Source organism: Collimonas sp. OK242, from assembly GCF_900107095.1.
Taxonomy (GTDB): domain Bacteria; phylum Pseudomonadota; class Gammaproteobacteria; order Burkholderiales; family Burkholderiaceae_D; genus Collimonas.
Window position 1 is genome coordinate 113,138 of sequence record NZ_FNOR01000008.1, and the last position, 57,671, is coordinate 170,808.

Consider the following 57,671-nt stretch of genomic DNA (forward strand, 5'->3'; position numbering starts at 1 on the left):
GCCGCTACAGCTTTCTTAGCAACTGGCTTCTTAGCTGCTGCTGGTTTTGCTGCTGCTTTAGCTACTGGCTTCTTGGCCGGTGCTGCTTTCTTCACAGCGGGTTTCTTCGCTGCGGGTTTCTTTGCTGCTGTTGCCATTTTGTTTCTCCTTCACGTGATGGAAAAAATCAAGCTCCAAGTTGGAAACCCGACGAACCCATCGCGATGGGAACGGCGGATTATTCATCGGCGCAATCAACTCTGCTTGCGCTAATGAATTCGGCACCAGCTGAACTGCTCCATCCCCTCATTGATGCAGCACTTCAGCCATAATCGGCTAAGGTCTTTTCCCCGTTTCCAGGACCGGAAAAAGAGTTTCGCGCCACCTGTCGGCTGCGATCCTTGGCCAAAAAAACGCCAGCGGCTATGCCGGCGTCGGAATTCTGTTACAAAAACGTTTAGTTTTTTCCAAAGAAAACGCCGCCAAACCCGATTGAATCGGGGTAAGCGGCGACAACAGATAAGTACGTTTCTGTCTTTGGCTGTTCATTAAGTTTGGAAATCACCTTTCAGTTTGCAGACTTTTTTATAGTACTAAGCGCTGCAGGTCTCCAGCAAAACCTCTTCCATCCACCTCGTTATTCTTGTCCGAGATCTGAAGCCTTTATTCCCAGTTCAGTGCACCGCCTGTTTGATATTCGATTACACGAGTCTCAAAAAAGTTGCGTTCTTTTTTCAGATCGATCATCTCGCTCATCCAGGGGAAGGGATTTTCTTCCTGAGGGAACATTGGGTCCAGTCCGATTTGTTGCGCGCGGCGATTTGCGATGAACCGCAAATAACCTTTGAACATTGGCGCATTCAAACCGAGCACTCCACGCGGCATTGTATCCTCTGCGTAACGATATTCCAACTCTACTGCGCTTAAAAACAACGCTTTAATCTCATCGCGGAATTCCGGCGTCCACAAATGCGGATTTTCCATCTTGATTGTGTTGATCAAATCGATCCCGAAATTACAGTGCATCGACTCATCGCGCAGGATGTATTGATACTGTTCCGCCGCACCCATCATCTTGTTTTGACGGCCCAGCGCAAGGATCTGCGTGAAGCCGACGTAGAAGAAAAGTCCTTCCATGATGCAGGCGAACACGATCAGCGAGCGCAACAATTTCTGATCGTTTTCAGTAGTGCCGGTCTTGAACTCAGGATCGGTCAGCGTATTGATGAAGGGGATCAGGAATTCGTCTTTGTCGCGGATCGATTTGACTTCATGATAGGCGTTGAAGATTTCCGCCTCGTCCAGACCGAGCGATTCCACGATGTATTGATAGGCGTGGGTATGGATCGCTTCTTCGAAAGCCTGGCGCAGCAAATACTGGCGGCATTCCGGCGCAGTGATATGGCGATACGTGCCAAGCACGATATTGTTGGCGGCGAGCGAGTCGGCGGTGACGAAAAATCCCAGGTTGCGCTTGACCAGGCGGCGTTCATCGTCGGTCAGTCCGTTCGGATTCTTCCACAGCTCGATATCGCGCTGCATATTGATTTCCTGCGGCATCCAGTGGTTGGCGCAGCCGGCCAGGTATTTGTCCCAGGCCCATTTGTACTTGAACGGGACCAGTTGATTGACGTCGGTATGGCCGTTGATGATGCGCTTGTCCGCAGCATTGACGCGGTGCGTCACATCGACTGCCGGTGCTGCTTGGAATGCAGTATCGGACATTTGCGGACGTGCTGAAGGTGCAAATGCCGCTTGCGCCGGCATAGGCGGGGTACGAGGAGCGGGGGCCGAACTTTTTTCTTCATCCCAGGAGAGCATGCTTTATTCCTTTATCTTTCATCTGGTGGGACCGGATAATTTGCCGCGCTACGCTGGCTCTATAACCAATCCCAACCATTTTTCTTTGCAATTTAACCGTTTTGTCTAGTCAGTTGAGGACAGAGGCGCACGGCTAGTGCTGCGCGGGAAGTGTAATTCGCCACGCTGCGGTGGCTCTTAAACACTCGCCGTGCGCCTCTGTCCCCAAATAGCTAAACTGTTTTACTGGCAGGCTTCGCACTCTTCGAACCCGGGATCGCCAGGACGCATGGTGCATGCCGGTCCATCCAGTTCTTGTGGCGCGGCCGCAACAGGCGCAGCACCGTAAGTCGCTGCCGCACCGCCGCTGGCGCCGCCATCTACCGAAACCGCATTCAACGCGCCGGTTTTGGAGGTCGATTTTTCTGTATGCGTTGCGCCTATGGTGCGCAGGTAGTAAGTGGTCTTGAGACCGCGCAACCATGCCAGCTTGTAGGTTTCGTCGAGCTTTTTACCCGATGCACCCGCCATATAGATATTCAACGATTGCGCCTGATCGATCCATTTCTGACGACGCGACGCCGCTTCCACCAGCCAGGACGGTTCAACTTCAAATGCGGTGGCGTAAATCTCGCGCAGATCTTGCGGAATGCGATCGATCTTGGCCAGGCTGCCGTCGAAGTACTTGAGGTCGGAGATCATCACTTCATCCCACAAACCACGTGCTTTCAAGTCGCGCACCAGGTATGCATTGATTTCAGTGAATTCGCCGGACAGATTCGATTTCACGTACAGGTTCTGGTAAGTCGGTTCGATACAAGCCGATACGCCAATGATGTTGGAGATGGTGGCGGTCGGTGCAATCGCTACGCAATTCGAGTTGCGCATGCCGAATTCCTTGATGCGGGCACGCAACTCGGTCCAGTCCAGCGCTTCCGACATGTCGACTTCGAGGTAGCCGCCACGTTCTTCCGCCAACAGTTTCACAGAATCTTGCGGCAGGATGCCACGATCCCACAGGGAACCGCGATAGCTGCTGTAACGGCCGCGCTCTTCCGCCAGTTCGGTCGAAGCCCAATAAGCGTGATAGCAAACCGCTTCCATCGAATTATCGGCAAATTCAACCGCTGCTGTCGAGGCATAAGGTACGCGCATCATGTGCAGGCAATCCTGGAAACCCATGATACCGAGACCAACCGGACGATGCCGCAGATTGGAATCACGCGCCTTCTTCACTGCATAATAGTTAATATCGATCACATTATCCAGCATGCGCATTGCAGTATTGATAGTTTTCTGCAATTTGACATGATCCAGCTTGCCGTCTTTCATGTGCGCCGGCAGGTTGACCGAACCCAGGTTACATACGGCGATCTCGGATTCGTTGGTGTTCAGCGTAATCTCGGTGCACAGGTTCGAGCTGTGAACCATGCCCACGTGCTGCTGCGGCGAACGGATGTTGCACGGATCCTTGAAGGTGATCCATGGATGGCCGGTTTCGAACAGCATCGACAGCATCTTGCGCCACAAATCGAGCGCCTGGATCTTCTTGAACAAGCGCAGTTCGCCACGGGCAGCCTTGGCTTCATAGCCGGTATAGGCTTCTTCGAAGGCCTTGCCGACCTTGTCGTGCAGGTCCGGCGCATCGCTTGGCGAGAACAGGGTCCACTCGCCCTTTTCCATGACGCGCTTCATGAACAGGTCTGGAATCCAGTTAGCCGTGTTCATGTCGTGGGTGCGGCGGCGATCGTCGCCGGTGTTCTTGCGCAGGTCGAGGAATTCCTCGATATCCATGTGCCAGGTTTCCAGATAGGCGCATACCGCGCCCTTGCGTTTGCCACCCTGGTTCACCGCCACAGCGGTATCGTTGACCACTTTCAGGAACGGCACCACGCCTTGCGACTTGCCGTTGGTGCCCTTGATATGGGCGCCCAGCGAACGCACCGGTGTCCAGTCGTTACCCAGGCCGCCGGCATATTTGGCCAGCAAGGCGTTTTCCTTGATGGCTTCGTAGATACCGTCGAGATCGTCGGCAACCGTGGTCAGATAGCAAGACGACAGTTGCGAGCGCAGCGTGCCCGAATTGAACAGGGTCGGTGTCGAGCTCATGAAATCGAAGCTGGACAACAGGTTGTAAAACTCGATTGCGCGTGCTTCGCGGTTGACTTCATTCAGCGCCAGGCCCATCGCCACCCGCATGTAAAACGCTTGCGGCATTTCGATGCGGATATCGCGGACGTGCAGGAAATAACGGTCGTATAAAGTTTGCAGGCCGAGGTAACCGAATTGCAGGTCGCGCTCCGGCTTCAGTGCTTCGCCCAGTACTTTCAGGTCGAACTGCGCCAGCTTGCTATCGAGCAGATCGGCTTCAATGCCCTTTTTGATAAATTTCGGGAAATATTCGAGATATTCCGCCGGCGCATCAGCTTGCGCCACTTCCTTGCCGAATACTTCCTTACGGATCGTGTGCATCAGCAGACGCGCGGTGACCGTGCTGTAGGCAGGGTCTTTTTCCATCAGCGCGCGGGCTGCCAGAATCGCCGATTTGTGCAGTTCTTCGACCGGCACGCCGTCGTACAGGTTCTTGACGGTCTCGGCCAGGATGGCTTCAGCGTCGACATGCTTTTCCAGACCGATACAGGCAGCGGTAATCAGGTCACGCACCTGGCTCATGTCCAACACGCGGCGTTGGCCGTCTTCGGTCACGAACAATTCGGTGCCGGCTACGGTTGACTTGGCGCCGGTCTGTTGTTGCGAACGCTCTTCCATGCGCTTGGCGCGATACAGCACGTAGGCACGTGCCACGTCATGCTCGCCGGAGCGCATCAGGGACAGTTCAACCTGGTCCTGGATGTCTTCGATATGGAAAGTGCCGCCATTCGGCTGCCGGCGCACCAAGGCGGCGACGACGTTGGAAGTCAATTGCTCGACCAGTTCGCGTACCCGTGCCGATGCAGCACCCTGGCCGCCATTGACTGCGAGGAACGCCTTGGTGACAGCGATCGAGATCTTGGACGGTTCAAAACCGACCACGGCGCCGTTGCGGCGGATGATGCGGTAATCGCCGAAACTGCTGGAAACCTTGACGGGAGAGCCGCTACCGGTTGATGGCGGAACACCAGCGACGTCGGCTGATGATTTAACGGAAATTTCTTGAGTAGATTGCACTGAGCCTCCCGAGACTGTGAAAACAGGCGAAACAATTACGCCTGCTGTTATTAATTAGAACCTTGGAACCATTGATGGTTCAGATACCGCGATTGCCACATCAGTCATTGCTTCATCGACTGCTTATCAGCAGGCGTTCATGACGGATGCCCGAATTCAGATAAAAAGAGAAAAAACAGCGATGTTAAATAATGGAACTACAACAAACCCAGAGGCCGCTTAGCAGCCTGTCCGACACCTGCATTTATACTGACATGAGTACAAAAACAAAACACCACACGGTGGACAGACCATGCAAAACAAGCCACGGACGAGATACGAAAAACACTACATATAGGTTTCTGGATTTGATTTTTACTAATTGTAGTACCTAGGACGCGCCGATGCAATCCAAAAATAGGATCTTTTTTATACGCAAAAAGAGACTATTTAATTGACTTTTTTGTCTGTGGCAGGAAAGCGCAAAGGCAATTTACCGGAGGCTTGCGGCATATGCCCGGCTAAGGCTTGCTGGTATTGGGTCCAGTCAAAAAACGGACCTGGATCGGTCTTTCTGCCGGGTGCGATATGTTCGTGCCCGGCCACCGCGGCGAGAGGGTAACGCAACTGCAAGGCATGGGTCAATGCAGCCAGCGCTCGATATTGCAATGCCGGAAACTGATCGAAATCGCTGCCTTCCAGCTCGATCCCGATTGAAAAATCATTGCAGCGCTCACGGCCTTCGAAACTCGATGCACCCGCATGCCAGGCACGCTCATTGGCAGAGACGAACTGGACCACGCCGCCGTCGCGCAGTATCAGGAAATGGGAAGAAACCCTGAGCGGGCGCAACTGCTCGAAATAAGGATGGGCGTCATAATCGAGGCGATTGCCGAACAGGTCGGCAATATAATGGCCGCCAAACTGCCCCGGCGGCAGGCTGATGTTATGAATCACCAGCAAATCCGCCACGCAGCCATCGGGCCGGGCGTCACGGTTGGGCGACGACTGGCGCACCACCTCCTCGGGACGACACCAGCCGTCCGCACCGATTGAAAAACATGGGGGAAGCGATGTCTGCTGCTCCATCATTGTTACCTGGCCTTAATTCAAGTCTTCATCTTGCTCATTAATCCTGCTCATGAATCGACAAACGCTGCATCCGGTAGCGCAGCTGGCGAAAGCTGATGCCCAGCAAATCGGCTGCCTTGGTGCGATTGAAATGCGTACGCGTCAGCGCTTGCCGAATCACGTCGCGTTCGATGTCGTCAAGATAGTCCGGCAGCGATGGCGGCAGTTCGGCGCCGTTGAATTGTGCCGTAACGGCAGCCACGCCAGCCGCAACCGGGTCCAGATTCGTCGCCATGGCAGCGCCGACCGGCCCGGCTTCGTAGTAATGATCGCCGGGCTCCGGTGTCTCTGCTGCTTCTGCGGGCCGCCCTTGGCTGCCTCCCTTCAAACCCAGATCCGCCACCTCGATCACGCCGTCGTTGGCAAACGCCAACGCGCGCTCCAGGATATTTTCCAATTCGCGCACATTTCCCGGAAACGCATAGGCACGCAGCGCCGACAAGGCGGCCGGCGCCAATGTCACCTGCTCCGCCTGCGGGGTAAACGCCGACAAGCGTCCCAAGATCGCAGCGACCAGCAGACCGATGTCATCCAGCCGCTCTCGCAGCGGCGGCAGTTTTAATTCAATGACATTCAAACGATAGTACAAATCCTGGCGAAATCTACCTGATTCGACGCACTCGGCCAGATTCTGATGGGTGGCGCTGATCAGACGGACGTCCACCGCCTCCTCCACCGTGGCCCCGACCTTGCGCACCCGCCGCTCCTGGATCGCGCGCAGCAGCTTGACTTGCATCGCCAGCGGCAGGTCGGCGACCTCGTCCAATAACAAGGTGCCGCCATTGGCGGCTTGAAAAAATCCGTCGCGGTCATCGGCAGCGCCGGTAAATGCGCCTTTGCGGTAGCCGAAGAACTCCGCTTCCATCAAAGCTTCCGGGATTGCGCCGCAATTGACGGCGACGAAGGGTTTGTCGGCACGCGGGCTGAGCGCATGGATGTCCCTTGCCGCCAACTCCTTGCCGCTGCCGGATTCGCCGGTAATCGCCACCGGCGCCATGCTGCGCGCCAGACGCACGATCTGCGTGCGCAACTCTTGCATAGCGGCAGATTGGCCGATCAGGCGCAACGCAGAATTCGAGCGGAGTTTGGCATCCGCTGCCGGGCGCAGGTTTTCGGCCGGCTTACCGACACGCAATGCCGATTGCACCATCAAGCGCAGCTGATCGAGCGCCACCGGTTTCGACAAATAATCGAAAGCGCCTGCCTTCAACGCCATGACAGCATTGTCGGCACTGCCGTAGGCGGTAATCACGGCGATCGGTATGACCTTTTCGCCGTTGGTGACTTCGCGCACCAGTTCGATCCCCAGTCCGTCCGGCAGACGCATATCGGTCAAGATCAAGGCATAGTCATTTTGCGCCAAATGGCTGCGCGCCGCAGACAAGTTTTCCGCGCTATCAACATCCAGCCCCATTTTTACCAATGCTATTTCCAGCAGTTCGCGCAGGTGCGCTTCGTCATCGACAACCAGAATACGGGGTGAAGTCATGGCATTCGTCTTTTTCAGTCAAATCTAATCGGCAAGAGACACCGGGTCATGGGCAGCAAACGCAATAACAAAACGACCACTTACGTGGCTGGAATTCTGTCCTTGAACATCATGCCGGTATTCATAATCGAGCAGCGCGCCGTTATTCAAACACAACTCGCGCGCTAAAAACAAGCCTAATCCGGTGCCTTTGCTGGAGGTGGTATAGAACGGCTCGAACAGATGCGCCCGGACCGCTGGGGAAATCGGTTCGCCATCGTCCTGCACATGCAACTCCAGCCGTTCCGCCACGCTGGACATGACGTGCAAGCGCATCGCGCCCGGCCGGCCACTGGCGTAACGTACCGCGTTCGACAACAGATTTGTCACTACTTCACGCAGATGCAAGGGATCAAACCAGACGCTCTGCAGATCTGCTGCATCGATCTGCAAGGCAATCGCAGCCGGCGCCACTGCATGGGTTTGCCTGAAATCCCTGACGATATCGTGCAACAAAGGCGCCAGCAGAATCGGTTCCAGCTGCCGTTGCGCCTTGCGCGACAGTTTCAGGATATCCTCAATCATGCGATTCAGGCGCGCAACATTGTCGTCGATAATCGTCAGCAGGCGCATCTCTGCCGCATCGGTCGCCTCTTCCGCCAGCAAGGTCGCGGCATACGAAATCGATGCCAGCGGATTGCGCACCTCATGCGCGATGCTGGCGGTCAGACGCCCCATGGCTGCCAGTTTCAGTTGCTGAGCCTGGTTTTCAATTTCGCTGACATCCTGCAAAAAGATGACTGCGCGGTACTCGCTCAGTTCGCGCATCCTGACGGCGGCAAAGCGCACTTTCAAATGCGCCGCCAGCTCGCGCCGTCCGCTCCAGCCGACAGCCGCCTCCTGGCCTTGAGCAAGATCGTCGGTATGTTTAATGGTGACGAAAACCGCCTCCCCCACGGTCGGGGAAACCGTGCGCGGCAGGTCGCTTACCTGTGATTCCCAGGCAAACAAGGCATCGGTGATTGGCGCCAGCGCCGCATAATCGCTCAATTTGTGCTGCTGCTCTTCATCAGACAGGGACAAACCCAGCATGCGCTCTGCCGCCGGATTTGCCATGATCAAAGTGCCAACCGGATCGACCACCAGCAAGCCATCGCCCATATCCTTGATCGCAATGCGGTTAATGTCCATTTGCACCCGCAAATCCCTGCCGCGCTGGGTCGCCAGTTCCTCTTGCTTGATCAGTTTGTTAGCCAGACGGTTAATCACCAGCACGGCAAAAAAGAAGGCGCCGCCGTACAAGCCGGCTTGCAGGGTGGAGGCATCCGGTGCCGACTGCAGAATCTGGTAACCGCTTTCCCCGAGCAATACCATGGTCGCAATTGAAACAAACAACAGCGCCAACAGCAGCGGCGCCAGGATCGCTGCGCCAGCCAGAGGGAACAGGTACAGGATCGCCAGGCCGCCCTTGGCGCCGCCGGCTCCTATATACAAGATCGACACCGCGATCATGTCCACCGTGATCGGCAACACGATCTGCGCCATGTAATGGCGATGGTGATATGCGGTAATGGCCGTGAAGACGCCGGCGCACAGCAGGTAGACGCTGCAAGTTTGCGGATTCGTAAATAGCTGCGAAAACCAGGTTTCGTTTTTGCTCTGGGTGCTGAGATAGGCCAGCATGACCATCGCAACCACGATGCGCGTCACGTTGAAGGTTTGCAGCGTGCGCCAGAACGTGTCCGGCTTGTCGTTCGGCGGGGTGAAAGTGAGGCTGGGACTCGTCATGCGCATATCTCCTGTCTCACGATGTATCTTGAATCCGCCGGTGCGACACTCTCGGACGCCGATGCCAACCTTGGCCCAGGGCCTGAATGAACGTAACTGCTCAAAGTGGGACAGGATCTAGGAGGAATGCAAGCGGCGGTGCTCCGCACTGCAGAAAACCGTGCCGGACGCATCGGTCAGCGCTTCCGATGCCGGGAAATGCATGCCGCAATGGGCGCAGGCAACCATGGCTTCAACCGGCGAGGAATTGCTGGCTGCAGTGGATTCGGCGCCGTTGGGGGAAGCCGATCCGCCTGAAGCGGAACGATCGAAACGATTTCCGCCAAGATTTTTTTTGAGGCGCTGCAGCCACACAATCACGGCCAGCACGACGACAATTAAAATAATCAGTTTCATACCAATACCCGATGCAACACAACCTCAAGCACGAAACGGCTCCCTACATACGCCAGTAACAATATGGCAAATCCGGTCAAGGTAAAACTGAGTGCGGTGCGGCCGCGCCAGCCCTGCCATTTGCGGCCCGCCAGCAGCAAACCGAACAAAGCCCATGACAGCATGGTGAAAATGGTCTTGTGATCCCATTTGAAGGCCTGGTTAAACAACTCTTCGGAAAACACTACCCCCGACAGTACCGTCAGCGTCAACAAGAAGAAGCCGAAAGCGATCAGGCGAAACAATAATTTTTCCATGGTCAACAGGGCCGGCAGACGATCCAGCGCGGCACCGAACCAGCCGGCTTTAGCCGCGCCCGGGCGGGTGTGCAAACGCGATTCCTGCAGCACCATCAATACCGCATGAAATGCGGCGATAGTCAGGGTGCTATAGGCCAGGATGGAAATGACGATATGCCACAAGAACACCGGCGACTTGCCGCCCAGCGGCACCATATTTCCCGGGAAAACCGCCGGCAGAATCGCTGCCAGCGCCGCCATCGGCAACACCAGAACCCGCAGGCCGTCCAAAGTGTAGTTGCGATTTTCCAGCCAATAGGCGGCGACCGAAACCCATAAGGTCGCCGACAACATCATCGAAAATCCGACGCGCAACTCTTGCGGCCCGACAACGTCGGCCCACAGCACGGCGCCATGTAGCAGCCATGCTGCCGCAACGAGAATGGAAATAGTCTGGCGTCGGCTCGACGGCAAAAAGGTGCAGCCTATATATAGCAGCGCCACCAGAACGAAAAGATATGTTTGCATCGCGTAAGTTTACAACATGTGGCGTCTGCGCGGCGTGCTCAAACAAAGCGAAGCCCAGCTTGCCACCACCAGCCGCAATTTATTGCATTTTCAACATCGCATTCATCGATCCTGAGACGCCGGCCCTTATTCCAGGGTCGGCCTGAGCCTGCATCGGGTAAAATGGCTCTTTACACGCTTTACCGTGTCCGCTTTAATGCGCATTAGCCCATTAAATTACGCGAGAATACGCGAAAACTGGTTCACCTTGACCAATTGCACCTCTTCTGGAAACGCTGTTACCCATGCTCGACAATCTTACCCAACGCCTCGCCAAAGTAGTAAAAACCATGCGCGGCGAAGCGCGCCTTACCGAAACCAACACCGCTGAAATGCTGCGCGAAGTACGTCTGGCCTTGCTGGAAGCCGACGTCGCCCTACCTGCTGTGCGCGAGTTCATCGCCAACGTCAAGCAAAAAGCGTTGGGCGAAGAAGTGATTGCATCGCTGACACCCGGGCAGGCCCTGGTCGGCGTGGTGCAGCGCGAACTGGCCTCGTTGATGGGCGCCGATCTCGGTCCCGAGGCGTCGCAACTGAGTTTCGCCACGCAGCCGCCGGCGATCATCCTGATGGCGGGCCTGCAAGGTGCGGGTAAAACCACCACCGTTGGTAAGCTCGCCAAATATCTGCGCGAACAAAAGAAGAAAAAAGTACTGACTGTCTCCGCCGACGTTTATCGTCCGGCCGCGATCGGCCAGCTGCAGACCGTCACGGCACAGGTCGGCGCAGATTTCTTCCCGACCGCAACGACCGACAAGCCAGTCGATATCGCACTGGCCGCGCTGGACTACGCCAAGCGCCATTATCACGACGTGCTGATCATCGACACCGCCGGCCGGCTGGGTATAGATGAAGCGATGATGAAGGAAATCAGCGCGATTCATGCCGCCGTCAACCCGATCGAAACGCTGTTCGTGGTCGACGCCATGCTCGGCCAGGATGCGATTAACACCGCCAAGGCCTTCAACGATGCGCTGCCGCTGACCGGCATCGTGCTGACCAAACTGGACGGCGACGCGCGCGGCGGCGCGGCGCTGTCGGTAAGGCACATCACCGGCAAGCCGATCAAGTTTGCCGGCACTGCCGAAAAACTGGATGGACTGGAAGCCTTCGACCCAACCCGAATGGCCAACCGCATCCTCGGCATGGGCGACATCCTGGCGCTGGTCGAGGAAGCCCAGAAAGGTGTCGATGTCGCGGCGGCCAAGGATCTGGCGCACAAAATCAAGGGCGGCGGCAAATTCGACCTGAACGACTTCAAGGCGCAGCTCGGCCAGATGAAGAAAATGGGCGGCTTGTCCAACCTGATGGACAAATTGCCGGCGCAATTCCAGCAGGCGGCGGGCGGCGCCAATATGGACCAGGCAGAAAAACAGGTACGCCGGATGGAGGGCATCATCAACTCGATGACCGCCCAGGAACGGGCCAAGCCGGAGCTGATCAAGGCTTCGCGCAAGCGCCGCATCGCCGTCGGCGCGGGGGTGCAGGTCCAGGAAGTCAATCGCATGCTGTCGCAATTCGACCAAATGCAGTCAATGATGAAAAAGCTTAAAGGCGGCGGCATGATGAAAATGATGCGCGGCATGAAAGGCATGATGCCTGGCATGCGTTAAAGCCTGCATCAGCACCGTCGCAACGCTGTCGTGACACCTTCGAAAGCCTTGCAAGTCATTGACTTGCAAGGCTTTTCGCAAAATTGGGTCGACTCTGCGAAGTCGCTAAGCGGCGGCGGCGGCATTTGTGACCGTCCCCGAATTCTGAAAAGGATACTGAAAATTAGCGTCAACCGGCCGCATAAGCCCGCCGACCGGCGCTTCTCCCAGCCTGAGCGGCGGTTCCGCTTCCGTATCAAATCCCGCACAAACCAGCAAAAAACGCTTGCATCGCCAGGAAAAGCGCAACACTATTAGCGATGCGTGCTTGACGCATTTTTTCACTATCCCTGAAGGAGGCTCAAAGATGGCCACAGCCAAAAAACCAGCAGTTGCAGCAAAGAAGCCAGCAGCGACCAAAGCAGCCCCGGTCAAAGCGGCAGCCAAGCCTGCAGTAAAAAAAGCCGACGCTCCGAAAGTTGCGCGCAAGCCTAATGCAGCATTCATGAAAGCATTGACACCATCAGCTGTTTTGGCGGCTGTCGTTGGCGCGACTCCGCTGCCACGCACTGAAGTTACCAAGAAGGTTTGGGAATACATCAAGAAGCATAATCTGCAAAATCCAGCAAACAAGCGCAACATCCTTGCAGATGAAAAATTGAAAGCTGTCTTTGGCGGCAAAAAAGAAGTGTCGATGTTTGAAATGACTAAACTCATTTCCGATCACTTGAAATAAAGCTTAGGGCCTGGCTGGACATTGTTCAACGCGTCGCCCTGAGTGCCAAACAAAAACGCCCGCATCACGCGGGCGTTTTTGTATCTGCAGATTCCAGCATCAATCGAATAAATCCGAATAGTCGATTGCTGCATAGCCTGCCGGCGTCTTCCACGGCAGGACCGGCGGCGCGTCGGTCCAAACGCTCGGGATGGCCGTCGGCCATGGGAAAAGTTACCGGTGGGCGGAAACTGTATGGATTGGCGGATCGTCCTTGTATTCCCAGCGCTTCCACGCCGCCAATACCGCATTGGGGTATTCAGGACGCCCGCGGCTGCCGTTGTAGCGGCCGAGCGCGAGATAAAGGTTGCCCTTTTCCATATCGATGTACATCCGCAGAATCGAACAGCCGTAACGCAGATTGGTCTGCATGTTGAATAATTTGCTGCGGTCGGCATCGCCGATGACGCGGGTCCAGAACGGCATGACCTGCATGTAGCCATGGGCGCTGACGCTGGATAGCGCGTACTTCCGGAATGCTGATTCGACCTGGACCAGGCCCAGCACCATGCCAGGATCAAGACCGGCGCGCTTGGCTTCATACCAGGCGGTTTCCAGAAATTCGATGCGCATTTGCGTATCCGGCAGTTTCTTCTTCAGGCGCTCCGACATCTCGCCCAGCCAATACAGATACTGGATGCGCTGATCGATGTCGGAAAACTTGGGTTTCGGCGGGCGGGCGTCATTGATGGCGCGCGACAACGCCAGGCGTACCGAGTCCGCCAGCTCTTCTTCTTTTTGATTGCCGGCATGCGCCATGCTGCCAAATAATAATATAGGCAGCAATATGGGCAACAAGCCAAGCCAACGAGACCAGCGCAATCGACACTCCCCAAAATGCATTTTTATTTGGGATGAGTATACAAAGAAAGCGCAGAGAAAACGCAAAGAAAACGGCGCAAGAACCAATGCGCCCTTATTTTGTTGTTTTTAGGAAACTAGGCGATTTTTAATAAACGCCGCCACCTCTGCCAACGGCACGGTAGTGGCCTCGGTATCGCGTCGTCCCTGGTACTCCAGCTGGCCGTCCTTGAGACCGCGATCGCCGATCACCACGCGATGCGGCACGCCAATCAGCTCCCAGTCGGCAAACATCGCGCCCGGGCGCTCGCCGCGGTCGTCCAGAATCACGTCGACACCTGCCGCCAGCAGCGTTTCATACAACTTGTCGGTCTCGGCTTTGACCGCCTCGCTGCGGTCATAGCCCATTGGGCACAAGACCACTTCGAACGGCGCGATAGCAGTCGGCCAGATGATGCCCTTGTCGTCGAAATTCTGTTCAATTGCAGCACCCAGGATGCGTGTAATGCCGATTCCATAACACCCCATCTGCAATAGTTGCGGCTTGCCGTTCTCATCCAGGAAAGTCGCCTTCATCGATTCCGAATAGGCGGTTCCCAGCTGGAACACATGGCCGACTTCGATCCCGCGCAGGATGGCCAACGCGCCTTTGCCGTCCGGCGATGGATCGCCCTCGACCACATTGCGGATATCGAACACCATCGGCTCGGGCAAGTCGCGGCCCCAGTTGACGCCGGTGAAATGGAAATCCACCTCGTTGGCGCCGCTGACAAAGTCATGCATGTTGGCGACGGTGACATCGGCCACCACGCTAACCGGCTTCTTGGTATTGATCGGCCCCAGATAGCCTGGCGGCGTGCCGAAATATTCAACGATTTCTTGTTCCGTGGCGAAACGATAACCGGCCAGGCCAGGGATTTTATTGACCTTGATTTCATTAAGCTCATGGTCGCCACGCAGCATCAAAAGCCAGACTACCTTGCTTGCGGCTTCTTTATCGCTTGCTTCTTTCTCAACAGTCAGCACGATCGATTTGATGGTGCGCGCCAAAGGTATTTCCAGCAATTCCGCTACCGCTTCGCATTTAGCCTTGCCGGGTGTCGCCGTCTTGGTCAGCGCTTCGGTCGGCGCAGCCCGGGTCGGGTTCAAAGGCAAGGATTCGGCCGCTTCCATATTGGCGGCGTAATCCGAGTTAGGACAGTACACGATAGCATCTTCGCCGGTAGCGGCGATAACGTGGAATTCGTGCGAACCGGTGCCGCCGATGGCGCCGTTGTCAGCAGCCACCGCGCGGAATTGCAGGCCAAAGCGATTGAAGATGCGGACGTAAGCGTCATACATGATCTGGTAGGACTGCTTCAGGCCGTCCAGGTCGCGATCGAAGGAATAGGCGTCTTTCATCGTGAACTCGCGCCCGCGCATCAAGCCGAAACGCGGCCGGCGCTCATCGCGGAATTTGGTCTGGATATGGTAAAAATTCACCGGCAGTTTGCGATAGGAGCGTAATTCGGTGCGGGCGATGTCAGTAATCACTTCTTCCGAAGTCGGCTGGATGATGAAGTCGCGACCGTGGCGATCCTTGACGCGCATCAATTCTGCGCCATATTTTTGCCAGCGTCCGGTTTCTTGCCACAGTTCGGCCGGCTGCACCACCGGCATCAGCAATTCCACTGCGCCGGAACGGTTCATCTCCTCGCGCACGATGTTTTCGACTTTGCGGATTACGCGCAAGCCCATTGGCATATAGGTATAAATGCCGGAACTGATGCGTTTGATCATGCCGGCGCGCATCATCAGTTTGTGGCTAACGATTTCAGCGTCGGATGGAGCTTCTTTGAGCGTGGAGATAAAAAAACGGGAGGCGCGCATAACGATGAATTCTTTTTAAAAAGAGAGGGTTATAATCAACTCAATTTTAAAGGATTAGCTGGCTGATGCGCCTACTCTTTGCACAATTGATTAATGTTCCGGCCATTGTTGCTATAGGTCAGGACAAATTGCGCGCCTAGTCGGGCGAGGACAGAGCTCTGCACCTAGCCTTGACGGCTTTATGGCTCTGTTCCGCAATGATAACGGCAAGCAAGGAATCTAGCAGAATGAGCAGTAGAGCCGCCTGGCCGCAGAAAGTTTTGAGGTAACAACATGCTTGACCGTGAAGGCTTTCGCCCGAACGTCGGCATTATCTTGCTCAACACCCAGAATGAAGTCTGGTGGGGCAAGCGCGTGCGTGAACATTCGTGGCAGTTTCCACAAGGCGGTATCAAATACGGTGAAACCCCGGAGCAGGCAATGTTTCGCGAACTCGAGGAAGAAATCGGGCTGAAAGCGGAACACGTCAAGATCATCGGCCGCACGCGCGACTGGTTGCGCTACGAGGTACCTGATCATTTTATCAAGCGCGATGTACGCGGCCATTACCGGGGCCAGAAGCAAATCTGGTTCCTGCTGCGCATGGTGGGACGCGACTGCGATGTCAACCTGCGCCTGACCGAGCACCCCGAATTCGACGCCTGGCGCTGGCATGACTACTGGGTTCCGCTGGATGTCGTGATCGAATTCAAGCGGGATGTATACCAGCGCGCCTTGCAAGAATTATCACGTTTCCTGACGCGCCCCTTGCAAAATGCGCCGCATCACGCCCGTCATTTACGCACCGGCCACGGGCCGCGCGCATCGACATCGACTCAATCCCCCCCGGCCTGTGCCGAACCCGAAAAGAAGTGAGCGCCTCTATGGCTTTTGATTTTGCCTTCCGTATTCCAGCTACACAGAAGATACCGCAACTATTGCCACTGGCCGCCAGCCTGCTGTTGCTAGGCGCCGCTACACAAGTGCATGCAGCTACCGACCCGTTCTACCCAAGCGCTGTCCAGCAATCGAATCCCGGCTTGTCCGACGATGACTTCGACGATGGAAAATCATGGCAAGAAGTCAAGACAGAAATCCCGCCGGCGCCACAGACGGCCAATCTGGTGTCGTTTTACGTCGGCCCGACTGCCACCATGAATTTCTTCATCGACATGAATTCGATATCGGTCGGCAGCGACGGCGTGGTCCGTTACACCTTGGTCAGCAAGAGCCAGGGCGGTGCTGAAAATATCAGCTACGAGGGGATTCGCTGCCAGACCTACGAAAACAAGCTGTATGCGTTTGGCCAGAAAGATGGCAGCTGGTCGCGCGCGCGCCTGAGCGGCTGGAAACAGATCAGCGAATTGTCCGGCAACCGCCAGCATGCGGCATTGGCCAAAGACTATCTTTGCCAGGATGGCACGGTAGCCGGCAAAGTTGAGGATATCCGCAATCGGGTGCGCAGCAATCGCACGATCAAACCAGGTAGCTGATCGACAATCCCGCGATCTATACAAAAACGGCTCCGGCAATCTGCGGAGCCGTTTTTTATTGGCCAGGACTGTTAGTCTTGCTTGCTGCTTAAAGCAAAACCATATTATCCCGATGTATCAGTTCCGACTCTTCGACAAAACCCAGGATCGCCTGGATTTCCGACGAAGGATGGCGCATGATGCGGCGCGCTTCGGAGCTGCTGTAATTGCTGATGCCGCGCGCGATGGCATGGCCATCGACATCGGTGCAGGTAATGACATCGCCGCGGCCGAACTCTCCTGACACTGCGGTCACGCCGATCGGCAACAAGGACTTGCCCTCGTTCCGCAGTTTTTGCACCGCGCCGGCATCCAGCACGACCTTGCCCGCGGTTTTCAGATGATCCGCCATCCACTGCTTGCGTGCCGTGAGTTGCGCAGTTTGCGCGGTCAATTGCGTGCCGATCGCCTCGCCGCCGGCAAGCCGCGTCAGCACCGCATCTTCACGGCCCCAGGCAATCACTGTGTGGGCGCCCGAAGTTGCGGCGCGCTTGGCCGCCAGGATCTTGGTTATCATGCCGCCGCGGCCGATGCTGGTGCCGGCGTCGCCTGCCATCACTTCCAGCGCCGGATCGCCGGCTTGCGCTTCATGCACAAATTCGGCGTTCGGGTCTTTGCGCGGATCGGCGGTATACAAACCTCTTTGATCGGTCAGGATGATCAAGGCGTCGCCTTCGATCAGGTTGGCAACCAGCGCGCCGAGGGTATCGTTGTCGCCGAACTTGATTTCATCGGTGACCACGGTGTCATTCTCGTTGATGATCGCCACCACGCCAAACCGCAACAGGGTGAACAACGTCGAGCGGGCGTTCAGGTAGCGTTCGCGATCGGCCAGATCGGCGTGCGTCAGCAATACTTGCGCGGTACGTATATTGTGGGCGCGGAAGCTTGTTTCATAGATCTGCGCCAGGCCCATCTGGCCAACTGCGGCACAAGCCTGCAATTCGTCGATGCTGGTCGGCCGCTTGTCGAAGCCGAGCCGCTGCATGCCTTCCGCCACCGCACCGGAACTGACCAGCACAACTTCCTTGCCCATCGCCCGCAGCTCGGCGATCTGGGTCGCCCATTTGGCGATGGCGCCGGCATCCAGGCCCTTGCCGTCATTGGTTACCAGGGAGGATCCGACTTTGATAATGATGCGCTTGGCTTTTTGAATGACGGAATTCATATTTTTATCTATCGCGGCCACCTCGGCCGATACCTGAATATTTGACAAGGCGGCAGAAAAAATAAGGCCAACGCCGGCGGGTATCTACATCAGATTCCCCGCACAGACATCAGCCGCCAACTACTTGCTTAGTCTAGTATCTTGAAGCGAGGATCGTCCGGATCGATGGACAGGATGGCTTGCGCTTCCACCACCATATGCTTCTCTTCCGAGCGCGTTTCCTGCTGGCGCTTCTCGGCCAGATAGCCGTAGATTTCCGTTACCAGCTCCGGGCAGCCATCGCGGTTCAGCGCGGAAATTTCAAATACCGGGCCTTTCCAGCCGAAACGCTTGATGAAATCCTTGACGCGCTTGACGCGCTCGCCTTCCGGGATCACATCGATCTTGTTGAGCACCAGCCAGCGCGGCTTGTCGAACAGCGATTGATCGTATTTTTTCAGTTCCTTGACGATCGCCTTGGCTTCCTTGACCGGATCGACCGTGTCTTCGAATGGCGCCAGGTCGACGATGTGCAGCAGCAAGCCGGTACGTTGCAAATGCTTCAGGAACTGGATACCCAGTCCGGCGCCTTCCGCCGCGCCTTCGATCAGGCCAGGAATATCGGCGATCACGAAGCTTTTTTCGTGGCTGACGCGCACCACGCCGAGATTCGGATGCAACGTGGTGAACGGGTAATCGGCGATTTTCGGACGGGCATTGGACACCGCCGTGATGAAAGTCGATTTACCGGCGTTCGGCTGTCCCAGCAAGCCGACATCGGCCAATACCTTCAGCTCGAGCCGCAATTCGCGGCGTTCGCCTTCCTTGCCGTCGCTTTTCTGGCGTGGCGCGCGGTTGGTCGAAGACTTGAAGTGGATATTGCCCCAGCCGCCCTCGCCGCCCTTGGCCAGCAATACTTCTTGTCCATGATCGGTCAGATCGGCGATTGCTTCGCCGGTATTGACGTCAACGATCAGCGTGCCAACCGGCATACGCAGCTTGATATCGTCGGCGCCCTTGCCGTAGCAATCCGAGCCGCGGCCATTTTCGCCGCGACCGGCGCGATGCATCTTGGAAAAACGATAATCGACCAGCGTGTTGATATTGCGGTCGGCAACGGCCCAGATACTGCCGCCTACGCCGCCATCGCCACCGTCAGGGCCGCCAAACGGGCGGAATTTTTCACGGCAAAAACTCGCAACCCCATTGCCGCCATCGCCGGCAATGACTTCGATTTTTGCTTCATCTATAAACTTCATTCGAAGGTCCTAATGAGGTTGGAGGTTAAATTCTTATTGAAAGACACAGGTAACTTTACCGATTTTTGGTCATCGTTGCAGCACAGGCCGCAACCGGCATTGCAATAATGCCATTATTTCAAGCGCAACTTGCCGCAAGCGAGTCAATAGCTTGCGCGTCCCCAGTTGTCTGAACAGTGTTTTCAGTGTTTTACGAGCAGAAACCAAAAAGGCTCTACCAGCGGCAGAGCCTTTCGCAGCAAGGCTATGAAGCCTTGCTTATGTCGAAGCTTAAAGAAACTTAAGCTGCTACGACAGTAACGTAGTTGCGCTGGGTAGCGCCCTTGGTTACGAATTGTACTTTGCCGTTGATCAGTGCGAACAGGGTGTGATCCTTGCCCATGCCAACATTTTCGCCTGGATGCGTCTTAGTGCCGCGTTGACGAATAATGATGCCGCCAGCGTTGATCGCTTGGCCACCGTAGACCTTGACGCCGAGTCGCTTTGACTCTGAGTCACGGCCGTTGCGCGTAGTGCCGCCGCCTTTTTTATGTGCCATTTAAAACTCCTGGTATCTAGTTAAGTCAATCGACGCGATTAATTAACGCAATTAAGCGTTGATCGAAACGATTTGAATTTCGGTGTAATTTTGACGATGGCCTTGATGCTTCTGATAATGCTTACGACGACGCATTTTGAAGATCTTGACTTTATCGTGGCGACCTTGCGCCAATACCTTAACCGACACCGTAGCACCTTCGACCAGCGGTGCACCAAACTTAATGGTGTCACCAGCGCCAACTGCGAGCACTTGATCAATAGTGAGTTCGGTGCCAATGTCTGCAGGTATCTGTTCTATTTTGAGTTTTTCGCCGGCAACAATCTTATATTGTTTGCCACCGGTTTTTATGACCGCGTACATATGAAACCTCATCGAAATGATTGAAGACTATTAAAAAATTTTCTTTCCTAAAACACCATAATCAGCGACAAACACACGCTAAATCGCTGGGCGGAATCGGGAGAACCTGAGATTGTACATGGACTCGGCACTTTCGTCAAAATCTCTTGACAAGTGCGGAATTCACCACACTTTCATGCTTCTGCCGGGCAACCTTCACTGTATCTTGCTTGAATCTTGCCATACAGCCATGTGCCCGCACAGACTCACCAGCAGCACAACGGCCTTTTTCATATAATGACGGTATTCTGAAACTTTTTAAGGTATTGCCATGAGCGATGTACAAGCGTGGATCAAGGAAACCGTGACCAGCAACCCGGTGGTGCTGTTCATGAAAGGAACCGCGCAATTTCCCCAATGCGGATTTTCCGGCCGTGCGATCCAGTTATTGAAAACCAGCGGCGCTGAGAACATCGTCACCATCAACGTTCTGGAAGACCCGGTCGTGCGCCAGGGCATCAAGGACTATTCCAACTGGCCTACCATTCCGCAACTCTACGTCAACGGCGAATTCGTCGGCGGTTCCGACATCATGAACGAGATGTTTGAATCGGGCGAACTGCAAACCTTGCTGAAGGCCTGAAACCGCAAGTGGTCCCGCCCAGCCGCCCTGCCGATGCCGCCCTGCCGCCGCGCCGCCTGATTGTCGGCATTACCGGCGCTACCGGCGTCATCTACGGTGTGCGGCTGCTGCAGCTGCTGCGTGAAATACCCGGCGTCGAAAGCCATTTGATGATTTCCGACGCCGGCGTCCTCAACCTGCACCAGGAACTGGAGATGCGCCGCAAGCAAGTCGAGGCGCTGGCGCACGTGGTGCACAATGTGCGCGATATCGGCGCGGCCATCGCCAGCGGCTCGTTTCAATCGGATGGCATGATCATTGCGCCCTGTTCGATGAAAACCCTGGCCGCAGTCGCCAACGGCCTGTCCGACAATCTGATCACGCGCGCTGCCGATGTGGTTCTCAAGGAGCGCCGGCGCCTGGTCTTGATGGTGCGCGAAACGCCCTTCAATCTGGCGCACCTGCGCAATATGACCAGCGTCACCGAGATGGGCGGCGTTATCTTCCCGCCGCTGCCGGGGTTTTACCACCGGCCGCAAAGCATTGCGGAAATGGTCGACCATACCTTGGGGCGGGTGCTGGATTTATTTGCCATCCAGCATACGCTGACGCCACGCTGGAATGGCTTGAAAACCGATTAAAAAAGGCCGGACCAACTGCTCCGGCCTTTTTTCAACGTCTTTTTAGCAGCTGATTTAACAGTTGATTTATCAACCTGTCCGCACTTAACGTCCGCTGCGTCCAGCCAGCCATGCGGTACGCAGCGCCGGCACCGGTGCCGGTTTCGCGTCCGCCTTGATGCCTATTTGTGGCGCGCTGTCAGCCAGCAATCTGACTCTAAAGCTCATCAACTCATCGCGTCGAAAAGCGTGGATGGTAACAGTGTCGCCAACCCGGTAACGCGCCAGCAGCGCATCCAGACTGGCGGGCACCCGGATATCGTCGACCGCCACCAGCACATCGCCAGCCGACAAACCGGCGCGATGGGCAGCACCGCCTTCGTACACATTCGCCAGTTTGCAATCGCCGCCATTGCGCGCGGTGCGCACGCCGAGCGAGGGCTGGCCCGGTTTGCGGCTATCGCTCAGCACAATGCCGGCCGGCGCCAATAATTTCGCCAGCGGCAAATCATCGGTTGCGCGCACATAACGATCGAAGAAACGTTTCAGCTTGAGGCCGGTTATTTCATCGAACAGTGCTTCGACCGCAGTCTCGCTGACACCGCGTCCGCTCATTGCATTGTCTGCGTAAAAATCGCGGCCATACCTTTGCCATAAGGCGCGCATTACATCGTCCAGCGATTTCCGGCCTTTGGTTTCGCTACGAATTGTCAGGTCCAATGCCAGCGCCACCAGCGAGCCCTTGGTGTAATAGCTGACAATCGCATTGGGCGCGTTTTCGTCCTGGCGATAATATTTGACCCAGGCATCGAAGCTGGAGTCGGCCACGCTTTGCTTATGCCGGCCGCTGCCAAGCAGCACGCCGTTGATGGTTTTCTCGATCAACTTGAAATAAGCCGGCTGATCAATCAAGCCGCTGCGCAACAGCATCAGATCGTCGTAGTAGCTGGTAAAACCTTCGAACAGCCATAGCAGGGGCGTGTAATTTTCGACCTGCAGATCATAAGGCGCAAATGCCGCCGGCTTGATGCGCTTGACGTTCCAGGTATGGAAATATTCATGGCTGCACAGGCCGAGGAATGTACGGTAGCCGTCGCTCATCTCCATCTGCCCCTTGACCGGCAAATCGGCGCGCGCGCAGATCAATGCAGTGGAAGCGCGATGCTCAAGCCCGCCATAACCGTCGCCCACCGCCAGCGTCAGGAACACGTAGCGTGGCATCGGTGCGCGCCTGGCAAACTTGCTGCCGGCCGGTTCGAAGAAGGCGATCTGGGTTTCGCAAATTTTTTTCAGGTCGGCGCTCAAGCGCGCCATGTCCAGATTCGGCACATTGCCGGTAATCGCAATCTCATGCGGCACGCCATGCGCCTTGAAACTGGCTAGCTGGAATGTGCCCATTTCGACCGGATGGTCGATCAGTTCATCGTAGTTGGCGGCGCCATAACTGCCAAAAGAACCGCGCTTGGCTTTCAGTGTCGGCAACGCGGTAGCGATGCGCCAGGCCTCAAATGCTTCGCCTTGCGGACGCTGGATATCGACGATGTGCGGCGTATTCTCCTGGCCGACCACACGCAAGAATACGCTGGTGCCATTGAAGAAACCGTGGGTCTGGTCCAGATGCGCGGTACGCACCGACAGATCCCACGCATACACCAGGTAATGCAAGGTCAACGGTCCGTCGCACGGCGCCGCTTGCCACGAGTGCTTGTCGAGTTTCTTGAGGACGATCTTGCGGCCATTCGATTCGGCGCGAATTTGCACGATATTGCGAGCAAATTCGCGGATCATGTAACTGCCGGGTATCCACGCCGGCAGGGCGACTGTCTGCCCGACCGCAGCCGGTTCAGCAATAGTCAGCGTAACGGCAAACAGATGCGCCGCCGGATCGGCGGCGACGATGCTGTAGCTTAGGCCATTGCGCTGGCTGCTGCGAGCTGGCTTGGCGATTAATCTGCTAGTATTTTTTTTCATCATTTATCCCCGAACATTACCGGCAATCACGGTTAGCATCAGCGCCGCCACCGCCACACAAGTCAATCTGAAACGCAGCTCGATAAACCAGGTCGGCAAGCCGTACCATGGGAACAGGCGTTTGTCGGCCTGATAAGCCGCGATAAAACCGGCAATCAGCAAAGCGAAACCGAAACCGCCGGCCATGGTCGAGAACCAGGCTATGCTGGTCGGCGCCACGCCCCAGACCAGGGCTTTCTTCGTATGATCCGCCGACATGTCGGCCCGCAGCACCACCGCGCCCCAGTGAATCCCGCCGAGAAAAGACAGGGCGGCGATGCCATAGGCCAGCTGGCCGCGAATGAAATCGCGGAGCCAGTCGGCGTTGACCAGCCAACATGCCAGCGTCAGCAACACGAACGGAATCAATCCGGCATAACCAAGTAAATGAATAAGGCGTTTGTTCAGGAAATGTGGATTCATCTGGAGGCTTCGTCAGGGAACGTCGGGTTGCGCAAAAAGACGCTAGTGTAGCGGGATTGTGCGATTAGAGCCTCACCTCTGCTGATCACTGTCGTATATCGGCGACGATGTCGATATCCTGATGGATGCCCGGATCGTCCACCGCCACTTCGACCACAGGAAATGCCTGCAACACGCTGCGCGCGCCTTGATCGCCGTGCAATGCCAGCAGCTGCGGCAGATGCAGGCGGCTGAAGGCAACCGGATTGCCGCGCCGGCCTTGATAGATCGGTACCGCAATGTCAGCGCCTTGACGTAGAGCAAACGTCAAGGCGCGGATAGTGCTTGCTTGAAGATAAGGCATATCGGCCAGGGCAATCACCCAGCCGGCGGCATCCGCGGTTTGTTGCACGCCGCAGACCAGCGACGCCGCCATGCCATCGTCGGCAGCGTCGCATTGGACCCAGCCGTGGCCGGCGATTTGCGTTACCAGATCAGCTGCGCCAGGGCGCAAGACAACGCATATCGGCAACACTGCAGCCAGATTGCCGGCAGCCGTTGCCAGCACAGTCTGGCCGGATGCGGTCGGCAACGGCTGCAACAATTTGCTGCGAGCACCGCTAGGATCAAAACGTCGGCCGCGGCCCGCTGCCAGCAACAGGCCGACGATTTTCCCGCTATATTGTTGGCGGCCCATGACGGCTTGCAGATCAGGTATCTGTTTATTTCAAAGAGCTGAATTTAGCTTCCATCGTTTTGGCATCGATCCAGCCCGGCGAACGTGTGCCGTCTGCAAAGATAATCGTCGGCGTGCCGGTCACGTTCAATTTTTGACCGAGCGCCAGTACTTTGTCGTTCGGCGCCTGGCAGGATGCCGGCGCCGTTGCGGCAGCCTTGCCATCGGCCATCAGGTCAGTCCAGGCCTTGTTGCGGTCGGCGCTGCACCAGACGTTCCTGGCTTTGACTGCAGAGTCTTCCGCCAGGATGTTATACAGGAAGGTATACACGGTAACGTTGTCGACTTCCGGCAAAGTGGTCTTGTGGAAGCGCTTGCAATAGCCGCAGTTGGGGTCTTCGAATACAGCGATCACACGCTTGCCGTTACCCTTGACTTTTTTCATGGCCAAATCCAGCGGCAAATCCGAAAACTTCACCTTGCTCAACTCGTCCACCCGCTCGCGGGTAAAGTCGCGCGAAGACTGTGCATCCATGATGCGGCCGACAAAAACATACTTGGCGGCGGCATCGGTATAGAAAATATCCTTGCCGACACGCACTTCAAACAAGCCTGAATAAGGAGTCTTGGTCACTTCATCGACCTTGACGCCATCTCCCAGGCGCGGCTCTATCAGTTTTTTTACCGCCGCCTCCTGCAAAGTCTCGGCGCCGGCAACGCTTGCCGACAATCCCATCAGTGCAACCAAGGTCACAAACATCGCGCTTATTTTTTTCATCATCATTCCAGTTATTCGTTATCGGCTGTCCGACCCAAGGCGTGGGCCATTAATTGTCTTTTTAAGACCGGTACATTATTCAGCAAGTTCAACCCGAGATTGCGCAGCAAGCGCAGCGGACCGATATCAACGCCAAACAATCGTTCCAATCCGTCGGTAGTCATTTGCATCAATAATATTTCTTCCTTGCGCGCGCGCGCATAACGCGCCAGCACGCCGGCATCGCCGCAATCGCGATGAGCTCCGCGCTCGGCCAGCACCTGAATCAAAGCCGTGACATCACCGAAACCTAGATTCATGCCATGCCCGGCCAGCGGATGCACTACATGCGCCGCATCGCCGATCAGGGCGACACGCGGCGCCACAAGAGCATGCGTTTTGAGCAAGGACAAAGGAAACGCTTGCGCCAGTTCCGGCTGCAAGGCTTGCAATTGGCCCAGCTTGTCGCCAGCCAGTATCGACAGGCGCGCGGCCAGTTGCGACAACGGTTCATCTAACAGGGAAAGCGCCAGCGCTTCCGGCGCCGACCAGACCAAAGACACGCGCTGCCCAGGCAAGGGTAATAAGGCGACGATGCCTTCGGTTTCGGTAAACCATTGGTAGGCAATGCCGTGATGCGGCCGCTCACAAGCAAAATTGGCGACCACCCCGCGCTGCCTGTAAGAACGATAATCGATGCCAATCTGGCATTGGCCGCGCACCCAGGATTGCGCACCGTCAGCGCCCACAAGCAGGGCGGCGTCAATGGCTTCACCCGATTCCAATTGCAAAGTCGCGGCCGTCGCATCTACTTGCATCGTCTTTGCGCGGCCGCTGAGCACACGCACATTAGAGGCAAATTTCAGCGCTGCATCCAGCGCCTGGTTCAGATTGCCATCTTCAACTATCCAAGCCAATGCATCGACATGCGCGCTGTAAGCATCGAACGTGAGAGTCCCGGCTGCGCTGTCCGTCCCGCCTCTGATCGTCATGCCTTCCACAGCGCTGATACGCGTGGGGTCCAAGGCATCCCACACCTTGACCGTCGACAGCAAGCTGCGCGCCACATGATTCAGTGCGTACACGCGCGTGTCCCACACATCTGCCGATGGCGCAGAGGGTGCCGCAGGCGGCGCCATCCCCAACAACGCGACGCGCAAGCCCATCTGCGCCAAGCCCAGCGCCGCCGCTTTACCAACAGCACCATTGCCCACAATACAAATATCATATTTGACCGTCGGCGCGGCACCGGTATTTTTCGAGATTGATCCGATATCTTTCATACCGCCATTATAACGACTACGCTTGCAATGGCCTGCGCCCGCCATAAATAGAGATCCCCTTGCCATCAGACTCGATGTCGCCGCCCCAAACTCAAGCAAAGAAATGCGCAATCGAAAGTTTTTTCAAGAAGTTGCAACAAGGGGCTTTGCGGATCGAAAATGTTTTGCTATACTCCTGTCCCTTGGCCTGGTAGCTCAGTCGGTAGAGCAGAGGATTGAAAATCCTTGTGTCGGTGGTTCGATTCCGCCCCGGGCCACCAAAATCAGAAAAGGGCTTAGCTTCGGCTAAGCCCTTTTTGCATTTGCGGCGCGACATAAAAAACGCAAAACGCGGAAATTAAAACACGGGAATCAGCCGCTAGCGCGCCTAGCTCGGGTAAAGTTGCAGATGAGGCCAATGCGGTCGGGGAGTGTTGGCAATTAGTGGCAATGCTTTTTTCGTGATCGTCCGGAGATTTGGTAAGATCACAAATTACGACAATATTTTATACACCTTTAAAGCGAACCAATTGCCGTCTAAACGTTCTATAAACCAATTCGCCAGTACTTTCCGCCTTGGTTTACCCATACATCTCATTGCTTTATGCTCAAAAACAAATCCCGCAAGCCGATTGAAATAAAAATTGCAACTGTGGTCGCCGTATCCGCCATCCTGCATGATTCCGATCCGATGGCATTAGAAGCTGCCCTGCAGGAGATGACCGGCGGCACCGCCGATTTCTTTGACAATGAGTTTGCGGTCATCGACGTGGCTGCGCTGGGATCGGACCGGCCGCCAACAGATTGGCCGCAATTGATCTCCCTTCTGAAGAAATATCGCTTGAATGCGGTTGCGGTGCGCAATGCCCCTGCAGAAATGGAGGACGGCATCATCGCCAGCGGACTGAGCATCGATCACGTCGTGGCCGCGCGCCCGGAACCTGCCGCCCCGCCACCGCCGCCGCCCGCCGCAGTTGCAACGCCTCCGCGCCCCGCCGCCAGCACCATGATTATCGATACGCCGATCCGGGCAGGACAACGGATTTATGCGCGCGACGCCGATCTGGTCATTACCGCCACGGTCAACAACGGCGCCGAAATCATTGCCGACGGCAGCATCCACGTCTACGCGCCGTTGCGCGGGCGGGCACTGGCCGGCGCCAGCGGCGATACCTCGGCTCGTATTTTTGCGGCCAGCATGGAGGCCGAACTGGTTTCCATCGCCGGTGTGTATCGCACTTTTGAAAACGGTTTGCCGCCGGAGCAAAAGGGCCAGCCGGCACAAATTCGCCTGAGCGGCGACCGGATTGACGTACTATCGCTCAATTCTGCTTCACGTAACTAGGGGAATCCGCTACTCCGCCCTGCGGGTTTTCTTTACAATTTAACCGTTTTATCTATCTAGTCAGTTGGGGACAGAGTCGCACGGAAAGTGGAATCCGCCACGCTACGGCGGCTCTTAAACTCTGTCCCGCAATGCTTAAAGGAGCTCTTCGTGGCAAAAATCATCGTTGTTACGTCCGGCAAAGGCGGGGTTGGCAAGACCACTTCCAGCGCCAGTTTTGCTTCGGGTCTGGCCATGCGCGGTCATAAAACCGCTGTGCTCGACTTTGACGTCGGCCTGCGCAATCTGGATTTGATCATGGGCTGTGAACGGCGCGTGGTGTACGATCTGATCAATGTGGTCAACAAGGAAGCGACGCTGACCCAGGCCCTGATCAAGGACAAGCATTGTGAAAACCTGTTCATTTTGCCGGCTTCGCAAACCCGCGACAAAGATGCCTTGACCGAAGAAGGTGTTGAGAACGTTCTCAACGATCTGGTTAAAATGGATTTCGAATACATCATTTGCGATTCGCCGGCAGGCATTGAACGTGGCGCCGTGATGGCGTTGACATTCGCCGACGAAGCGATTGTCGTGACCAACCCTGAAGTGTCGTCGGTGCGCGACTCCGATCGTATCCTCGGCATCATCCAGGCAAAATCGCGGCGCGCGCAAAACGGCGGCGAACCGGTCAAGGAACATTTGCTGATCACCCGTTATTCGGCGAAACGCGTCGACGCCGGCGAAATGCTGTCGTATACCGACGTGCAAGACATTCTGCGCATTCCTCTGGTTGGCATCATTCCTGAATCGGAATCGGTATTGCACGCTTCCAATCAAGGTAACCCGGCGATTCACATCAAAGGCAGCGATGTCGCCCTGGCCTACGAAGACGTGGTGTCGCGCTTCCTCGGCGAAGAAATCCCCCTGCGCTTTACCTCCTATGAAAAGCCGGGCTTCCTGCACCGCATTTTTGGAGGGAAATAACATGGCATTGCTCTCGTTCTTATTTACCAGCAAGCCTAAAACGGCCTCGGCCGCCAAGGAACGCCTGCAAATCATCATTGCCCGTGAGCGCAATGGCCGCAACGGGCACGATTTTCTGCCTGCCTTGCATAAAGAACTGATTGAAGTCATTTCGAAATACACCAAGGTGAACGCCGACGACATCAAGATTTCCCTCGATCGCCAGGGAAATCTTGAAGTACTGGACGTCAATGTGGTGCTGCCGGACGCGTAATCGATCTCGCAAGCCAATCGCATCTGTCGATCGCATTTACCAATCGCATCGACCAATATTCGAGGCTGAATTCGGCGCCACCAGCGCCGGCAAATGTCGCACAACGACATGGCCCCGACTCCTGATGCTGCGGCAGCGCATTATTGCGTGCCGCCGGTGGAATTTTACAAATCCCGTCATACACTGTATGACAACCTCGATTGTCGATATAGCGCCACAACAGCGCTGCCTCGATTAAAGTTTGACAATGATTTTTGTCAAACGCATCTGATACCACTGAATTTTTTAATTTTTGTGGCAATTGCAATACATCGGAAAAATATAGAATATTTATCTACAGCAATGTGGCAATAAGATTAATATACTCCTTGTATTCGCCACAACACGATGCCGGCCACCAGCGCTGAAATCACCTAACATACTTAAAATATGAGAATTGCTGTCCTTGATGACGACCCCAGTCAAACCGATCTAGTTTGTCAGGTGCTCACATCCAGTGGGCATGTTTGCCATCCGTTTCAGAGCGGGAAAGAGATATTGAATCAGCTGCGCCGGGAAAGCTACGACATGCTGGTTCTGGATTGGCAGGTCCCGGATCTCAGCGGCCCGGAGGTATTGCGCTGGGTAAGAGACAAGCTGCCCAAGACTATCCCTGTCCTGTTTATCACCAGCCGCTCCGGCGAGGATGACATTGTCGAAGGCCTGGCGGCCGGCGCCGACGACTACATGATCAAGCCGATCCGGCGCAGCGAGTTGGTGGCGCGCGTGCAGGCCCTGTTGCGCCGCGCCTACCCGATTCAGAACTCAAGCGAACAAATCGTATTTAACGACTATTTGTTTGAAACGCGCTCAGGTCGCCTGACTTTGGCCGGCAAGCCGATTGAGATTACCCAGAAGGAATTCGACCTGGCTTTGTTGTTTTTTCGCAACCTTGGCCGCCCTCTGTCGCGTGCGTATATCCTCGAGGCAGTCTGGTCGCGCGATGTCGACATCCCGTCCCGTACCATGGATACGCACGTCTCGCGGGTACGGAGTAAGTTACAATTACGACCAGAAAACGGCTATCGACTCGCTCCGGTTTATAGCTATGGGTATCGACTAGAACAACTAACAGGATAAGGCGCGTTCCGGTTGCGCTGATCCAGACAGAAATGCGGATATGCGCAGCACACTAGAAAAAATAGCTTTCCTGGCACCGTTCTTTGCTGCGTCCTCGCTCTCGTTTGCGGCCCCGCCTGCAGCTCCACCGGCGCTCAATCCATCCTCGCTGCAAGTGGGCGCAGCAACCGTCATTTACCGCGCGCAAGCTGGCGATACCTTAAGCATCATTGCCGAGCAACTGACTGCCAGCAAGGGCAACTGGGTGCAACTGGCAAAACTCAACCGCATCGGGAACGACCGCACGATCCCAGTCGGCACCGCCATCGTCATTCCGGTAGCGCTGCTGCCGGACGATCCGAGCACTGCCCAGGTAGCCGCCATGTCCGGCCATATCGACGCAGTCGCCGCCGATGGCCGCCCGATCGACATCAGCATCGGCACCATACTGAGCGAAGGCACCATCATCAATACCGGCAGCAACAGCTTCCTGTCGCTCAACCTGCCTGATCAATCGCATATCGCACTGCCGTCCAACAGCCGGGTAAAACTGAGCAAGCTGCGTACCGCACGTTATATCCGCAGCCCGCGCACTGAAATCACGCTGCTGAAAGGCCGGGTCGAGTCCAAAGTCTCGCCGCTGGACAAAAACAAGGGCCGTTTCGAAGTCCGTTCGCCATTGGCGGTGGCAGGCGTGCGCGGCACCGATTTCCGGGTTGGCCTGGTCGGCGACAGCGTCACGACCGAAGTGTTGAGCGGCGGCGTTGCAGTGGCAAAGAAAAGCCAGCTGCCGGCGCTGACCTTGCACCAGGGCCAAGGCAACGTGACCAATGCCAAAGGGGTGGGCAAGGCTGTCGCGCTGCTGCCCGCACCGCAACTCAAGGGCCAGTCACAATTGCAAGAACGGCCGGCGGTGCGCTTTACCATCGCCCCGGTAGCTGGCGCCCATGGCTATCGTGCGCAAATCGCCACCGATGCCGATGCGCGCAATATCGTTAACGAGGCAGAGTCGGACCAGCCCGAAATCAAGATCAACGGGCTTGAGGACGGTGCATATTTCGTCCGCATCACCGCGCTCGGCCAAACTGGCTTGCAAGGCATCCCGCAGACAACTGCGTTTACACTGAAAGCGCGGCCGGAGCCGCCTATCTCGATCGAACCAAAAAACAAATCGCGCAGCGAAGATGTGATGTTTAGCTGGGCCGAAGTCGGCAACGCGCAAGCCTATCATTTGCAAGTCGCCAGCGACGCTGAATTCAAACAGCTGGTGGTTGACCAGGCCGCCCTCGCTGCGCCGCAATTCAGCGCCGGCAAACTGGCGTTGGGAACCTACTACTGGCGCGTGGCGACCATCGTCGAGCAAGCCGACGGCCGCGATCAAGGGCCTTACGGCGACCCGCAAAGCTTTAACCTGCTGCCGGCACTGCAAGTGCCTAAGATTGCCGATGCGATTGATGGCGACCTGTCGTTTCGCTGGAGCGCAGAGCCGGGACAAACATTCCTGGTCGACATCGGCCGCGACGCCGGCTTCTCGGCACTGCTGTTGACGCAAACCACGACGACACCGGAAATCAGCGTGCCGCGTCCAGCCAGCGGCACCTATTTCATTCGCATCAAAGCCACTGATCCCGACGGTTACGTAGGGCCGTTTTCGCCATCGCAAAAAGTCTATATCGGCAGCCACTGGGTCACCGGCGACGGCTCGCCTTTGCTCAATGTCGGCGGCAATACCCAGGCCGGATATTAAGTTAGCCTGAACCGGCCGCAACCATGCAAACCCTCGCCCACCGTTCATGATCAAGCAGGTTATACCGCTCATCAAACGCGTGGCGTTTCGCCAGTGGACGGCAATTACCATCCTGATGCTGATCGTGGCCGGCAGCATGGGTTATGTGAACGGCCTCGGCCGTCTCGACAGAACCTTGTATGACCAGTTCATGCGGGCCGATTCGCGGCCGGCGCGCGACGACATCATCATCGTCGCCATCGACGATTACAGCATCAGCAAACTGGGCCGCTGGCCATGGGACCGCAGTCTGCACGCTAAACTGCTGAACCGGATCATGCACGCCAACCCGTTAGCGATCGGGCTCGATGTCATCATGCCGGAAGCCGAGCAAGGGCAGTCTCCCGGCTCGCGGGCAGACGACCGCGCACTGGCCAAGGCGCTTGCCGCCAGCAAGCTGACGGTGCTGCCGATTGTCGTCGCCAGCGCCGGTCCCGGCCTCAAGGCTTTGTTGCCGACGCCGGATTTTCTCGCCGCCGCCCGCAGCCTTGGCCATATCCATCTGGAACTCGATCCCGACGGCGTCGTGCGCAGTGTCTTTCTGCAAGAAGGCCAGGACGGCAAATGGTGGCCGCATTTTTCGGTAGCGCTGGCTGGTGTCGCCGGACAAAAAATTACCCGAGCAGACGGCAACCTGCCAGGTGCACGGGTAGGCAATACGCCAGCCGACCTCGACCCGCACAAGGCAGGCAGCTGGCAACGCGATTATCAAATCCAGATCCCGTTTGCCGGCAGCAGCGGCCATTTCCGTTCTGTACCTTATGCCTCGGTATTGCGCGGCGATGTTCCCGATCAGTTTTTCACCGGCAAATACGTGCTGATCGGCGCCACCGCGCTTGGCATGGCGGATACTTTCCCGACCCCTGTATCGGGCACCTCCGGCGTCATGTCGGGCATCGAGATCAATGCCAACATCCTGGCTGGCCTGCTCGATCACAAAACGATCAGCATCGCGCGGCCTGTGCAGACTGCGCTGTTCAGCATCGTTCCGGTCCTGATCGCGCTATCGAGCTACCTGCTGTGGACGCCGCGCATCTCTTTGCTGATCACGGCAACCCTGATGCTGCTGACGATGGCGGCCAGCTATTTCCTGTTGACGCTGGGGCTCTGGATCGCCCCGACCGCAGCTTTGATCGCGCTGGCCATCGCCCATCCCATATGGAACTGGATCCGCCTCGAATCGGCGATTTCCTATCTTGGGCAGGAATTCATGTTGCTGGACCAGGAACCGCATCTGCTGCCCGAAGTGAATACCGAACCGGGGCCGCAGCAGGTGGAAGACGTGCTTGAGCAACGCATCAATGCCATGCGCGTTGCCGCGCGCCGGGTGCGCGATTTACGCCAGTTTATTTCCGATAGCGTGAATAGCCTGCCGGACGCCACCTTGATCACCACCATCGATGGCCATGTGCTGGTATCCAATCAATTTGCCCGCGACTACTTCGCCGCGGCCGGCATCCGGAACATCGACGGTGCGCTATTGCCCTATCTGTTTTCCAACATGAGTACGCCGCAGGCAAGCAATGCCTCGGCTGGCCACACCTTCAGCTGGTGGGACCTGATCGATCTCGAACATGTATCGACCCTGACCAACGGCACCACGGTACAGGACCAGCAAGGGCGCGACCTGCTGATCAAAAGCGGCCCCTGCCACTCAGCCCGCCAGGTTCTGACCGGCTGGATCGTCAGCATCGTCGACATCACCGTTATCCGTGCCGCTGAACGCAGCCGGGATGAAACCCTGCGCTTCCTGTCGCATGACATGCGCGCGCCGCAAGCTTCGATCCTGGCGTTGCTCGAATTACAGGGGAATCCTTCCTCGGCGCTGCCGCAAAAGGAGTTCTTCGCCCGGATCGAGCAAGCTGCGCGCAAGACATTGGGACTAGCGGATAATTTTGTCCAGCTGGCGCGCGCCGAATCGTCCGAATACCGGCTTGAAATAGTGGATTTCCAGGACGTGCTGTACGACGCCGTCGATGAAATGTGGAGTCTTGCCAATAATAAGAAAATCGAGCTGATCACCGATATCGAAGGCCAGGAATTCCTGACCAATATCGATCGCTCGCTGATGGCGCGGGCACTGTGCAACCTGATTTCCAACGCCATCAGCTATAGCCTGCCGGATACCAGAATTACCTGCTTCCTGCGCCTGAAATACGTCAAATTATTACCGCAGATCGTGTGCCGGATCAGCGACCGCGGCTGTGGTATTGCGCCACACGACCAGGTCAAGTTATTTCAGCGTTACCAGCGTGTCAGCGCCCCCGGCCAGCCGCATACAGACGGCACCGGCCTCGGCCTGGTATTCGTAAAAACCGTGGTGGAGCGCCATTTCGGTGAAATCACGCTGGAAAGCACTTTGGGCGAAGGCAGCACTTTCATTGTGACATTGCCGGCTCTCACCAACTAAGCCACTACCAAGCTGCGGCCAGCCCCATCCAGACTGGAATTTCTTCCCTGGCGACTAAGAGTATAATCTTGGGTTAACAATATTACGATTTTGCCATCCCCTGCTGCCAATTGCATCCATGCACCTGCTAACCGTCGGACTCAACCACACCACCGCGCCTGTTGCCTTGCGCGAAAAAGTGGCTTTCCCGGCTGACCAGATCGGTCAGGCGGTGATGGCGGCGCGCGCCTGGTTTGGCGGCGGCAGCGGGCCCAGCATGTCGGATGAAGCTGCCATTCTGTCAACCTGCAACCGCACCGAACTCTACGCAGCCGGCAATTTTCAGCACGGCGGCGCTGATGCTATCGATACTTCGATCGACTCCACCGCACATTTCCTCGCGCATTATCACCAGCTGCCCTACGCTGATTTGCGGCCGCATTTGTACACCTTGCCGCAAGACAATGCAGTGCGCCATGCATTCCGGGTGGCTTCAGGACTCGATTCGATGGTGCTGGGCGAAGCGCAAATCCTTGGCCAGATGAAGGATGCGGTGCGCCATGCGGAAGCGGCAGGCGGACTCGGCACTTATTTGCATCAATTGTTCCAGCGCACCTTTGCGGTCGCCAAGGAAGTGCGCAGCACCACTGAAATCGGCGCCCATAGCGTCTCCATGGCCGCCGCTGCGGTGCGCATGTCCGAACGCATTTTTGATAGTATCGCCGGGCAGCATGTCTTGTTTATCGGCGCCGGCGAAATGATCGAGTTATGCGCCACCCACTTTGCTGCGCAAAATCCGAAATCCCTGACGGTAGCCAATCGCACCCTGGAACGCGCTGAATTGCTGGCGCATCGTTTCGACGGCAAGGCGATCCGGCTGGCTGATTTGCCGACGCAACTGGGGAATTTCGACATCATCGTTTCTTGCACCGCGTCGAGCTTGCCGATCATCGGTCTTGGCATGGTCGAACGCGCCGTCAAGGCACGGCGCCACAAACCGATGTTCATGCTGGATCTGGCGGTGCCGCGCGATATCGAGACCGAGATCGGCCGCCTCGACGATATTTTCCTGTACACCGTCGACGATCTCGGTTCGATCGTGCAAACCGGCATGGAACATCGCCAGGCCGCGGTGGCGCAAGCGGAAGCCATCATCGAGACCCGTGTGCAATCATTCATGCACTGGGTCGATAACCGGACGGTGGTGCCAGTGATCCAGGACCTGCAGGAATCGAGCGAAGCCATGCGCCGGCTGGAGCTGGAACGGGCTCGCAAAATGCTGGCCAAGGGCGAAGATATCGAGGTTGTCCTGGAAGCTTTCTCCAAAGGCTTGACCGCCAAATTCATGCACGGCCCGCAACAGGCTTTGCACAATGCCCAGGGCGACGAACGTGCGCGCCTGGCTGCACTCCTGCCGCAACTGTTCCGCACTAAACGTTAGCGCGTCTGAGCTATAGCCGCAGAGCCGCGTTTCGTCGCGAGCCCTGCGCGTGACATTGTTGTTTCCCCCTTTGATTCATCCTGTTCTGACTGAAACCCGCCATGAAACCATCAATGCTCGCCAAGCTCGATCAACTTGCCAATCGCTTAGTCGAGGTCAACGATTTGCTGATGCAGGAGGATGCCACCGCCAGCATGGACAGCTATCGCAAGCTGACGCGCGAGCATGCAGAACTGGGGCCGTTGGTAGCGCTCTACCAGTCCTATCTGCAAGCCGCCGCCGACATCGAAGCGGCGCAGGAAATGCAATCCGATCCCGACATGAAGGAATTCGCCCAAGATGAAATTCTGGCGGCGAAGGCGCGCATGGAACAACTGCAGGGTGATCTGCAAAAAATGCTGCTGCCCAAAGATCCTAACGACGAGCGCAATATTTTCCTGGAAATCCGGGCCGGCACCGGCGGCGACGAATCGGCGCTGTTCGCCGGCGATCTGCTGCGGATGTACACACGCTTCGCCGAACGCAACCGCTGGCAGGTGGAAATGGTGTCGGAATCGGCATCGGAAATCGGCGGCTACAAAGAAGTCATCGTGCGCGTCATCGGCTTTGGCGCCTACTCCAAGCTCAAGTTCGAATCCGGCGGCCACCGCGTGCAACGGGTGCCCGCCACGGAAACCCAGGGCCGCATCCATACTTCGGCGTGCACCGTGGCCATCATGCCGGAAGCGGATGAAGTCGGCGATGTCGACATCAACCCCGCCGATATCCGCATCGACACCTACCGCGCCTCGGGCGCCGGCGGCCAGCACATCAACAAGACCGATTCTGCCGTGCGCATCACCCACATGCCGACCGGCATCGTGGTTGAATGCCAGGACGACCGCAGCCAGCACAAGAACAAGGCATCCGCCCTGAAAGTGCTGGCGGCCCGTATCAAGGACGGCCAGCTGCGTGCACAGCAATCGAAAGAAGCCGCTACCCGCAAATCGCTGATCGGTTCGGGCGACCGCAGCGAACGGATTCGCACCTACAATTTCCCGCAGGGCCGGATGACCGACCATCGCATCAACCTGACCCTGTACAAACTCGATTTCATCATGGATGGCGACCTGGAAGAGCTGACCAATGCGCTGGCTGCAGAGCACCAGGCTGATTTGCTGGCGGCGCTGGGCGACGCGGTCTGATAATAAGATAGAATTTAAACCGGTAAATTCACGCGTGGGCACGATGTGTCCACCCTACGACTCAATTTCATCAGCCCAAAATGAAAACATCCAAATCCGTTTTGCTTGCAGTCGCCTTCATCGCCTTGGCCATCCTGGCTGCCGCACTATACCTGCAGCATTTCCAGGACATGCAGCCATGTCCATTATGCGTGATACAGCGCTATGCCTTCGCGGCGATCGCACTGGTTTGCCTGATCTGCGCCAGCCTGCCGGGCGTTGCTCAAAAAGCCGGGGCCGGACTGGGCATCCTGGCAGGACTGGGCGGCGCCGGTACCGCCATCTGGCATCTGTGGATCATCACCCACCCATCGACTTCATGCGGCAGAGATGCCTTGGAAGCGCCGATGAACGCCCTGCCGCCTGCCACCTTGCTGCCATCCGTGTTCAAGGTTGACGCTTATGCGCTCTGCTCGACACCGTATGAACCGATCCTCGGCCTGTCGATCCCGCAATGGTCGCTGCTGTGGTCGGTGGTGCTGGTCGTGATCCTGGTCGCCACGCTGTTCAAGCGCAACGGTAGCGGCAATGGCCGTTATTAATATTAATAGCGGTCGCGATTAATGCCTGCGATTTCCGACACTTTTGCAATACCGGCCGGCAGCAGCATTGCCGCGGTATTGAAGCAGGCGCCGCTGAATCCGCTGGAGAACCGCATTCTGCTGATGCATGTGCTGGGGTTGACACGGATACAGCTGATTACCCAGGACGAGCGGCTTATCGATGCCCTGCAAGCACAACAACTTTCATCCTTGTTTCGACGACGCCTGCTGGGCGAGCCGATTGCCTATATCGTCGGCCAGCGCGAATTTTACGGCTTGCAGCTCGAAGTCACGCCAGACGTCTTGATCCCGCGCCCGGAGACTGAATTGCTGGTCGACCTGGCGTTACAGCATCTGCCTGCTGCCGATGCCGGGAACACGCTGAGCGTGCTTGATCTCGGCACCGGTTCGGGCGCCATCGCGATTGCCATTGCTCACGGCCGCCCTGACCTGAAGGTGACTGCATTGGATGTCAGCTCCGCTGCGTTGACCGTGGCCAGCCGCAATGCGGCGCGCCACCTGACGCCAGACCAAACCCGATTGCAGCTATTGCAAAGCAACTGGTATAGCGCGTTGGCGGACCAGCAGTTCGACGTGATCGTTGCCAATCCGCCGTATATCGTTGCCGGCGACAGCCATCTCACTCAAGGCGACTTGCGCTTCGAACCGCAGGATGCGCTGACCGACCACGCGGATGGCTTGAGCGCGCTGCGCAGCATTATCGACGGCGCCGGCTGTCACCTGAAAGACGGCGGCTGGTTGCTGATGGAACACGGCTACGATCAAGCCTCGGCAGTACGCGCGTTGCTGCAAGCGCAGCAGTTCGATGCGGTGCAAAGCTGGACGGATATTGCCGCTATCGAACGCGTCAGCGGCGGCAGACATAAAACGCGCTAGAGTGTCGTAAAGCACACCGGACCGTAGATCAGAAAACAAAAAAGCGCGGCATGCCGCGCTTTTTCGCATTCCGGCGGAATCGCAAGTCTATCCGTCAGTCCTTCTCGCCCCAGATCGCCGGATACACGACACCCGCAATGACTGCGCCAACCAACGGCGCCACCCAGAACAGCCACAGCTGCTGCAAAGCCCAGCCGCCGACAAACAATGCCTGGCTGGTGCTGCGCGCCGGATTCACCGAAGTATTCGTCACCGGGATGCTGATCAAGTGGATCAAGGTCAGGCACAGACCAATGGCGATCGGAGCAAAACCCGCCGGCGCGCGCTTGTCTGTAGCTCCCAGAATCACGATCAGGAACATGAAAGTCATTACCGCTTCAGTGATCAGGGCCGCACTCATTGAAAACTGGCCGGGTGAATGTTCACCATAGCCATTCGCCGCGAAACCGCCGATCTCCCCGCCCGGCTTGCCGGTGGCGATCAGATATAAAATTCCCGCCGCAATGATGCCGCCCGCCACCTGGGCGACCCAGTAAGGCAGAATTTCGCTTTTCGGGAAACGGCCGGCGGTAGCCAGTCCAAGCGTCACCGCGGGATTCAGATGGCAGCCGGAAATATGGCCGATGGCAAATGCCATTGTCAGCACGGTCAAACCGAAAGCCAGTGCGACGCCATGGAAGCCGATGCCGAGCCCTGGAAAACCCGCTGCCAGCACGGCGCTGCCGCAACCGCCAAGAACCAGCCAGAATGTGCCAAGAGCTTCCGCTCCCAGACGTTTAGAAAGATGCATGTTCGACTCCTGAAAAAATACTACCGTGTAAGTTACCTTATGAGCGACAGACCTTGGATCCGTGCCCCCGCCGCATTCGGCCACAAGCATATTTGCTGACTCATCGACATACAAGAAAAAAATACTTATTTAACAATATTTTTCATTTACAACCCATCTCCATCCATTCTTGACGGACTAGTCCGACAGTTGACTATCCGGCATGGCGCAAATAATACCATCGGGAAACACTCCATGGCGATATGACGATGCAGCTGTCATTTAGCCAACCGAGACTCAGTTGACTACTCAGTTGCGTATTTTCCGGCCGATTTCTTTTCGGACTGTCAAGACTGGCGGAATTATCTGGATTGCGTATCATCCAACGCTTGATTTCATTCTTAAGAATCCTCATGCTGCCTTCGATCGAACAACGTCTCGCCCTTGAACTTGCCGCCAAACCGGCGCAAGTCGCCGCTGCCGTAGCCCTTCTGGACGAAGGCGCCACCGTGCCTTTTATCGCTCGCTACCGCAAGGAAGCCACAGGCGGCCTGGACGATATCCAACTGCGCTTGCTGGAAGAGCGCCTGCGTTACCTGCGCGAACTGGAAGTGCGCCGCGGCGCGATCCTGGCGTCGATTGAGGAACAAGGGAAAATGACCCCGGCACTGCTGCAGGCAATTACCCTGGCGGAAGACAAAACCCGGCTCGAAGACTTGTACCTGCCATACAAACTCAAACGCCGCACCAAGGCGCAAATCGCCGCAGAAGCCGGTTTGACCGCGTTGGCGGATGCACTGCTGGCCGATCCCGATCTGAACCCAGAACAAGAAGCCGACAAATACCTGAAGCCGGCGTTCAGCACCGACAGCGGCGACAATCCCGGCGTCGCCGACGCCAAGGCGGCACTCGATGGCGCCCGCCAAATCCTGATGGAGCGTTTTTCGGAAGACGCCGCGCTGTTGCAGGCGCTGCGCGAATATCTGACCGAACACGGGGTAGTTGAATCGAAAGTGGTGGAAGGCAAGCAGGACGCAGGCGAAAAATTCGCCGACTACTTCGATTACTCCGAAACCATAGGCACCATTCCATCGCATCGGGCGCTGGCGCTGTTCCGCGGCCGCCGCGAAGAAATCCTGAATGTCGTGCTGCGCCTCGACACCGAGGAGGAAAAACCGAAATGGGATGCTCCGCACAATCCGTGCGAAGGACGCATCGCCGCCCGCTTTGGCATCAGCAACAAGAATCGCAGCGCCGATAAATGGCTGAGCGATACGGTTCGCTGGAGCTGGCGCGTCAAGGTTTTCATGCATCTGGAAACCGAGCTGATGACGAAATTGCGGGAAAAAGCCGAGGTCGAGGCGATCAACGTCTTTGCGCTCAACCTGAAAGCATTGCTGCTGGCGGCGCCAGCCGGACCGCGCGCCACCATGGGGCTCGACCCTGGCCTGCGCACCGGCGTCAAGGTGGCGGTGATCGACGCCACCGGCAAGGTGGTAGACACCACCGCGATCTATCCGCACCAGCCGCGCAATGACTGGGACGGCTCACTGCATACGCTGGCGCAGCTGGCGGAAAAGCATAAGGTATCGCTGATTTCGATCGGCAACGGCACCGCTTCGCGTGAAACCGACAAGCTGGCGCAAGATCTGATCAAGCTGCGGCCGGAATTGAAGCTGACCAAGATCGTGGTGTCGGAAGCCGGCGCCTCGGTCTACTCGGCCTCCGAGTTCGCCTCGCGCGAATTGCCGGACATGGATGTCTCGCTGCGCGGTGCGGTGTCGATCGCGCGCCGCCTGCAGGATCCGCTGGCGGAACTGGTCAAGATCGATCCGAAATCGATCGGCGTCGGCCAGTATCAGCATGACGTCGGCCAGACCCAGCTGGCGCGCTCGCTGGATGCGGTGGTGGAAGATTGCGTGAATGCGGTCGGAGTGGACGTCAACACCGCATCGGCGCCGCTGCTGGCGCGGGTCTCCGGACTGAACGCCAGCGTCGCCCAGAGCATCGTCACTTATCGCGACATGAAGGGCATGTTCGGCTCGCGCGCTGCGCTGCGCGATGTGCCGCGGCTGGGTGATAAAACTTTCGAGCAGGCGGCCGGATTCTTGCGCATCATGAATGGCGACAATCCATTGGACGGCTCGGCTGTCCATCCGGAATCCTACCCGCTGGTGGAAAAAATCCTGGCCGACATCAAGAAAGACGTCAAGGGCGTGATCGGCGACAGCAAATTGCTGACCTCACTCAACCCGGCCAAATATGCCGATGACAAATTCGGTGTGCCGACCATCGCCGACATCCTCAAGGAACTGGAAAAACCGGGCCGCGATCCGCGTCCGGAATTCACCACGGCTACCTTCAAGGATGGCGTCGAAGAAATTCGCGATCTGCGGCCTGACATGATTCTGGAAGGCGTGGTCACCAATGTGGCGGCGTTTGGCGCATTTGTCGATATCGGCGTGCATCAGGATGGCCTGGTGCATATTTCCGCACTCTCCAACACCTTCGTCAAGGATCCGCACAGCGTCGTCAAAGCCGGCCAGGTGGTGAAAGTCAAAGTGCTGGAAGTCGACGAAAAGCGCAAACGTATCGCGCTGACCATGCGTTTGACCGATAACGCACCGGTTGCCGGCGCCAAACCGGAGCAGCGTGCAGACCGCAACGACGCCAAGCGCATGTCGCAGCAACGTCAAGCAGCAGCGGCGCCGGCAAACGGCGCCATGGCAGCGGCCTTTGCGAAGTTGAAGGGATAGCAATATCTTTGCGATCGGATGGCTCCGCCCTGCGCCAAGGCGGGGCGGGGCCGTTCTGTGTCGCCGCTACCAAACCAAACAAGAGCCAATTTAGTGCCGACGGGCCTTAGGGCGTGTTGCCATATGATTTGGGAGATGCGTTCAAACCACGGCTGTCATCGTATAATCACGGCACAATCGATTTCCAACAGGTTTTATTTTGTCAGCCGCTCCCAACACTTCATCCTCACAATTCATGATGTCCCCGATCGCGGCCGATATGGAAGCGGTCAATGCAGTGATTCGCCGGCAATTGCATTCCGAAGTGCCGCTGGTGAACCAGATCGCCGAATACATCATCAGCGCCGGCGGCAAGCGCCTGCGCCCGGTGCTGGTCCTGCTGATGGCCCAGGCGTACGGCTATGGCGGCGACAAACACCACGAACTGGCAGCGGTGATCGAATTCATTCATACCGCCACCTTGCTGCACGACGATGTGGTCGACGAATCGTCCTTGCGGCGCGGGCGCCAGACCGCCAATGCGCTGTTCGGCAATGCGGCCTCGGTGCTGGTTGGCGATTTCCTGTATTCACGCGCCTTTCAGATGATGGTAGCGGTCGATAATGCGCGCGTGATGCAGATCGTCGCAGACGCCACCAACGTCATTGCGGAGGGCGAAGTGCTGCAATTGCTGAACATGCACAATCCGGACGTCTCCGAAGAAAACTACCTGCAGGTGATACGCTCCAAGACCGCCAAGTTGTTTGAAGCGGCGGCTCAGCTCGGTGTCTTGATTGCCGGCGCCGGCGACGATGTGATTGAAGCCGCAGGCGAATACGGCCGTTCGCTTGGCACCGCGTTCCAGCTGATCGACGATGTCCTGGATTATTCCGGCAACGCCAGCGATATCGGCAAGAATGTCGGCGACGACCTGCGCGAAGGCAAGCCAACCCTGCCGCTGATCTACCTGATGGAACATGGCACTCCCGAACAACAGGCGCTGGTGCGCAGTTGTATCGAGAATGGCGATGAACAGCACTTCGATGAAATCCTGGCTGCCATTACCAGTTCAGGTGCATTGGACTACACGCGGCACGAAGCCGAGAAAGCCGCGCAGCGGGCGGCGGCGGCGATCTCAGGGTTGCCAAATAGTCAGTTCAAAGATTCTTTGCTACAATTATCAGCATTCGCAGTGGATCGGAATCACTGAGAATTCAGCAAGGGGACTGTCGCATCGGCGCAGAGCGGATCGGCGGCCCAAAAACCTGCTCAAGTCATTGAGCAGCTAGACGGGGTGTAGCTTAGCCTGGTAGAGCGCTACGTTCGGGACGTAGAGGCCGGAGGTTCGAATCCTCTCACCCCGACCAGTCGACACGTTGGCTGGTTAACCTTTTTAACCTTTCATCTTACGGTGACCCTTTGGATGCCGTGCCCATATGGGTGCAGATTCTTGCACTAGTTGTACTCATCTTCCTGTCGGCTTTTTTTGCAATGGCGGAAACCGCTCTGGTGGCCGCCAACAAGCATCGTCTGCGCCATCTGGCCAAGCGCGGCAGCAAGGCAGCCGCTACCACGCTGTGGCTGCTCGAACGCACCGATAAACTGCTGTCGCTGATCCTGATCGTCAATACCCTGGTCAACGCCCTGGCCACTGCATTGGTGACGGCGATTGCCATCACGACATTCGGCAATCATCAGAAAGTGATCACTGTCGCCACTGCGGCGGTTGCCTTCCTCCTGATCGTATTTGCCGAAATTACGCCGAAAGTGATAGGCGCGACGTATCCCGAACGCATTGCCTTGCCGACCAGCTTCGTGCTCAAGCCATTGATGGCGCTGGCCAAGCCGCTGATCTGGTTCGTCAATCTGTTCGTATCGTCTATCCTGAAGGTCCTGCATATCAAAACCGGCAAACACGCGCAGGAACAGCGGGTGTCGCCGGAAGAGCTGCGCTCCATCGTGCTGGAAGGCAGCAATTTCATGCCACAAAAGCACAAGAGCATTTTGCTGAATTTGTTCGATCTGGAAAAAATTTCGGTGGAAGACGTCATGACGCCGAGAGCACAAGTCGAAGCACTGAATTTGTCAGCCTCGGTGGAGGATATCAAACATCAGCTGACCACCTGCTATCACAACAAATTGCCGGTATATGAAGGCGAAATCAACCAGATCGTTGGTATTTTGCATGTGCGCAAGGCAATGGCATTACTGAATCAGGAAGAAGAACTGACGGTCGAGCATTTTCGCCAGCTGCTCACCACGCCTTACTTCGTGCCGGAAGACACCGACGTATTCACGCAATTGCAATATTTCCAGGAAAACCATGAGCGCCTGGGCATCATCGTCGACGAGTACGGCGAGGTGCAGGGACTGGTGACCCTGGAAGACATCATTGAAGAAATGATTGGCGAATTCACCACCTCCAAGCCGGGAGCCGCGCGTGCCGACAGTTTTTCCTGGAATCCGCAAGGGCAATGCCTGCTCGAAGGCGCAACTACCCTGCGGGATATCAACAAGCGCCTCGGTTTGAATTTCCCGCTCGATGGTCCCAAGACCTTGAATGGCCTGTTACTGGAATGGCTACAGGATATTCCCGACAATAACGTCAGCCTGAAAATTGCCGGATGCATCATAGAAATCGTGCAAGTGCAAAACCAGGCGATCAAGGTTGCCAAACTGATGCGGCCGAATAAACTACAAGAACATTAAAAACACTGCCCAACAGCAACTTTTACGACACATTTCTTCACAAATCCTTTACAAGTGAGTTTCCCCTAGGGCATCATTGGTCGGTTCGAATGGTTCGGCACATCTTTTGGTATTGACCCCTCTATGGCAGCAGTATTTCCCAACACCAGTTCCACTAGTCCGATCTCCGGACTTGCCCGTGCATTGCTGCAAGCCGGACGTCTGTCGGCGCCACAGATCGAGTTCCTGCACAAGAAATCAAGCGACAGCCGGACACCGTTTATCGCCGCCTTGCTGGAAAGCGGCCACTTGGATGCGCGTTCGCTCGCCCTGTTTTGCGCCGAGACCTTCGGCTATCCGCAGCTAGACCTGAGCGTGCTCAATTTAAGCACGCTGCCGGAAAAAGCCATCGACGCCAAACTGATGGAAAGTCATTCGGTGCTGGCGCTGGCGAAGCGCGGCAACAAGATCTACGTTGCACTGTCCGACCCGACCAATGTCCAGGCGCTGGACCAGATCAAGTTTCAAACCGAGCTGACGGTTGAGCCTATCATCGTCGAGCATCCGATCCTGCTCAGGCAGATTCAGAAGCTGGTCAAATCGGCCGAACAAAGCCTCAACGAGATGGTCGGCGACGAACAGGAAATCAATTTCGTCGAAGAAGATGCGGCAAGTGTGGCAGACGCGGCAGCCACGGATGTTGACGATGCGCCGGTAGTCCGCTTCTTGCAAAAAATCTTGACCGACGCCATCAACCAAGGTGCATCCGACTTGCACTTCGAGCCGTTTGAAAAATTCTACCGGATCCGCTTCCGGGTCGATGGCGTATTGCGCGACATGGCGCAGCCGCCGCTGTCTATCAAGGAAAAACTGGCGTCCCGCATCAAGGTGATCTCCAAGCTGGATATTTCCGAAAAACGGGTGCCGCAAGACGGCCGCATGCGCCTAGTCGTATCCAAAACCCGTGCGATCGATTTCCGGGTCAGCACCTTGCCGACCTTGTTTGGCGAAAAAATCGTGATGCGTATCCTGGATCCTAGCCAGGCTCAGATGGGGATTGATGCGCTGGGTTACGATCCGGATCAAAAAGCCATTTTGATGGACGCCATTCAACGTCCGTACGGAATGGTGCTGGTGACCGGCCCGACCGGCTCCGGTAAAACCGTATCGCTGTATACCTGCCTGAACATCCTGAACCAGCCCGGCATCAATATTTCCACCGCTGAAGATCCTGCCGAAATCAATTTGCCCGGGGTCAACCAGGTCAATATCAACGACCGCGCCGGCCTGACTTTTCCAGTGGCGCTGAAAGCCTTCCTGCGGCAGGATCCCGACATCATCATGGTTGGTGAAATCCGCGACCTGGAAACCGCCGACATCTCGATCAAGGCAGCGCAAACCGGTCACATGGTGTTTTCCACGCTGCATACCAACGATGCGCCATCGACCCTGACACGCTTGATGAATATGGGTGTGCCGGCCTTCAATATCGCTTCGTCGGTGATCCTGATCACCGCACAACGGCTGGCGCGTCGCCTGTGCAGCTGCAAACAGCCGATTACTCTCCAGGAAGAAGCCTTGCTCGAAGCAGGGTTCACCGAAGATGACATCGACGGCAGCTGGATGCCTTACAAGGCGGTCGGTTGCGAACGCTGCAACGGCACCGGCTACAAGGGACGGGTCGGCATCTATCAAATCATGCCGATTACAGAAGAAATAGAACGCATTATCCTGGCGCACGGCACGGCGCTGGAAATCGAAGCACAGGCGAAGCGCGAGGGTGTCAATACCTTGCGGATGTCGGGATTAGTGAAAGTTAAACAAGGGCTGACCAGCCTCGAAGAAGTGCTTGGCTGCACCAATATCTAATTAGGGGAATAGTTCATGGCAACTGCAGCACGCAGCGTCGCAGGCTCACGACAGGTCAAGGAGTGGGTGTTTGTCTGGGAGGGCAAAGATAAAAAGGGCAAGGTAGTGCGTGGCGAATTGCGCGCAGGCAGCGAGACCGTGGTCAACGTCACCATGCGGCGCCAGGGGATCCTGGTCACCAAAGTCAAAAAGAAGACCTTCAGCAGCGGGAAGAAAATTTCCGACAAGGATATTTCCCTGTTTACGCGTCAGCTGGCCACCATGATGAAGGCCGGCGTGCCGCTGCTGCAGTCTTTCGATATCGTGGCCAAGGGCCATGCCAATCCGTCAGTATCGAAACTGGTCAATGACATCCGTGGCGATGTCGAAACCGGAACCAGCCTGAGCCAGGCTTTCCGCAAGTTCCCGCTGTATTTCGACCCGCTTTTCTGCAATCTGGTCGGCGCCGGCGAGCAGGCCGGTATCCTTGAAGACTTGCTGGAACGGCTGGCAATCTACAAAGAAAAAACCCTTGCCATCAAAAGCAAGATCAAATCCGCCATGTTCTATCCAGTCTCTATTCTGGCGGTGGCCTTTGTCGTTACGGCAGTCATCATGATCTGGGTAGTACCAGCATTCAAAAGCGTATTCTCCAGCTTCGGCGCCGACTTGCCGGCACCGACCCTGTTCGTGATGGCCATCTCGGATTTCATGGTGTCTAACTGGTACATCATCTTCCCTACCATATTTGCCGGCCTGTATCTGTTCTTCCAATCCTGGAGACGCTCGCTGAAAGTGCAGCGCTTCATGGACCAGCTGCTGCTAAAAGCGCCGATTTTCGGCCCGGTGATACGTAAGGCCACGATTGCGCGCTGGACCCGCACTTTGGCAACCATGTTTGCCGCCGGCGTGCCATTGGTCGAGTCGCTCGATTCGGTAGGCGGCGCGTCCGGCAACGCCGTCTATCTGGACGCAACCAAGAAAATCCAGAGCGAAGTCAGCACCGGCACCAGTTTGACGACCGCCATGGAAAACGCCAATGTGTTCCCGAACATGGTGACGCAGATGGTCTCAATCGGCGAAGAGTCCGGTTCGCTGGATAACATGCTGGGTAAAGTTGCCGATTTCTACGAAGCCGAAGTGGACGATGCAGTCGCGTCCTTGTCCAGCCTGATGGAACCTTTGATCATGGTCATCCTGGGCGTACTGATCGGTGGCCTGGTGATTGCCATGTATCTGCCAATTTTCAAACTGGGTTCGGTGGTCTGATGCAAGATGGTATTTTTTTCCTGGCGGCGGGAAGCCTGCTTCCCACCGCACTGGCAGCTGTTTTCGGATTGTTGATCGGCAGTTTCCTGAATGTAGTGATTCATAGATTGCCGATCATGATGCAGCGTGAATCGGACAATTATGTCGCCCACGAAAGCGGCAAACCGCTGCCGCATACCGAGCGCTACAACCTGGTGGTGCCGCGTTCGGCCTGTCCGCATTGCAAACGCCAGATCGGCGCGCTGGAGAATGTACCGGTGCTGAGTTACCTGGCTTTGCGCGGTAAATGCGCTGGCTGCAAAACCCCCATCTCCGTGCGTTATCCGCTGGTCGAAGCATTGAGCGGCGGCCTGTCAGCCCTGCTGATCTGGCACTTCGGCAGCGGTTGGCTTGGTCTGTCCACCCTGGTGTTTGTGTATCTGCTGATCGCGATGACATTTATCGATGCCGATACGCAGTTGCTGCCCGACGATCTGACTCTGCCTTTGTTATGGATCGGCCTGCTGCTTAACCTGTCCGGCCTGTTCGTGCCGCTGCAGGACGCAGTGATCGGCGCTGCGGCCGGCTATCTGAGCCTGTGGGCGATTTACTGGGCATTCAAGCTGCTGACCGGCAAAGAGGGCATGGGTTACGGCGATTTCAAGCTGTTGGCCGCGCTTGGCGCCTGGCTGGGCTGGAAAATGCTCCCCATCATTATCCTGCTTTCATCATTGGTAGGAGCGGCAGTCGGCATTGCACTCATCGTGTTTACCCGCCGCGGACGCGACAAACCGATCCCGTTCGGCCCCTATCTGGCTGGCGCCGGCTTGCTCGCGATGCTGTATGGCCGAACAATTCTGGAAACTTATTTCGGTTTTGCCACCTAACATCGTATGAACCAGCACGATGCGGCTAATGACGATAAGCCGCCGCCAACTACGCACAGATTTACCGTCGGCCTGACCGGCGGTATCGGCAGCGGCAAAACCACCGTTGCCAACATGTTCGCCGAACGCGGCGCAGCCGTCATCGACACCGATGCCATTGCCCATCAGCTGACCGCGGCGAACGGCATCGCCATCGCGCCGATTATTGCCGAATTCGGCAGCGCCTTCATCGACGCCAGCGGCGCCATGGACAGAGCCAAAATGCGTGCCCATGTATTTTCAGATGCTTCGGCAAAACAGCGCCTGGAATCGATTTTGCACCCCTTGATTCGTGCCGAAACCGCCAACGCGGCAGAACGTGCTGAAGGCGCGTATGTCATTTTCGTCGTGCCGCTATTGATAGAGTCCGGCAACTGGACCCAACGGATTAAGCGCACACTGGTCGTGGATTGCGACGAACAGGTTCAATTACGCCGCGTGATGCAGCGCAATGCGCTAAGCGAGTCACAAGTCCGGGCCATCATGGCGACACAAGCCACCAGACAGCAACGCCTGCAGGCCGCCGACGATGTGATTGTCAATAATAGCGAGCCGGCAGCGCTATTGCCGCAAGTGGCTCAATTACATGCGCTATATGAAGCAATGAGTAGATCGTTATAATGGTATAAAGCTTTATATCAAAGCCTCGTATTAAAACTCTATTTTTCAGGCGAAAAACCGCTCGCTCGATGTTAAAAATAGAAGGGCATTTGTAATTTCTGTTCGCATCGTTCAGAATCATGTCTTATCCGGCTCAAATTCTTAAGGGATGTCACTTTGATCGTCTACGAATATCCTTTCAACGAGCGCATTCGCACCCTGTTGCGGCTGGAAGACCTGCACGAAAGATTTGGTTTTTTCGTGCAACAGGAAAGTCCGTTACAGCACCATGTCGCGCTCTCCACCATTTTCGAAATGCTGGAGGTCGCCGGACGCGCCGATCTGAAATCGGATCTGTTGCAAGAACTGGAACGGCAAAGGCAAACCCTGCTCGGCTTTAAATCCAATCCGAACGTCGCCCCCGATATGCTGGACGCCATCTTGCAAGAGATAGACAGGGTCAGCACCGCACTCATGGCGACCCAGGGGAAAACCGGCCAGCATATACGCGAAAATGAATGGCTGATGAGCATTCGCGGCCGCACCATCATTCCCGGCGGCGCCTGTGAATTCGACCTGCCTTCGTATTACGCCTGGCAGCAACTCCCGGCGGAACAACGATTTACCGATATCATTGGCTGGTTCGGACCATTGGCGCCCTTGTTCGACGCCATCAGCATCGTATTGCGATTACTGCGAGAAACCGGAAGTTCAGTAAAGATAGATGCACAAAATGGCAGTTATCAGCAAATGCTGCAAGGGAAGTCATATCAAATGCTACGCTTGATCATCGATGAACAGCTGGGCGCCATTCCTGAAATATCGGCCAACAAGTACATGCTGTGGGTGCGCTTTACCAGACAGGGTGGCGATCTGAAGGCCAAAGCGTATGAGGGCGATGTACCGTTTGAGCTGACTCTTTGTAATTTTTAAATGTTTTTTGAATAGATTTGTATGACTACTACCGTTGATTGCCCGACTTGCGGCACAAAAGTTGAATGGATTGCAGCTAACCAGTTCCGGCCGTTTTGCTCGGAACGCTGCAAGCAGATCGATCTGGGTGCCTGGGCTGAAGAAAAATACGCAATCCCTGCAGTCAATCCGCCGGATGAGATTGACGATGATGGCAAGCTACCGCAGTAGTTGTCGGTAGATTAAACGTTAACCGTTAGCCGCCTTCCCGGCGCAATTCGTCCAGCCATTCAATCAAGGGAATCGCCGCCGGCAACAAGGGCTCCACGCCGACACTGCCTTGCCAGGAAAAAGCCTGCCCTTCCAGACTTTGCGGTTCACCACGCCATTCACGACTAATGTAGAAATGCAGCCGTACGCGCGCATGCGGATAGTGATGCTCAATCCCGCACCATGGCTCGGCAGAGGCGATTTCAATCCCCAGCTCTTCCATCAGCTCACGCTTGAGCGCATCGAAAATCGATTCGCCCGGCTCTACCTTCCCTCCCGGGAACTCCCAATATCCCGCCATCGGCTTACCTTCCGGCCGCTGGCCAAGCAGTACATCGCCGTTGGGCTTCATCAGAATGCCCACAGCCACATTCAGCGGCACCCGCTCAGGAGCAAGCAGCGCGCTCAAGATTGCGTCATCCGGCCAGCGTAATCACGGGCAAATTGCCATGCAACCCGGCCCGAGCGCGAGGCACGTTGCAAGGCCCAGCGCAAAGCGTCGCCGCGGGCTTCGGCGATCTGCTCCGCAGTGCAGCCGAAATGGCCGAGCCAATGGCCGACGATATCCAGGTAATCGTCTTGCTTGAATGGATAAAACGACACCCACAAGCCGAACCGTTCTGAAAGTGAAATTTTTTCCTCGACGGTTTCACCCGGATGCAGGTCGCCGTCCTCGGTGGTTTTGTAAGTGGCATTGTCGGACATCCGTTCCGGCAGCAAATGGCGACGGTTGGAAGTTGCATAAATCAACACATTGTCCGACTGTGCGGCTATGCTGCCGTCGAGCGCCACTTTGAGCGCCTTGTAACCGCTCTCGCCCTCTTCAAACGACAGATCGTCGCAGAAAATGATGAACCGCTCAGGACGCTCGGCCACCAGATCGACAATGTCCGGCAATGCCGCCAAATCGTCTTTATCCACCTCTATCAGGCGCAAACCCTGGGCTGCGTACTGGTTCAGGCAAGCTTTGATCAAGGACGACTTGCCGGTGCCGCGGGCGCCGGTCAACAACACGTTATTGGCGGGCCTGCCTGCGACGAACTGACGGGTATTCTGGTCGATCTGCTGCTTCTGTATTTCGATATTGTGCAGGTCCGACAGCGCAATATCCGAAATATGGCCAACTGCCTGCAAATAAGCTCCAGCCGATCCTCCGCGATGGCGCCAGCGAAAAGCTGTTGCGGCCTGCCAGTCGGGAGCCGCCTTGGCTTGCGGCAGGATGGATTCAAGGCGCGCCAGCAGGGTTTCGGCACGAAGTAGGAATTGATCTAATTGAGTCATGGCTGAGGGAGGTCAATAGCGTTGCTGGCAGATGGAATGATTACCCCCATTCTGACGCAAAGAAAAACGATGCTGGATGAATATTATTTGTCGCAACGGATCTGCCGCCCCGGCCGAAGCCGGCCAGGGCGGCAGCTGCTCTTCGAAAAGCTGTCGCCTCAAGAACGATAGTCGGCGTTAATCGACACATAGTCATGCGATAAATCGCAAGTCCAGATGGTCGCCGCCGCATCGCCGCGCGCCAGCTGCACCCGTACTGTAATTTCGCTTTGTTTCATTACGCGCTGGCCGTCAGCTTCCTGGTATTCGGGATTGCGGCCGCCATTTTTGGCAACCAGCACGTCATCCAGATACAGATCCAGTTTGCTGACATCCAGATCATCGACACCGGCATAGCCGATCGCCGCCAAAATCCGCCCGAGATTCGGATCGGAGGCGAAGAATGCCGTCTTGACCAGCGGCGAGTGGGCGATCGAATAGGCGATCTTGCGGCATTCGGCTACATCCTGCCCCTGCTCCACGGTGACCGTGATGAACTTGGTGGCGCCCTCGCCATCCCGAATGATCATTTGCGCCAGATGCTGCGAAATATCGGTGACAGCGGCTGCCAGCTCCACATATTCCGGGCTGTCGACGCTATTGACTTCCAGTTCGCCGGCGCCGGTGGCGATCAGCATGAACGAGTCATTGGTTGAAGTATCGCCGTCGATAGTGATGCAATTGAACGAGCGGTCGGCGGCCTGCCGCACCATCTGCTCCAGGACCGGCTGCGCCACCTTGGCATCGATAGCGAGGAAACCGAGCATGGTCGCCATATTCGGCTTGATCATGCCGGCACCCTTGCTGATGCCCGACAGCGTCACCGCTTTGCCGGCTATCGTCAGGCGGCGCGAAGCAGCTTTCGGCTGGGTATCGGTGGTCATGATGGACTCGGCGGCATTAAACCAGTTGTCCCCCTTCAGATTGCGTATGGCCTGCGGCAAACCGGCGGTAACACGCTCCACCGGCAACGGCTCCAGAATCACCCCGGTCGAGAACGGCAATATCTGCGCCGCGTGACAACCCAGCAATTCTGCAAGCGCATCGCAAGTGGCATTGGCTGCGGCCAGGCCGGCCTCACCGGTGCCGGCGTTGGCGTTGCCGGTATTGATCAGCAGCGCACGGATCGGCTCGCCGGAAATCTCGGCAGCCGCCAGATGCGCCTTACTGACTTGCACCGGTGCGGCGCAAAACCGGTTTTGCGTAAACACGCCGGCCACCGTCGCCGTCGCCGCCAGTTTCATCACCAGCAAGTCCTTGCGATTCGCTTTACGTACACCGGCCTCGGCGTGACCAAGTTCGATGCCGGCTACAGGCAGCAAGTCGGCGGCGACAGGAATAGGGGAATTGACGGCCATGAGTATCCTTAACTAGGTGTAAATGTTAGCGGCGTTGGTTTGCCGAGATTATGCGGTATTGGTCCGCTCGATTCAGGAGACGGAGATATTGGTCCAGACGCTTATTTTAAGGGTATGGCAGAGCCATGTGTAAATCTGCTGCAACAAAAGCAAAGGGCGGGTTTCCCCGCCCTGCTTTGCTTATTGCCTATTGCTTATTACCCGTCGCCAATCATTTCCGATTACATCAGCTGGCCATGGCATTGCTTGTATTTCTTGCCACTGCCGCAAGGACAAGGATCGTTACGGCCGACTTTCGGTACTGCATTGCCCTGCTGGTGCGACTCGTCGCTGTGCGCCGTTGGCGCCAGCAATGCTTCCGGCGCCGCATTTGGATCGAAATCGGCGTGTTGATAGTGCACATTTTCGACGTGGGATTGCGCCATTTCTTCTTCTGCAGCAGCAATTTCTTCACGGTTTTCGATGCGTACTGTCATCACCACCTTGACCACTTCATTCTTGATCAGATCCAGCATCTGGCCGAACAACTCAAACGCTTCACGTTTGTATTCCTGCTTCGGATTCTTTTGCGCGTAACCGCGCAGATGAATCCCCTGGCGCAGATGATCCAGCGCTGCCAGATGTTCGCGCCAATGGCTGTCGACGCTTTGCAGCATGACGCTGCGCTCGAAACCGGCAAACGATTCCTTGCCGACAATTTCGGTCTTGGCGTCATAGGAAGCGGTCGCCGCCGTCAGCACACGCTCCAGCAGCTCTTCGTCGCTCAGATTCGGCTCAGACTTCAGCATCGCGCCAAGTGGCACTTCCAGATGCAGGTCGGTGGCCAAGGCCGCTTCCAATGCCGGAATATTCCACTGCTCTTCCAGCGACTCTTCCGGCACGTAGCTACGGAAAGTATCGTCCAGCACGCCTTCGCGCAACGATGCAACAGTCTCGGAAACGCCTTGCGCTTCCAGCAGCTCATTACGCTGCTGATAGATCACTTTACGCTGATCGTTGGCGACATCGTCATATTCCAGCAACTGCTTACGGATATCGAAGTTACGCGCCTCCACTTTGCGCTGCGCCGATTCGATCGAGCGCGATACGATACCAGCCTCGATCGGCTCGCCTTCCGGCATTTTCAGACGATCCATGATGGCGCGCACGCGGTCGCCGGCAAAGATACGCAGCAGGGCGTCATCCAGCGACAGATAGAAACGCGAAGAACCCGGATCGCCCTGGCGCGCGGCACGGCCACGCAGCTGGTTATCCACCCGGCGCGATTCGTGACGCTCGGTACCGATGATATGCAAGCCGCCCGCATTGACCACATGGTCATGCAGCGATTGCCATTCGTCGCGCAACTTGTCGGAGCGCAGTTGTTTTTCGGTTGCGCTGAGCGCCTCGTCTGCTTCGATGAACTGGATTTGCTTCTCGACATTTCCGCCCAACACGATGTCGGTGCCACGACCCGCCATGTTGGTAGCGATGGTGATCGCCTTCGGCCGGCCTGCCTGTGCAATGATTTCCGCTTCGCGCGCATGTTGCTTGGCGTTCAGCACATTGTGCGGCAGCTGGGCTTTCGCCAGTATTCCCGCCAGCAATTCCGAATTTTCGATCGAGGTCGTACCCACCAGCACCGGCTGTCCGCGCTCGTAGCAATCCTGAATATCGTTCAGCATCGCATTGTATTTTTCCTGTGCAGTCTTGTAGACCTGATCCTGCCGGTCCTTGCGCTGATTCGGCCGGTTTTGCGGGATCACCACGGTTTCCAGACCGTAGATTTCCTGGAATTCGTAGGCTTCGGTATCGGCGGTACCGGTCATGCCGGCCAGCTTGCCGTACATGCGGAAGTAATTCTGGAACGTAATCGAGGCCAGGGTCTGATTCTCGTTCTGGATCTTGACGCCTTCTTTGGCTTCGACCGCCTGGTGCAAGCCATCCGACCAGCGGCGGCCAGTCATCATGCGGCCGGTGAATTCATCGACAATGACGATTTCGCCATTTTGCACCACGTAGTGCTGATCCTTGAAGTACAGGGAGTGGGCACGCAGTGCGGCGTACAGGTGGTGAATCAGGCTGATGTTGGCAGCATCGTACAGCGATGCGCCTTCTGCCAGCAAGCCCATATTGGTGAGAATCTGCTCAGCCTTTTCGTGGCCGGCTTCCGTCAGCAAGACCTGATGCGCTTTTTCATCCTTGGTGTAATCGCCAGGCACTTCAACCTTGCCCTTGCCGTCCGGCGTTTCTTCGCCGATTTGCTGGATCAGCATTGGCGGCACTTCATTGATCTTGTAATACAGATCGGTATGATTTTCAGCCTGGCCGGAAATGATCAGCGGGGTACGCGCTTCATCGATCAGGATCGAGTCGACTTCATCGACGATGGCGAAATTCAGGGTACGCTGCACGCGGTCCGTGGCGTCATACACCATGTTGTCGCGCAGATAATCGAAACCGAATTCGTTGTTGGTGCCGTAAGTAATATCAGCCGAGTAAGCAAGCTGCTTGGCATCGTGCTCAACCGAAGACAGGTTGACGCCGGTAGTCAGGCCGAGCCAGCTATACAGGCGCCCCATCCACTCCGCATCGCGCTGCGCCAGGTAATCATTGACGGTTACCACGTGCACGCCCTTGCCGGTCAGCGCGTTCAGGTACGCTGGCAAGGTCGCCATCAATGTCTTGCCTTCGCCGGTGCCCATTTCGGCAATTTTTCCGTAATGCAATACCATGCCGCCGATCAACTGAACGTCGAAATGGCGCATTTTCAAGACCCGCTTACCGGCTTCGCGGCAAACCGCAAATGCTTCCGGCAACAAAGCGTCGAGCTTTTCGCCGCCGGCAATGCGTTGCTTCAGCTCCGGCGTCTTAGCCTGCAGCTCAGCATCGGACAGCTTTTCGAATGCCGGTTCAAGTGCATTTATTTGTCGGACGACTTTTTTATATTGTTTGAGCAGGCGCTGGTTGCGGCTACCGAAAATCTGGGTCAGTAATGACATGCTTGGATTCTAAAAAAAAGCGCCGGCGGCATTCCGTGGCATCTTGTGAATGAACACGAAACCGGGCTGTGGCTAAATGAATAATCGGAGAATTTTATCATGCAGTCCCCGTCACATTGGGGTTATGCGCCAGGAAACAATAGCAAGTTGCGCAAATTGTGCCGCATTGGCCATGCCCCCGAGCAATACTGCTTGCATTACAACAACATCCTTACTTTTCTGCCAATATTGCCGCCTTGGCCAGATCTGTGCCGGCATTCAGGAATTTGCGCGGATCCTGCGCCACGCCTTTGATTCTTACCTCGAAATGCAAATGCGGCCCGGTGGAGCGGCCTGTGGTGCCAAGATCGGCAATATGCTGGCCGCGTTGCACGATGTCGCCCACTTTGACGAACAGCCTCGACGCATGCGCATAGCGGGTGATGATGTCGTTGCCGTGGTCGATATCGAGCATGTTGCCGTATTGCGGGTGATATTCGGCAGCAATCACCACCCCCGCAGCTGCGGCGACGATGGCGGTGCCGACCGCTGCCGGAAAATCCAGCCCTTCATGAAATGCGCTGCGGCCGGTGAACGGATCGAGCCGCCAGCCAAAGCTTGATGAATTGTAGTTAACGTTAACCGGTTGGTTGGTTGGCAACAGCTTGGATTTGATACGGTCGCTCATCAGCACGGTTTCAACCACGTTCAGATAATCGGCGCGATAACCGACATCGCGCGACATGGCGTCCAGTGCTTGCTGGAACTCGCTCATGCTCATGTCGTGAGAGCGCCGGTCATACAGGCTGCTGGATTCGGCGCCGCCGCGTCCGGGCGCCTCCTTGAAATTGAACTCTTCCGGCTTGACGCCTGCCAAGCCCTGGACCCGCTCGCCCAGCGCGTCCAGGCGCATCAGCTGCGCCTGCATTTCACCGAGCTTGACGGCCATCGCCGCCAGATTTTCTTTCAGGTATTTGTCTTTATCCTGCAGTCCGGCCGCAGAGCTGCCGGCTGCCTTGCCGGCAAACGGCAGGCCGACCGCGTAGCGGGCTGTGAGGAAATACAGCAATCCGGTCGCCAGCAATACCGCCAATAAAAAGGCGGCGATCATCAATGCGATGTGCCTGGCGCCTAAAGTGATGGATTTTGCGCGATTAAATCGCGGGTGCAACAGAATTACCTGCATCGCAGCTCCGGTGACACCCTTAGCGGGTCACAGGTGTGATAAGGTTTCACCATCATGCGTAGACTCTCACCTTCTTCTTACCGGCCAGCGACAACGGGTTCCAGGCCTCAGACTCAAAAAGCCGCTACCGATTTTTTACGGGGAAATGACAAGATGGCGGCATTGCTGCCCGCT

Annotated in this window: 51 protein-coding genes and 2 tRNA genes (1 of these 53 cut by a window edge); 28 read left to right on the forward strand and 25 right to left on the reverse strand. The window is 56.5% G+C overall.

The genetic code is table 11. The features are described 5' to 3' along the window. The 8 genes from BLV81_RS24220 to BLV81_RS10560 all read right to left on the reverse strand — a co-directional run. A partial coding sequence (locus tag BLV81_RS24220) for a hypothetical protein (RefSeq protein ID WP_255365131.1) occupies positions 1-137 on the reverse strand: 137 nt, incomplete at its 3' end. A gap of 505 nt (positions 138-642) precedes the next feature. Next, positions 643-1,800 carry a ribonucleotide-diphosphate reductase subunit beta gene (locus tag BLV81_RS10530; RefSeq protein ID WP_092355400.1) on the reverse strand — a complete coding sequence of 386 codons (1,158 nt, stop codon included), beginning with the start codon at positions 1,798-1,800 and terminating at the stop codon, positions 643-645. A 222-nt stretch (positions 1,801-2,022) separates the two neighbouring features. Continuing rightward, positions 2,023-4,947: a ribonucleoside-diphosphate reductase subunit alpha gene (locus BLV81_RS10535; RefSeq protein WP_092355403.1), complete on the reverse strand. Its 2,925-nt coding sequence runs from the start codon at positions 4,945-4,947 to the stop codon at positions 2,023-2,025. Positions 4,948-5,376: 429 nt separating this feature from the next. Continuing rightward, a complete protein-coding gene (gene ampD, locus BLV81_RS10540; RefSeq protein WP_092355406.1) occupies positions 5,377-6,018 on the reverse strand; it encodes a 1,6-anhydro-N-acetylmuramyl-L-alanine amidase AmpD in 642 nt (213 codons plus the stop codon). A gap of 37 nt (positions 6,019-6,055) precedes the next feature. Further along, complete coding sequence (locus BLV81_RS10545) at positions 6,056-7,546, reverse strand: sigma-54-dependent transcriptional regulator (RefSeq protein ID WP_092355409.1); 1,491 nt, start codon at positions 7,544-7,546, stop codon at positions 6,056-6,058. 24 nt (positions 7,547-7,570) lie between these two features. After that, positions 7,571-9,313 carry a two-component system sensor histidine kinase NtrB gene (locus BLV81_RS10550; RefSeq protein ID WP_092355411.1) on the reverse strand — a complete coding sequence of 581 codons (1,743 nt, stop codon included), beginning with the start codon at positions 9,311-9,313 and terminating at the stop codon, positions 7,571-7,573. Positions 9,314-9,430: 117 nt separating this feature from the next. Beyond that, positions 9,431-9,709 (reverse strand): PP0621 family protein, encoded by a 279-nt coding sequence (locus BLV81_RS10555; RefSeq protein WP_092355414.1) that lies wholly within the window; start codon positions 9,707-9,709, stop codon positions 9,431-9,433. Further along, positions 9,706-10,515: a cytochrome C assembly family protein gene (locus BLV81_RS10560; RefSeq protein WP_092355417.1), complete on the reverse strand. Its 810-nt coding sequence runs from the start codon at positions 10,513-10,515 to the stop codon at positions 9,706-9,708. Before BLV81_RS10560 ends, BLV81_RS10555 begins: the two co-directional genes overlap by 4 nt. Before the next feature lie 284 nt (positions 10,516-10,799). On the opposite strand from BLV81_RS10560, the gene ffh reads away from it, so the two are divergent. Together ffh and BLV81_RS10570 are read left to right on the forward strand one after the other, a co-directional pair. Then, a complete protein-coding gene (gene ffh, locus BLV81_RS10565; protein ID WP_092355420.1) occupies positions 10,800-12,167 on the forward strand; it encodes a signal recognition particle protein in 1,368 nt (455 codons plus the stop codon). Positions 12,168-12,513: 346 nt separating this feature from the next. Further along, entirely contained in the window at positions 12,514-12,882 is a 369-nt protein-coding gene (locus BLV81_RS10570; protein WP_092355722.1) for an SWIB/MDM2 domain-containing protein, read from the forward strand. A 213-nt stretch (positions 12,883-13,095) separates the two neighbouring features. Here BLV81_RS10570 and BLV81_RS10575 read toward each other — a convergent pair whose 3' ends face one another. Both BLV81_RS10575 and BLV81_RS10580 read right to left on the reverse strand, forming a co-directional pair. Continuing rightward, positions 13,096-13,680, reverse strand: a complete 585-nt coding sequence (locus tag BLV81_RS10575) for a lytic transglycosylase domain-containing protein (RefSeq protein ID WP_255365132.1) — start codon at positions 13,678-13,680, stop codon at positions 13,096-13,098. A 171-nt stretch (positions 13,681-13,851) separates the two neighbouring features. Further along, positions 13,852-15,591, reverse strand: a complete 1,740-nt coding sequence (locus BLV81_RS10580) for a proline--tRNA ligase (RefSeq protein WP_092355426.1) — start codon at positions 15,589-15,591, stop codon at positions 13,852-13,854. A 273-nt stretch (positions 15,592-15,864) separates the two neighbouring features. On the opposite strand from BLV81_RS10580, the gene BLV81_RS10585 reads away from it, so the two are divergent. Continuing rightward, a complete protein-coding gene (locus BLV81_RS10585) occupies positions 15,865-16,446 on the forward strand; it encodes an RNA pyrophosphohydrolase (protein ID WP_092355429.1) in 582 nt (193 codons plus the stop codon). An 8-nt stretch (positions 16,447-16,454) separates the two neighbouring features. After that, the gene (locus BLV81_RS10590) at positions 16,455-17,063 is read left to right on the forward strand and encodes a CNP1-like family protein (RefSeq protein ID WP_092355432.1); all 609 of its coding nucleotides are present in this window, start codon (positions 16,455-16,457) and stop codon (positions 17,061-17,063) included. A gap of 88 nt (positions 17,064-17,151) precedes the next feature. On the opposite strand, the gene proB is transcribed toward BLV81_RS10590, so the two are convergent. From proB to rplU, 4 genes are all read right to left on the reverse strand, one after another. Further along, the gene (gene proB / locus BLV81_RS10595; protein ID WP_092355725.1) at positions 17,152-18,270 is read right to left on the reverse strand and encodes a glutamate 5-kinase; all 1,119 of its coding nucleotides are present in this window, start codon (positions 18,268-18,270) and stop codon (positions 17,152-17,154) included. A 128-nt stretch (positions 18,271-18,398) separates the two neighbouring features. After that, complete coding sequence (gene obgE / locus BLV81_RS10600) at positions 18,399-19,508, reverse strand: GTPase ObgE (protein WP_092355437.1); 1,110 nt, start codon at positions 19,506-19,508, stop codon at positions 18,399-18,401. Positions 19,509-19,788: 280 nt separating this feature from the next. Beyond that, positions 19,789-20,046 carry a 50S ribosomal protein L27 gene (rpmA, locus tag BLV81_RS10605; RefSeq protein ID WP_092355440.1) on the reverse strand — a complete coding sequence of 86 codons (258 nt, stop codon included), beginning with the start codon at positions 20,044-20,046 and terminating at the stop codon, positions 19,789-19,791. A gap of 51 nt (positions 20,047-20,097) precedes the next feature. Continuing rightward, positions 20,098-20,409 carry a 50S ribosomal protein L21 gene (gene rplU / locus BLV81_RS10610; protein WP_038493216.1) on the reverse strand — a complete coding sequence of 104 codons (312 nt, stop codon included), beginning with the start codon at positions 20,407-20,409 and terminating at the stop codon, positions 20,098-20,100. A 310-nt stretch (positions 20,410-20,719) separates the two neighbouring features. Here rplU and grxD point away from each other — a divergent pair, with 310 nt between their 5' ends. Next, a complete protein-coding gene (gene grxD, locus BLV81_RS10615; protein ID WP_061944363.1) occupies positions 20,720-21,031 on the forward strand; it encodes a Grx4 family monothiol glutaredoxin in 312 nt (103 codons plus the stop codon). A gap of 8 nt (positions 21,032-21,039) precedes the next feature. Continuing rightward, positions 21,040-21,651: a UbiX family flavin prenyltransferase gene (locus BLV81_RS10620; RefSeq protein WP_092355443.1), complete on the forward strand. Its 612-nt coding sequence runs from the start codon at positions 21,040-21,042 to the stop codon at positions 21,649-21,651. Between the two features lie 84 nt (positions 21,652-21,735). On the opposite strand, the gene BLV81_RS10625 is transcribed toward BLV81_RS10620, so the two are convergent. From BLV81_RS10625 to BLV81_RS10645, 5 genes are all read right to left on the reverse strand, one after another. Then, positions 21,736-23,601: a M61 family metallopeptidase gene (locus tag BLV81_RS10625; RefSeq protein WP_092355728.1), complete on the reverse strand. Its 1,866-nt coding sequence runs from the start codon at positions 23,599-23,601 to the stop codon at positions 21,736-21,738. 3 nt (positions 23,602-23,604) lie between these two features. Beyond that, the gene (locus BLV81_RS10630; protein WP_092355446.1) at positions 23,605-24,063 is read right to left on the reverse strand and encodes a DUF3429 domain-containing protein; all 459 of its coding nucleotides are present in this window, start codon (positions 24,061-24,063) and stop codon (positions 23,605-23,607) included. 85 nt (positions 24,064-24,148) lie between these two features. Then, on the reverse strand, positions 24,149-24,739 hold the full coding sequence (locus BLV81_RS10635; RefSeq protein ID WP_092355449.1) for a nucleotidyltransferase family protein: 591 nt from the start codon (positions 24,737-24,739) through the stop codon (positions 24,149-24,151). A gap of 25 nt (positions 24,740-24,764) precedes the next feature. Continuing rightward, entirely contained in the window at positions 24,765-25,496 is a 732-nt protein-coding gene (locus BLV81_RS10640) for a DsbC family protein (protein ID WP_092355731.1), read from the reverse strand. A gap of 11 nt (positions 25,497-25,507) precedes the next feature. Continuing rightward, the gene (locus tag BLV81_RS10645) at positions 25,508-26,758 is read right to left on the reverse strand and encodes an FAD-dependent monooxygenase (RefSeq protein ID WP_092355733.1); all 1,251 of its coding nucleotides are present in this window, start codon (positions 26,756-26,758) and stop codon (positions 25,508-25,510) included. Between the two features lie 184 nt (positions 26,759-26,942). Between BLV81_RS10645 and BLV81_RS10650 the strand changes: the two genes are divergently transcribed. The 11 genes from BLV81_RS10650 to prmC all read left to right on the forward strand — a co-directional run bounded on the left by BLV81_RS10650 (position 26,943) and on the right by prmC (position 38,677). Continuing rightward, positions 26,943-27,018: transfer RNA gene (locus BLV81_RS10650), tRNA-Phe, on the forward strand. A 323-nt stretch (positions 27,019-27,341) separates the two neighbouring features. Further along, on the forward strand, positions 27,342-28,082 hold the full coding sequence (minC, locus tag BLV81_RS10655; protein ID WP_092355452.1) for a septum site-determining protein MinC: 741 nt from the start codon (positions 27,342-27,344) through the stop codon (positions 28,080-28,082). A 150-nt stretch (positions 28,083-28,232) separates the two neighbouring features. Then, positions 28,233-29,048, forward strand: coding sequence for a septum site-determining protein MinD (gene minD, locus BLV81_RS10660; RefSeq protein WP_092355455.1), 816 nt, complete (start codon positions 28,233-28,235; stop codon positions 29,046-29,048). A 1-nt stretch (position 29,049) separates the two neighbouring features. Then, positions 29,050-29,301 carry a cell division topological specificity factor MinE gene (gene minE, locus BLV81_RS10665; RefSeq protein WP_092355458.1) on the forward strand — a complete coding sequence of 84 codons (252 nt, stop codon included), beginning with the start codon at positions 29,050-29,052 and terminating at the stop codon, positions 29,299-29,301. Between the two features lie 429 nt (positions 29,302-29,730). Beyond that, complete coding sequence (locus tag BLV81_RS10670) at positions 29,731-30,420, forward strand: response regulator transcription factor (protein WP_092355461.1); 690 nt, start codon at positions 29,731-29,733, stop codon at positions 30,418-30,420. A gap of 40 nt (positions 30,421-30,460) precedes the next feature. After that, positions 30,461-32,146, forward strand: coding sequence for a FecR domain-containing protein (locus BLV81_RS10675; RefSeq protein ID WP_092355464.1), 1,686 nt, complete (start codon positions 30,461-30,463; stop codon positions 32,144-32,146). Between the two features lie 46 nt (positions 32,147-32,192). After that, positions 32,193-34,595: a CHASE2 domain-containing protein gene (locus BLV81_RS10680; RefSeq protein WP_092355467.1), complete on the forward strand. Its 2,403-nt coding sequence runs from the start codon at positions 32,193-32,195 to the stop codon at positions 34,593-34,595. A 118-nt stretch (positions 34,596-34,713) separates the two neighbouring features. Further along, positions 34,714-36,015: a glutamyl-tRNA reductase gene (hemA, locus tag BLV81_RS10685; protein WP_092355470.1), complete on the forward strand. Its 1,302-nt coding sequence runs from the start codon at positions 34,714-34,716 to the stop codon at positions 36,013-36,015. 101 nt (positions 36,016-36,116) lie between these two features. Further along, complete coding sequence (prfA, locus tag BLV81_RS10690; protein ID WP_092355473.1) at positions 36,117-37,199, forward strand: peptide chain release factor 1; 1,083 nt, start codon at positions 36,117-36,119, stop codon at positions 37,197-37,199. An 80-nt stretch (positions 37,200-37,279) separates the two neighbouring features. After that, the gene (locus tag BLV81_RS10695; protein WP_092355476.1) at positions 37,280-37,780 is read left to right on the forward strand and encodes a disulfide bond formation protein B; all 501 of its coding nucleotides are present in this window, start codon (positions 37,280-37,282) and stop codon (positions 37,778-37,780) included. A 21-nt stretch (positions 37,781-37,801) separates the two neighbouring features. Further along, positions 37,802-38,677, forward strand: a complete 876-nt coding sequence (gene prmC / locus BLV81_RS10700; RefSeq protein ID WP_092355479.1) for a peptide chain release factor N(5)-glutamine methyltransferase — start codon at positions 37,802-37,804, stop codon at positions 38,675-38,677. Between the two features lie 94 nt (positions 38,678-38,771). On the opposite strand, the gene aqpZ is transcribed toward prmC, so the two are convergent. Then, complete coding sequence (gene aqpZ, locus BLV81_RS10705; RefSeq protein ID WP_092355482.1) at positions 38,772-39,467, reverse strand: aquaporin Z; 696 nt, start codon at positions 39,465-39,467, stop codon at positions 38,772-38,774. 392 nt (positions 39,468-39,859) lie between these two features. Between aqpZ and BLV81_RS10710 the strand changes: the two genes are divergently transcribed. The 10 genes from BLV81_RS10710 (at position 39,860) to yacG (ending at position 50,634) form a co-directional block, all read left to right on the forward strand. Continuing rightward, positions 39,860-42,202 carry a Tex family protein gene (locus BLV81_RS10710; protein ID WP_092355485.1) on the forward strand — a complete coding sequence of 781 codons (2,343 nt, stop codon included), beginning with the start codon at positions 39,860-39,862 and terminating at the stop codon, positions 42,200-42,202. A gap of 238 nt (positions 42,203-42,440) precedes the next feature. Further along, entirely contained in the window at positions 42,441-43,391 is a 951-nt protein-coding gene (gene ispB, locus BLV81_RS10715; protein ID WP_092355736.1) for an octaprenyl diphosphate synthase, read from the forward strand. Positions 43,392-43,471: 80 nt separating this feature from the next. Next, a tRNA-Pro gene (locus tag BLV81_RS10720) sits at positions 43,472-43,548 on the forward strand. A gap of 52 nt (positions 43,549-43,600) precedes the next feature. Beyond that, positions 43,601-44,890 (forward strand): HlyC/CorC family transporter, encoded by a 1,290-nt coding sequence (locus tag BLV81_RS10725; protein ID WP_092355488.1) that lies wholly within the window; start codon positions 43,601-43,603, stop codon positions 44,888-44,890. Between the two features lie 123 nt (positions 44,891-45,013). Next, complete coding sequence (gene pilB / locus BLV81_RS10730; protein WP_092355490.1) at positions 45,014-46,738, forward strand: type IV-A pilus assembly ATPase PilB; 1,725 nt, start codon at positions 45,014-45,016, stop codon at positions 46,736-46,738. Positions 46,739-46,753: 15 nt separating this feature from the next. Further along, entirely contained in the window at positions 46,754-47,986 is a 1,233-nt protein-coding gene (locus BLV81_RS10735) for a type II secretion system F family protein (protein ID WP_092355492.1), read from the forward strand. Continuing rightward, positions 47,986-48,852: a prepilin peptidase gene (locus tag BLV81_RS10740; protein WP_092355494.1), complete on the forward strand. Its 867-nt coding sequence runs from the start codon at positions 47,986-47,988 to the stop codon at positions 48,850-48,852. Before BLV81_RS10735 ends, BLV81_RS10740 begins: the two co-directional genes overlap by 1 nt. Positions 48,853-48,858: 6 nt before the next feature. Further along, complete coding sequence (gene coaE, locus BLV81_RS10745; RefSeq protein WP_092355496.1) at positions 48,859-49,512, forward strand: dephospho-CoA kinase; 654 nt, start codon at positions 48,859-48,861, stop codon at positions 49,510-49,512. A gap of 156 nt (positions 49,513-49,668) precedes the next feature. Further along, the gene (gene zapD / locus BLV81_RS10750; protein ID WP_092355499.1) at positions 49,669-50,424 is read left to right on the forward strand and encodes a cell division protein ZapD; all 756 of its coding nucleotides are present in this window, start codon (positions 49,669-49,671) and stop codon (positions 50,422-50,424) included. A gap of 21 nt (positions 50,425-50,445) precedes the next feature. Further along, positions 50,446-50,634 carry a DNA gyrase inhibitor YacG gene (gene yacG, locus BLV81_RS10755; protein WP_092355501.1) on the forward strand — a complete coding sequence of 63 codons (189 nt, stop codon included), beginning with the start codon at positions 50,446-50,448 and terminating at the stop codon, positions 50,632-50,634. A gap of 25 nt (positions 50,635-50,659) precedes the next feature. Here the strand turns inward: yacG and mutT are convergent, their stop codons facing one another. The 5 genes from mutT to BLV81_RS10780 all read right to left on the reverse strand — a co-directional run bounded on the left by mutT (position 50,660) and on the right by BLV81_RS10780 (position 57,497). Further along, complete coding sequence (gene mutT / locus BLV81_RS10760; RefSeq protein ID WP_255365121.1) at positions 50,660-51,082, reverse strand: 8-oxo-dGTP diphosphatase MutT; 423 nt, start codon at positions 51,080-51,082, stop codon at positions 50,660-50,662. Next, entirely contained in the window at positions 51,079-51,954 is an 876-nt protein-coding gene (locus tag BLV81_RS10765; RefSeq protein WP_092355504.1) for an ATP-binding protein, read from the reverse strand. Before BLV81_RS10765 ends, mutT begins: the two co-directional genes overlap by 4 nt. A 158-nt stretch (positions 51,955-52,112) precedes the next feature. Continuing rightward, a complete protein-coding gene (gene argJ / locus BLV81_RS10770; RefSeq protein ID WP_092355507.1) occupies positions 52,113-53,351 on the reverse strand; it encodes a bifunctional glutamate N-acetyltransferase/amino-acid acetyltransferase ArgJ in 1,239 nt (412 codons plus the stop codon). A gap of 221 nt (positions 53,352-53,572) precedes the next feature. After that, the gene (secA, locus tag BLV81_RS10775; protein WP_092355510.1) at positions 53,573-56,332 is read right to left on the reverse strand and encodes a preprotein translocase subunit SecA; all 2,760 of its coding nucleotides are present in this window, start codon (positions 56,330-56,332) and stop codon (positions 53,573-53,575) included. A 211-nt stretch (positions 56,333-56,543) separates the two neighbouring features. Further along, positions 56,544-57,497 carry a M23 family metallopeptidase gene (locus tag BLV81_RS10780; RefSeq protein WP_092355513.1) on the reverse strand — a complete coding sequence of 318 codons (954 nt, stop codon included), beginning with the start codon at positions 57,495-57,497 and terminating at the stop codon, positions 56,544-56,546. Positions 57,498-57,650: 153 nt separating this feature from the next. Here BLV81_RS10780 and BLV81_RS10785 point away from each other — a divergent pair, with 153 nt between their 5' ends. After that, positions 57,651-57,671, forward strand: partial view of a hypothetical protein gene (locus BLV81_RS10785; RefSeq protein WP_369823854.1) — the start only. It continues 381 nt past the right edge of the window; the window shows 21 of its 402 coding nt (coding positions 1-21); its start codon is at positions 57,651-57,653; its stop codon lies off the right edge, out of view.

Excerpts from the sequence above, each read along its gene's own strand:
- BLV81_RS10780 (WP_092355513.1), bottom strand. The coding sequence starts at position 57,497 with ATGCAGGTAATTCTGTTGCACCCGCGATTTAATCGCGCAAAATCCATC.
- BLV81_RS10710 (WP_092355485.1), top strand. The coding sequence starts at position 39,860 with ATGCTGCCTTCGATCGAACAACGTCTCGCCCTTGAACTTGCCGCCAAA.
- grxD (WP_061944363.1), top strand. The coding sequence starts at position 20,720 with ATGAGCGATGTACAAGCGTGGATCAAGGAAACCGTGACCAGCAACCCG.
- BLV81_RS10735 (WP_092355492.1), top strand. The coding sequence starts at position 46,754 with ATGGCAACTGCAGCACGCAGCGTCGCAGGCTCACGACAGGTCAAGGAG.
- BLV81_RS10670 (WP_092355461.1), top strand. The coding sequence starts at position 29,731 with ATGAGAATTGCTGTCCTTGATGACGACCCCAGTCAAACCGATCTAGTT.
- secA (WP_092355510.1), bottom strand. The coding sequence starts at position 56,332 with ATGTCATTACTGACCCAGATTTTCGGTAGCCGCAACCAGCGCCTGCTC.
- BLV81_RS10765 (WP_092355504.1), bottom strand. The coding sequence starts at position 51,954 with ATGACTCAATTAGATCAATTCCTACTTCGTGCCGAAACCCTGCTGGCG.
- prfA (WP_092355473.1), top strand. The coding sequence starts at position 36,117 with ATGAAACCATCAATGCTCGCCAAGCTCGATCAACTTGCCAATCGCTTA.
- BLV81_RS10740 (WP_092355494.1), top strand. The coding sequence starts at position 47,986 with ATGCAAGATGGTATTTTTTTCCTGGCGGCGGGAAGCCTGCTTCCCACC.
- BLV81_RS10630 (WP_092355446.1), bottom strand. The coding sequence starts at position 24,063 with ATGAATCCACATTTCCTGAACAAACGCCTTATTCATTTACTTGGTTAT.
- minE (WP_092355458.1), top strand. The coding sequence starts at position 29,050 with ATGGCATTGCTCTCGTTCTTATTTACCAGCAAGCCTAAAACGGCCTCG.
- BLV81_RS10645 (WP_092355733.1), bottom strand. The coding sequence starts at position 26,758 with ATGAAAGATATCGGATCAATCTCGAAAAATACCGGTGCCGCGCCGACG.
- BLV81_RS10585 (WP_092355429.1), top strand. The coding sequence starts at position 15,865 with ATGCTTGACCGTGAAGGCTTTCGCCCGAACGTCGGCATTATCTTGCTC.
- BLV81_RS10560 (WP_092355417.1), bottom strand. The coding sequence starts at position 10,515 with ATGCAAACATATCTTTTCGTTCTGGTGGCGCTGCTATATATAGGCTGC.
- aqpZ (WP_092355482.1), bottom strand. The coding sequence starts at position 39,467 with ATGCATCTTTCTAAACGTCTGGGAGCGGAAGCTCTTGGCACATTCTGG.
- yacG (WP_092355501.1), top strand. The coding sequence starts at position 50,446 with ATGACTACTACCGTTGATTGCCCGACTTGCGGCACAAAAGTTGAATGG.
- BLV81_RS10680 (WP_092355467.1), top strand. The coding sequence starts at position 32,193 with ATGATCAAGCAGGTTATACCGCTCATCAAACGCGTGGCGTTTCGCCAG.
- BLV81_RS10675 (WP_092355464.1), top strand. The coding sequence starts at position 30,461 with ATGCGCAGCACACTAGAAAAAATAGCTTTCCTGGCACCGTTCTTTGCT.
- BLV81_RS10625 (WP_092355728.1), bottom strand. The coding sequence starts at position 23,601 with ATGAAAAAAAATACTAGCAGATTAATCGCCAAGCCAGCTCGCAGCAGC.
- BLV81_RS10580 (WP_092355426.1), bottom strand. The coding sequence starts at position 15,591 with ATGCGCGCCTCCCGTTTTTTTATCTCCACGCTCAAAGAAGCTCCATCC.
- BLV81_RS10550 (WP_092355411.1), bottom strand. The coding sequence starts at position 9,313 with ATGACGAGTCCCAGCCTCACTTTCACCCCGCCGAACGACAAGCCGGAC.
- minC (WP_092355452.1), top strand. The coding sequence starts at position 27,342 with ATGCTCAAAAACAAATCCCGCAAGCCGATTGAAATAAAAATTGCAACT.
- proB (WP_092355725.1), bottom strand. The coding sequence starts at position 18,270 with ATGAATTCCGTCATTCAAAAAGCCAAGCGCATCATTATCAAAGTCGGA.
- BLV81_RS10575 (WP_255365132.1), bottom strand. The coding sequence starts at position 13,680 with ATGGCGCATGCCGGCAATCAAAAAGAAGAAGAGCTGGCGGACTCGGTA.
- BLV81_RS10570 (WP_092355722.1), top strand. The coding sequence starts at position 12,514 with ATGGCCACAGCCAAAAAACCAGCAGTTGCAGCAAAGAAGCCAGCAGCG.
- argJ (WP_092355507.1), bottom strand. The coding sequence starts at position 53,351 with ATGGCCGTCAATTCCCCTATTCCTGTCGCCGCCGACTTGCTGCCTGTA.
- ampD (WP_092355406.1), bottom strand. The coding sequence starts at position 6,018 with ATGATGGAGCAGCAGACATCGCTTCCCCCATGTTTTTCAATCGGTGCG.
- BLV81_RS10545 (WP_092355409.1), bottom strand. The coding sequence starts at position 7,546 with ATGACTTCACCCCGTATTCTGGTTGTCGATGACGAAGCGCACCTGCGC.
- hemA (WP_092355470.1), top strand. The coding sequence starts at position 34,714 with ATGCACCTGCTAACCGTCGGACTCAACCACACCACCGCGCCTGTTGCC.
- ffh (WP_092355420.1), top strand. The coding sequence starts at position 10,800 with ATGCTCGACAATCTTACCCAACGCCTCGCCAAAGTAGTAAAAACCATG.
- pilB (WP_092355490.1), top strand. The coding sequence starts at position 45,014 with ATGGCAGCAGTATTTCCCAACACCAGTTCCACTAGTCCGATCTCCGGA.
- BLV81_RS10590 (WP_092355432.1), top strand. The coding sequence starts at position 16,455 with ATGGCTTTTGATTTTGCCTTCCGTATTCCAGCTACACAGAAGATACCG.
- BLV81_RS10555 (WP_092355414.1), bottom strand. The coding sequence starts at position 9,709 with ATGAAACTGATTATTTTAATTGTCGTCGTGCTGGCCGTGATTGTGTGG.
- coaE (WP_092355496.1), top strand. The coding sequence starts at position 48,859 with ATGAACCAGCACGATGCGGCTAATGACGATAAGCCGCCGCCAACTACG.
- rpmA (WP_092355440.1), bottom strand. The coding sequence starts at position 20,046 with ATGGCACATAAAAAAGGCGGCGGCACTACGCGCAACGGCCGTGACTCA.
- BLV81_RS10530 (WP_092355400.1), bottom strand. The coding sequence starts at position 1,800 with ATGCTCTCCTGGGATGAAGAAAAAAGTTCGGCCCCCGCTCCTCGTACC.
- BLV81_RS10695 (WP_092355476.1), top strand. The coding sequence starts at position 37,280 with ATGAAAACATCCAAATCCGTTTTGCTTGCAGTCGCCTTCATCGCCTTG.
- BLV81_RS10640 (WP_092355731.1), bottom strand. The coding sequence starts at position 25,496 with ATGAAAAAAATAAGCGCGATGTTTGTGACCTTGGTTGCACTGATGGGA.
- obgE (WP_092355437.1), bottom strand. The coding sequence starts at position 19,508 with ATGAAGTTTATAGATGAAGCAAAAATCGAAGTCATTGCCGGCGATGGC.
- rplU (WP_038493216.1), bottom strand. The coding sequence starts at position 20,409 with ATGTACGCGGTCATAAAAACCGGTGGCAAACAATATAAGATTGTTGCC.
- BLV81_RS10635 (WP_092355449.1), bottom strand. The coding sequence starts at position 24,739 with ATGGGCCGCCAACAATATAGCGGGAAAATCGTCGGCCTGTTGCTGGCA.
- prmC (WP_092355479.1), top strand. The coding sequence starts at position 37,802 with ATGCCTGCGATTTCCGACACTTTTGCAATACCGGCCGGCAGCAGCATT.
- ispB (WP_092355736.1), top strand. The coding sequence starts at position 42,441 with ATGTCCCCGATCGCGGCCGATATGGAAGCGGTCAATGCAGTGATTCGC.